Annotated in this window: 46 protein-coding genes and 1 tRNA gene (1 of these 47 running past the window's edge); 37 read left to right on the top strand and 10 right to left on the bottom strand. The window is 37.2% G+C overall.

Going from position 1 to position 57,671, the window contains the following annotated elements; all coding sequences use genetic code 11:
- Window positions 1-653 carry the 3' portion of a tyrosine--tRNA ligase gene (gene tyrS, locus FBQ94_RS01975; RefSeq protein WP_285441954.1) on the top strand. The gene continues 601 nt to the left of window position 1, outside the view, so only the last 653 of its 1,254 coding nucleotides appear in the window; its start codon lies off the left edge, out of view; its stop codon occupies window positions 651-653.
- 459 nt (window positions 654-1,112) lie between these two features.
- Here tyrS and argC read toward each other — a convergent pair whose 3' ends face one another.
- The 4 genes from argC to groL (FBQ94_RS01955) form a co-directional block, all read right to left on the bottom strand.
- Window positions 1,113-2,150, bottom strand: coding sequence for an N-acetyl-gamma-glutamyl-phosphate reductase (argC, locus tag FBQ94_RS01970; protein WP_007221102.1), 1,038 nt, complete (start codon window positions 2,148-2,150; stop codon window positions 1,113-1,115).
- 25 nt (window positions 2,151-2,175) lie between these two features.
- Entirely contained in the window at window positions 2,176-4,590 is a 2,415-nt protein-coding gene (lon, locus tag FBQ94_RS01965) for an endopeptidase La (RefSeq protein WP_007221103.1), read from the bottom strand.
- 23 nt (window positions 4,591-4,613) lie between these two features.
- On the bottom strand, window positions 4,614-5,069 hold the full coding sequence (locus FBQ94_RS01960; RefSeq protein ID WP_007221104.1) for an Hsp20/alpha crystallin family protein: 456 nt from the start codon (window positions 5,067-5,069) through the stop codon (window positions 4,614-4,616).
- A gap of 197 nt (window positions 5,070-5,266) precedes the next feature.
- Window positions 5,267-6,904: a chaperonin GroEL gene (groL, locus tag FBQ94_RS01955; RefSeq protein WP_007221105.1), complete on the bottom strand. Its 1,638-nt coding sequence runs from the start codon at window positions 6,902-6,904 to the stop codon at window positions 5,267-5,269.
- 424 nt (window positions 6,905-7,328) lie between these two features.
- Here groL (FBQ94_RS01955) and FBQ94_RS01950 point away from each other — a divergent pair, with 424 nt between their 5' ends.
- The gene (locus FBQ94_RS01950; RefSeq protein WP_007221106.1) at window positions 7,329-7,553 is read left to right on the top strand and encodes a DUF2905 domain-containing protein; all 225 of its coding nucleotides are present in this window, start codon (window positions 7,329-7,331) and stop codon (window positions 7,551-7,553) included.
- Window positions 7,554-7,608: 55 nt separating this feature from the next.
- Here the strand turns inward: FBQ94_RS01950 and FBQ94_RS01945 are convergent, their stop codons facing one another.
- Window positions 7,609-8,478 carry a UbiA-like polyprenyltransferase gene (locus tag FBQ94_RS01945; RefSeq protein ID WP_007221107.1) on the bottom strand — a complete coding sequence of 290 codons (870 nt, stop codon included), beginning with the start codon at window positions 8,476-8,478 and terminating at the stop codon, window positions 7,609-7,611.
- Between the two features lie 419 nt (window positions 8,479-8,897).
- Here FBQ94_RS01945 and FBQ94_RS01940 point away from each other — a divergent pair, with 419 nt between their 5' ends.
- The 12 genes from FBQ94_RS01940 (at window position 8,898) to ileS (ending at window position 21,462) form a co-directional block, all read left to right on the top strand.
- Window positions 8,898-9,302 carry a response regulator gene (locus FBQ94_RS01940; protein ID WP_040543593.1) on the top strand — a complete coding sequence of 135 codons (405 nt, stop codon included), beginning with the start codon at window positions 8,898-8,900 and terminating at the stop codon, window positions 9,300-9,302.
- A 90-nt stretch (window positions 9,303-9,392) separates the two neighbouring features.
- Window positions 9,393-9,680 carry a co-chaperone GroES gene (groES, locus tag FBQ94_RS01935; RefSeq protein WP_007221109.1) on the top strand — a complete coding sequence of 96 codons (288 nt, stop codon included), beginning with the start codon at window positions 9,393-9,395 and terminating at the stop codon, window positions 9,678-9,680.
- 17 nt (window positions 9,681-9,697) lie between these two features.
- A complete protein-coding gene (groL, locus tag FBQ94_RS01930; RefSeq protein ID WP_007221110.1) occupies window positions 9,698-11,317 on the top strand; it encodes a chaperonin GroEL in 1,620 nt (539 codons plus the stop codon).
- Window positions 11,318-11,500: 183 nt separating this feature from the next.
- On the top strand, window positions 11,501-12,955 hold the full coding sequence (purB, locus tag FBQ94_RS01925) for an adenylosuccinate lyase (protein ID WP_007221111.1): 1,455 nt from the start codon (window positions 11,501-11,503) through the stop codon (window positions 12,953-12,955).
- Window positions 12,956-12,996: 41 nt separating this feature from the next.
- On the top strand, window positions 12,997-13,641 hold the full coding sequence (thiE, locus tag FBQ94_RS01920; protein WP_007221112.1) for a thiamine phosphate synthase: 645 nt from the start codon (window positions 12,997-12,999) through the stop codon (window positions 13,639-13,641).
- 58 nt (window positions 13,642-13,699) lie between these two features.
- Entirely contained in the window at window positions 13,700-14,086 is a 387-nt protein-coding gene (locus FBQ94_RS01915) for a phosphoribosyl-AMP cyclohydrolase (RefSeq protein ID WP_007221113.1), read from the top strand.
- A 149-nt stretch (window positions 14,087-14,235) separates the two neighbouring features.
- Window positions 14,236-14,985 carry an OmpA/MotB family protein gene (locus tag FBQ94_RS01910; protein ID WP_007221114.1) on the top strand — a complete coding sequence of 250 codons (750 nt, stop codon included), beginning with the start codon at window positions 14,236-14,238 and terminating at the stop codon, window positions 14,983-14,985.
- A 262-nt stretch (window positions 14,986-15,247) separates the two neighbouring features.
- A complete protein-coding gene (locus tag FBQ94_RS01905) occupies window positions 15,248-17,113 on the top strand; it encodes a cytochrome c biogenesis ResB family protein (protein ID WP_007221115.1) in 1,866 nt (621 codons plus the stop codon).
- A gap of 1 nt (window position 17,114) precedes the next feature.
- Complete coding sequence (gene ccsB / locus FBQ94_RS01900; protein ID WP_007221116.1) at window positions 17,115-17,963, top strand: c-type cytochrome biogenesis protein CcsB; 849 nt, start codon at window positions 17,115-17,117, stop codon at window positions 17,961-17,963.
- A gap of 106 nt (window positions 17,964-18,069) precedes the next feature.
- Window positions 18,070-18,351: an acylphosphatase gene (locus tag FBQ94_RS01895; RefSeq protein WP_007221117.1), complete on the top strand. Its 282-nt coding sequence runs from the start codon at window positions 18,070-18,072 to the stop codon at window positions 18,349-18,351.
- A complete protein-coding gene (locus FBQ94_RS01890; protein ID WP_007221118.1) occupies window positions 18,344-18,637 on the top strand; it encodes a DUF167 domain-containing protein in 294 nt (97 codons plus the stop codon). The genes FBQ94_RS01895 and FBQ94_RS01890 overlap by 8 nt, the downstream gene beginning before the upstream one ends.
- Before the next feature lie 17 nt (window positions 18,638-18,654).
- Window positions 18,655-21,462 carry an isoleucine--tRNA ligase gene (ileS, locus tag FBQ94_RS01885; RefSeq protein ID WP_007221119.1) on the top strand — a complete coding sequence of 936 codons (2,808 nt, stop codon included), beginning with the start codon at window positions 18,655-18,657 and terminating at the stop codon, window positions 21,460-21,462.
- 28 nt (window positions 21,463-21,490) lie between these two features.
- Here the strand turns inward: ileS and holB are convergent, their stop codons facing one another.
- Window positions 21,491-22,525 carry a DNA polymerase III subunit delta' gene (holB, locus tag FBQ94_RS01880; RefSeq protein ID WP_007221120.1) on the bottom strand — a complete coding sequence of 345 codons (1,035 nt, stop codon included), beginning with the start codon at window positions 22,523-22,525 and terminating at the stop codon, window positions 21,491-21,493.
- A 79-nt stretch (window positions 22,526-22,604) separates the two neighbouring features.
- Window positions 22,605-22,979, bottom strand: a complete 375-nt coding sequence (locus tag FBQ94_RS01875) for a lipoyl domain-containing protein (protein WP_007221121.1) — start codon at window positions 22,977-22,979, stop codon at window positions 22,605-22,607.
- Between the two features lie 940 nt (window positions 22,980-23,919).
- Between FBQ94_RS01875 and rny the strand changes: the two genes are divergently transcribed.
- The 4 genes from rny (at window position 23,920) to FBQ94_RS01855 (ending at window position 29,794) form a co-directional block, all read left to right on the top strand.
- Window positions 23,920-25,476, top strand: coding sequence for a ribonuclease Y (gene rny, locus FBQ94_RS01870; protein WP_007221122.1), 1,557 nt, complete (start codon window positions 23,920-23,922; stop codon window positions 25,474-25,476).
- A 9-nt stretch (window positions 25,477-25,485) separates the two neighbouring features.
- Window positions 25,486-27,300, top strand: coding sequence for a tRNA uridine-5-carboxymethylaminomethyl(34) synthesis enzyme MnmG (gene mnmG / locus FBQ94_RS01865; RefSeq protein WP_007221123.1), 1,815 nt, complete (start codon window positions 25,486-25,488; stop codon window positions 27,298-27,300).
- 440 nt (window positions 27,301-27,740) lie between these two features.
- Window positions 27,741-28,307, top strand: coding sequence for a PAS domain-containing protein (locus FBQ94_RS01860; RefSeq protein ID WP_285441953.1), 567 nt, complete (start codon window positions 27,741-27,743; stop codon window positions 28,305-28,307).
- The gene (locus FBQ94_RS01855; protein WP_352246145.1) at window positions 28,301-29,794 is read left to right on the top strand and encodes an EAL domain-containing protein; all 1,494 of its coding nucleotides are present in this window, start codon (window positions 28,301-28,303) and stop codon (window positions 29,792-29,794) included. Before FBQ94_RS01860 ends, FBQ94_RS01855 begins: the two co-directional genes overlap by 7 nt.
- 616 nt (window positions 29,795-30,410) lie before the next feature.
- Here the strand turns inward: FBQ94_RS01855 and rho are convergent.
- From rho to polA, 3 genes are read right to left on the bottom strand one after another with little or no spacing between them, the layout of a single operon-like run.
- Window positions 30,411-31,745 carry a transcription termination factor Rho gene (rho, locus tag FBQ94_RS01850; RefSeq protein WP_007221125.1) on the bottom strand — a complete coding sequence of 445 codons (1,335 nt, stop codon included), beginning with the start codon at window positions 31,743-31,745 and terminating at the stop codon, window positions 30,411-30,413.
- Between the two features lie 26 nt (window positions 31,746-31,771).
- Window positions 31,772-32,383 (bottom strand): dephospho-CoA kinase, encoded by a 612-nt coding sequence (coaE, locus tag FBQ94_RS01845; RefSeq protein WP_007221126.1) that lies wholly within the window; start codon window positions 32,381-32,383, stop codon window positions 31,772-31,774.
- Complete coding sequence (polA, locus tag FBQ94_RS01840) at window positions 32,380-35,046, bottom strand: DNA polymerase I (RefSeq protein WP_007221127.1); 2,667 nt, start codon at window positions 35,044-35,046, stop codon at window positions 32,380-32,382. Before polA ends, coaE begins: the two co-directional genes overlap by 4 nt.
- Before the next feature lie 561 nt (window positions 35,047-35,607).
- On the opposite strand from polA, the gene FBQ94_RS01835 reads away from it, so the two are divergent.
- The 19 genes from FBQ94_RS01835 to FBQ94_RS01745 all read left to right on the top strand — a co-directional run.
- Window positions 35,608-35,683: transfer RNA gene (locus tag FBQ94_RS01835), tRNA-Met, on the top strand.
- A gap of 101 nt (window positions 35,684-35,784) precedes the next feature.
- Entirely contained in the window at window positions 35,785-36,873 is a 1,089-nt protein-coding gene (gene ychF / locus FBQ94_RS01830; RefSeq protein ID WP_007221128.1) for a redox-regulated ATPase YchF, read from the top strand.
- A gap of 139 nt (window positions 36,874-37,012) precedes the next feature.
- Entirely contained in the window at window positions 37,013-37,711 is a 699-nt protein-coding gene (radC, locus tag FBQ94_RS01825; RefSeq protein ID WP_007221129.1) for a RadC family protein, read from the top strand.
- Between the two features lie 314 nt (window positions 37,712-38,025).
- A complete protein-coding gene (locus FBQ94_RS01820; RefSeq protein ID WP_007221130.1) occupies window positions 38,026-38,838 on the top strand; it encodes a hypothetical protein in 813 nt (270 codons plus the stop codon).
- 68 nt (window positions 38,839-38,906) lie between these two features.
- Window positions 38,907-39,185: a PqqD family protein gene (locus FBQ94_RS01815; RefSeq protein WP_007221131.1), complete on the top strand. Its 279-nt coding sequence runs from the start codon at window positions 38,907-38,909 to the stop codon at window positions 39,183-39,185.
- Window positions 39,186-39,299: 114 nt separating this feature from the next.
- The gene (locus tag FBQ94_RS01810; RefSeq protein WP_007221132.1) at window positions 39,300-40,361 is read left to right on the top strand and encodes a radical SAM/SPASM domain-containing protein; all 1,062 of its coding nucleotides are present in this window, start codon (window positions 39,300-39,302) and stop codon (window positions 40,359-40,361) included.
- Window positions 40,362-40,868: 507 nt separating this feature from the next.
- Window positions 40,869-41,456, top strand: coding sequence for a signal peptidase I (locus FBQ94_RS01805; RefSeq protein WP_007221134.1), 588 nt, complete (start codon window positions 40,869-40,871; stop codon window positions 41,454-41,456).
- Window positions 41,449-42,300 carry an SLBB domain-containing protein gene (locus FBQ94_RS01800; RefSeq protein ID WP_007221135.1) on the top strand — a complete coding sequence of 284 codons (852 nt, stop codon included), beginning with the start codon at window positions 41,449-41,451 and terminating at the stop codon, window positions 42,298-42,300. Before FBQ94_RS01805 ends, FBQ94_RS01800 begins: the two co-directional genes overlap by 8 nt.
- A 25-nt stretch (window positions 42,301-42,325) precedes the next feature.
- Entirely contained in the window at window positions 42,326-44,902 is a 2,577-nt protein-coding gene (locus FBQ94_RS01795; protein ID WP_007221136.1) for a DUF4388 domain-containing protein, read from the top strand.
- A gap of 105 nt (window positions 44,903-45,007) precedes the next feature.
- A complete protein-coding gene (locus FBQ94_RS01790; protein WP_007221137.1) occupies window positions 45,008-46,051 on the top strand; it encodes an ABC transporter ATP-binding protein in 1,044 nt (347 codons plus the stop codon).
- A gap of 33 nt (window positions 46,052-46,084) precedes the next feature.
- The gene (locus tag FBQ94_RS01785) at window positions 46,085-46,900 is read left to right on the top strand and encodes an ABC transporter permease (RefSeq protein WP_285441952.1); all 816 of its coding nucleotides are present in this window, start codon (window positions 46,085-46,087) and stop codon (window positions 46,898-46,900) included.
- A 393-nt stretch (window positions 46,901-47,293) separates the two neighbouring features.
- Entirely contained in the window at window positions 47,294-48,433 is a 1,140-nt protein-coding gene (locus FBQ94_RS01780) for an SDR family NAD(P)-dependent oxidoreductase (RefSeq protein WP_007221139.1), read from the top strand.
- Window positions 48,430-49,578, top strand: a complete 1,149-nt coding sequence (locus FBQ94_RS01775; protein ID WP_007221140.1) for an NAD-dependent epimerase/dehydratase family protein — start codon at window positions 48,430-48,432, stop codon at window positions 49,576-49,578. The genes FBQ94_RS01780 and FBQ94_RS01775 overlap by 4 nt, the downstream gene beginning before the upstream one ends.
- Window positions 49,579-49,674: 96 nt before the next feature.
- The gene (locus FBQ94_RS01770; RefSeq protein ID WP_285441951.1) at window positions 49,675-50,739 is read left to right on the top strand and encodes a nucleotidyltransferase domain-containing protein; all 1,065 of its coding nucleotides are present in this window, start codon (window positions 49,675-49,677) and stop codon (window positions 50,737-50,739) included.
- A gap of 62 nt (window positions 50,740-50,801) precedes the next feature.
- Window positions 50,802-52,352: a lipopolysaccharide biosynthesis protein gene (locus FBQ94_RS01765; RefSeq protein ID WP_285441950.1), complete on the top strand. Its 1,551-nt coding sequence runs from the start codon at window positions 50,802-50,804 to the stop codon at window positions 52,350-52,352.
- A gap of 434 nt (window positions 52,353-52,786) precedes the next feature.
- Window positions 52,787-53,233 carry a hypothetical protein gene (locus FBQ94_RS01760; RefSeq protein WP_285441949.1) on the top strand — a complete coding sequence of 149 codons (447 nt, stop codon included), beginning with the start codon at window positions 52,787-52,789 and terminating at the stop codon, window positions 53,231-53,233.
- 176 nt (window positions 53,234-53,409) lie between these two features.
- The gene (locus tag FBQ94_RS01755) at window positions 53,410-54,672 is read left to right on the top strand and encodes a nucleoside/nucleotide kinase family protein (protein WP_285441948.1); all 1,263 of its coding nucleotides are present in this window, start codon (window positions 53,410-53,412) and stop codon (window positions 54,670-54,672) included.
- Between the two features lie 137 nt (window positions 54,673-54,809).
- Complete coding sequence (locus tag FBQ94_RS01750) at window positions 54,810-56,063, top strand: hypothetical protein (protein WP_007221145.1); 1,254 nt, start codon at window positions 54,810-54,812, stop codon at window positions 56,061-56,063.
- 68 nt (window positions 56,064-56,131) lie between these two features.
- The coding region (locus FBQ94_RS01745) for a right-handed parallel beta-helix repeat-containing protein (RefSeq protein WP_285441947.1) at window positions 56,132-57,671 on the top strand (1,540 nt) is incomplete at its 3' end.

Raw genomic sequence — 57,671 nt, 5'->3', positions numbered from 1 at the left:
TAGAACTGGGAGGAACAGACCAGTTATTTAGCTTGCTTGTGGGGAGGGACCTGCAAAAGGATGCAGGTATGGAACCGCAGATCGCATTGACTACAGCCCTCCTGGAAGGAATCGATGGAAATAAGAAAATGAGCAAGAGTCTGGGGAATTATATCGGTATAACCGAATCGCCTCAAGAGATATTTGGTAAGGCGATGTCTATTCAGGACGACTTGATGGGTAAGTATTTTGAACTTGCGACAGACTTGAGTACGGATGAGATTAAACAATTGATTGATCCTATTCGCACTCACCCGCGTACTGCAAAGGTAACTTTAGCCAGGGCTATTGTTCGGCGTTACCATGGTGATAAGGAAGCAGAAGCATCCGCTGCAGAGTTTGACCGTATTTTTAAGGAACATGCACTTCCGGATAAAATTCCTGATATCGTGCTATCACCCGATGAGCTAAAGGACGGTAAGATATGGATTGCTCAGCTTATCGTTCTCTGTGGTTTTGCAACTACGAACAGCGAAGCACGCCGGTTGATACAACAAGGTGGTGTAAGTGTTAATAGTGAGATCATTGATTGTCCCACCCTGAATGTTGAGATAAAATCTGGTATGATTCTTAAGGTAGGAAAGCGCAGATTTGCACGTATAGTATTACCGTAGATACTTACCATTACTTACCCCTGTTTTATTTGTCATTCCCGAATGCTTCCCCGTTTTCACGAGGACAAGTTTATCGGGAATCCAGTTTCTTTCCTGTTTTCTTCCCTATGCTGGATTCCCGAGACAGAAATTCGGGAATGACAGGAAGAGCCACCGTTGTCAGATATTACAGAAATAATAGCAAGGTTTTATCCTTTGAGACATAGGAGGTATAAGGAGAGAATTTTTCATACTCTGTAAGCCGGTACCTGGGGTGGCACTGACAAACTTTGTTTGTCAGTGTTTTGTAATCCATATCCATGTACGCAGGTAAATAAGCACGGACAAACGAGGTTTGTCCGTGCCACCCGGTCCGGGGAGTTATCTAAAAACCTTACTTTAGTATTTAGGATCATTTGAAGATAGAGAGGTTCCCGTTCAGAAATAGGTTTTGGGATAGCTTTTAGAAAAATAGCTGACCTATAACAATCCCGTCTTTTCATCAAATCCGCACATTATGTTCATATTTTGCACTGCCTGACCGGAAGCGCCTTTGATGAGGTTATCAATAGCAGAAAGGATAATAATGCGGTTATCGGTAACCTTTGTGGCAATATCGCAAAAATTTGTGTAGATTACGTCTTTTGTCTTAGGTATTTCACTTCCCTCTTTCAGACGGATAAAGGGTTCGTTGCTGTAAAATTCTTTGTAGAGGTTACGTACCTCCTCGTCACTAAGGATTATAGTGGTCTCTCTTAGCTTATGTTTTGGCTTGGCGTAGATCGTACACAAGATTCCACGGTTCATGGGAATGAGGTGTGGAACAAATTGGATAGATATTTTTTGACCTGTTTTAAGAGAGAGAATATGTTCAATTTCCGGGCTATGGCGGTGACCTCCTATGCTGTAAGCCTCAATATTCTCATTGCACTCACAGTAATGGGTATCCTCTCTTGGTTCACGTCCGCGTCCTGATACGCCCGATTTTGCATCCACGATAATATCGTCTGAACAGATAAGCCCTTTTGCAAGCAAGGGGGCTAATGCTAATATCGTTGAGGTAGTGTAACAGCCCGGGTTTCCTACGAGATTTGTTTTTTTAATCTCATTCCTGAAAAGTTCCGGAAGTCCATATACAGCTGTCTCTATGCCTTTATCATCGGTATGCTGCGCCTTGTACCATTTTTCGTAAAGCGATTTATCGCGGAAACGGTAATCGGCGCTAAGATCTATAACCTTGATTCCTTGTTTCGTAAATAGCGGGACGTATTGCATAGAAATGGTTGGCGGCAAGGTGATAAAAGCCAGGTCAAGAGTATCAGGGACTTCTTTCTGCTCAACAGTCTCGCACGGTAAATCAAGCATTGATTTCAATGATGGGAAGATATCTGATATCTTAGGCCGGTCTGTCCTGCGTACACCGAGATAGGTAATCTTTACTTCCGGATGGCGTAGGAGAATTTTTATGAGTTCCAGGCTGGTATAAGCTGTGGCACCGATTATCCCTATATTTATCATGTATTAAGCGTAATCCCGGATATGGTTAAATTTTTGCAGGTTCCCTTGTTCCAAAGACGATAGGCAACATCTCGTCAACCTTTTCTACAAATATGAAATTCATTTCTTTCCTGGCCTGTTCAGGCACATCCACGAGATCTTTTTCATTCAGTTTTGGTAAGATAACGGTGGTAATTCCCGCCCGTTTTGCTGCCAGGACCTTTTCTTTAATGCCGCCGACCGGCAGTATGTTTCCACGAAGGGTAATCTCGCCTGTCATAGCCACGTAAGGGACAATGGGTGTTTCTTTCAGTAACGAGATAAGCGCCATGGCTATTGTCACGCCGGCGGAAGGACCGTCCTTAGGGATTGCTCCGGCGGGGACATGAACATGAAAATCATATTTGGTAAAATCACTAAGGGTGATTCCTAATTTGTTTGCTCTTGCCCTGATATAGCTCATTGCAGCTTGAGCTGATTCCTTCATGATATCGCCAAGATGGCCTGTTAAGGTAAGTTTTCCGGTGCCTGGCATGGTCGTAGCCTCAATAAAAAGAATATCACCGCCACTCTGTGTCCAGGCAAGGCCTGTAGCTACACCTGCTTCGGTAGTCCGTTCGGCAACCTCTGAAAAGAATTTGATAGGTCCCAAAAAATTGTATAACTGATCGGCCGATACATGAACGGATTTTTTCTCATCAGAGGCAATAGCTTTTGCAGCTTTTCTACAAAGGGTTGCAATTTCGCGTTCCAGATTACGGATACCTGCCTCGCGTGTGTAATCGGTGATAACGGATCTGATCGCATCATCATCGATGGTTACCTGGTCTTTTGTAAGACCGTGTGCCTTGAGCTGCTTAGGTATACTGAACTGCTTAACAATAAATATTTTTTCCTCCGCAGTATATCCGGGAAGTTCCAGCACCTCCATGCGGTCTTTCAATGCAGGAGGTACGGGGTCCAGAATATTTGCTGTTGTAATAAACATTACCTTTGAAAGATCAAATGGTATGTCCAGATAATGATCCGAGAATGAATGATTTTGTTCCGGATCCAGAACTTCCAGTAGCGCTGCAGAAGGATCTCCCCTAAAATCGGCGCCTAGTTTATCAATCTCGTCAAGCATAAAGAGAGGATTATTCGTTCCTGCTTTTCGCAACCCCTGGATAATACGTCCTGGTAATGCACCGATATAGGTACGTCTGTGGCCTCTGATCTCAGCCTCATCTCGTACTCCTCCCAATGACATGCGGACAAATTTTCTGCCCAGAGCGCGCGCAATTGACATCCCCAATGAGGTTTTTCCTGTACCTGGCGGTCCGACAAAACATAAAATAGGCCCCTTCATATCTTGTTTTAGTTTTCTCACTGCCAGATATTCCAAAATTCTCTCTTTAACCTTATCGAGGTCGTAATGATCTTCGTTGAGTATTTTATGTGCTCCTTGAATATCAAGGTTATCGATTGTGCTGACTGACCAGGGAAGGTCGACCAGCAGGTCGAGATAAGTTCGGGCGACGGTATATTCTGCAGAGGCAGAAGGTATTTTCGAAAGCCGGTTCAGCTCCTGTTCAACCTCTTTTTTTGCTTCAGGGGGCATTTTAGCTTCTTCAATCTTCTTCTTTAACTCCTTAATCTCAACGGTGCGCTCATCTCCCTCGCCTAATTCATCCTGAATTGCCTTCAATTGCTGTCTCAGGTAATATTCTCTTTGTCCCTTCTCCATTTCATTTTTTACCTGTGATTGTATCTTTGTTGCCATTTCCATAACTTCCATCTCTCTGGTAAGAAAGGCAGTTATCTTCTGTAACCGGTCCTTAACATTCGTTGTCTCGAGCACCTGTTGTTTTTCGGCTATACTGAGATTCAAATGGGATGCAATCATGTCGGCCAAACGACCCGGACTATCAATGTTGACGATTGCTATTTTGAGTTCTTCCGGTAAAGTCGGTACCATATTTACCATGCGGATAAATTGATCACTGGCGTTTCTAAATAAGGCATCCATCTCCTTGTCAGACTCAACAGTATCTTCCAGAATAGTTACCTTAGCCTTAAAATAAGGTTCTATTTGCGTGTATTTATCAATCTTAACCCTTCTAATGCCTTGTACCAGCATCTTTGCGGAATTATCCGGCATACGAAGCATTTGGAGTACTACTGCTGCTGTAGCATAATCGTACAGGTCTGACTGTTTTACAACCTTAATATCTTTTTCTTTTTGAGCTACAAGCGCCAGAAACCGGTGACCGGCCAGGACATGATTCAGGAGTGTGAGGTCTCTTTCGGTAAAGATATTAATGGCAGCTACCATGCCAGGAAAAAGTACGGTGTCTTTGATAGGAAGTACATGGAGTTCATCCGGTATTTTTAATCTATCTGTTCTGTCATTTACTGCGTCAGATTCTGGGATTGGTGGGTTCATAATCTCCGGGGGATCTTTATCTTCTTTATTTGTCATACAATCTCACACAATCTTATAAGTTATTCCTGAAAATTAATTTTTATTAAAAGTGTTTTAGATAATTGTTGTTGTGCCTTGGGTAAAACCACTTCCAGGAACCCATCCTTATACACGGCCTGAATAGTATCGGTATTGACGGGTTTCGGAATATAGATACTTCTTTCAAAGTATCCGTAACGAATTTCTACCTGATAAAAGCAGGTCTTTTGGTGTGGCGAGCTATCAGTTCTAAATCCACTGATAGTGAGGATTTCATTTGAAAAGGTAAGTTGAATATCCTCTGGTTTCGTCCCTGATAGGGACATCTTTACTATTATTTCGTCTGGAGTTTCATATACATCAGTAGGAGGTTGCCATGGAGCTGAGGAACCGCCCTGAAAATCTTTACTAAAGGCAAAAAGGTCTTTAAAAAGATGTTCTAATTTATTCTGTTTTGCATCGGTTTGATATTTAATAATATGATAATCTATTGACATGTTCAGTTTTTATCAACCTCCCTACGTGAAATTGCTAAAACTAAAATTTACTATAGCAATTTATTCTTTCAAGTGCAAGGTGTTTAACGAATAGATTCTTAAAATTACGGAGGCATGTTGGAGGATTATAACGAAAAGACCCCGCGTATATACGGGGTCTTTTCTTTTTTTGTGAGAAAGTACGGTATCCAGACTTATTAATACATATCTCCATATCCGCCATATCCACCGCCCGGGGGCATGGGAGGCATCTTTTTCTTTTCTGGTATTTTTCCTACAATAGCATCTGTGGTAAGGAGTAAGGTTGATATGCTGGCAGCGTTTTGCAGCGCTGTTCTGACCACCTTTGTTGGATCAATAATGCCCTCAGCAACCATATCACAATACCGGTCTGCACTTGCATCGAAACCCTCATTTCCTTTTGCTGTTTCTACTTTTTGGACAACGATTGCGGCGTTTACGCCTGCATTTGCAGCAATTTGCCTTAGGGGTGCCCGTAACGCTCTTTGGGTAATATCAACACCTACAGCCTCATCACCGGTGAGTTTGAGTGAATTTAAGGCAGGAAGGGCCCTGAGAAGAGATACACCTCCTCCTGGAAGAATTCCCTCTTCGACTGCAGCACGGGTAGCATGAAGGGCATCTTCTACACGGGCTTTTTTTTCCTTCATTTCGCTTTCCGTTGTAGCGCCCACATTGATCTGAACAACTCCACCAGCCAACTTCGCTAACCTTTCCTGGAGTTTCTCACGGTCATAGTCTGATGTCGTTATCGAAATCTCCTTTTTGATTTGCTCAATACGGGCTTTTATCTTTTTGCCATCGCCCAATCCCTCGATAATAGTCGTATTTTCCTTATCAATTTCAATTTTCCTTGCACGACCAAGATCTTTAAGCTGGATAGATTCCAGATTAATACCAAGGTCTTCAAAAACTGCCTGACCGCCCGTAAGAACAGCAATATCATCCAGCATAGCCTTGCGCTTATCTCCAAATCCAGGGGCCTTTACGGCTGCACATTTTAAAGCGCCTCGGAGTTTATTTACCACCAGAAGCGCCAACGCCTCACCTTCTATTTCTTCTGCAATGATTAAAAGAGGTTTTCCTGCCTGTGAGATCTTTTCCAATATTGGAACCAGTACCTTGGCGGTAGCAATCTTTTTCTCATGGATTAAGATAAAGGGATCTTCCAGCACACATCGCATAGTGTTTGGATCCGTGATGAAATAAGGTGACAGATACCCTTTATCAAATTGCATACCCTCAATCCAGTTTGCCTCAGTTTGCAAACTCTTACCTTCTTCTACCGTTATGACTCCATCCTTTCCAACCTTTTCCATGGCATCTGCAATGATCTTCCCAATTTCAGCATCATAATTAGAGGCAACGGTAGCCACTTGTTCAATTTCTTTCCGGCCTTTAACAGGAATACTCATTTCCTTTAGTTTTTGTACTACGAGTTCGACAGCCTTGTCAATACCACGTTTCAGCGCCATGGCATTTGCGCCGGCTGTTACATTCTTCAACCCTTCAACGAATATAGCCTCGGCAAGTACCGTTGCCGTAGTTGTACCGTCACCCGCAACATCACTCGTTTTTGATGCAACCGATTTTACCATTTGTGCGCCAATATTCTGCATATGGTCTTCAAGCTCAATTTCTTTTGCAACGGTAACCCCGTCTTTTGTGATTGTTGGTGAGCCAAAGCTCTTCTGAATAACTACATTACGTCCCCGTGGTCCAAGGGTAACCTTTACTGCATCTGCCAGTTGCTTTACACCAGACTTAACGGTTTCCAGTGCATCGTGGTCAAATATAATCTTTTTTGCCGACATATCTTTAGTATCCTCCAAAATTTTTCAATACCTCTAACGAGAACCTATTATTGTATAAATATTGTTGAATTAGCAAACTAAATGCCGATAGAGTAATGTTATAATTTGTGTTTTGTATTATCTTTACTTATGTATAGAGCTAAGTTGTTATGTATCAAAATGCAATTAAATGTACCTATACGGTAATGAAAAAATATTGAAAGATTCCTTAATCGTTATAAACGTGTCATTTTGGCAGGGTTTTTGTTTAAATAATTATTGATAATGTGTCAATATGACAGTACCGTTACACCTTGAGCTATTGAGATAGTGTAGTTGATAATAAGGTTAATTCTGATAAAATATCAACAGTATGGCCGGCAAGAAATTTGGAGAAAGATGGTAAAATTATGAACATTACGAGGAATGGTGAGGTGTGTAGGTTATGGGAGAATTAAACGCATTTGGCAAAATTTTAATATTCTTTGGAATTATTATGATCATTGTGGGTGGATTCTTTCTGTTTGGTCACAAGATTCCTTTTATTGGAAGGCTTCCCGGGGATATTGCTATTCAAAAGAAAAATGTTAGTTTTTACTTTCCTGTTACAACCAGTATTATTATTAGCATAATCCTCTCTTTTATCATGTGGTTGTTAAGCAAAAGGTAAACAGATACACTAACCCAATAGTTTTTTACTCCAGGAAAGAATTTACCGCTAAAACTTATCCTGTAAATAAGTCTATTAGGGTTATACCCATTATGCCTATACTGATAATACCATTGATAGTGAAAAAGGCGGTGTTAATCTTAGAGAGATTTTTTGGCCGTACAAGTGAATGTTCATATAAGAGTAAAGCAGCTACACTGTATATGCCAATGGTATACATAATTCCCAAATCTGTATAATAGGGCAGTATGAGCAAAACGATCACCATGAGGAGATGTAATGTGCCGGAGAGTATTAATGCCCTTTTGAGTCCAAGTTTTTTGGGAATGGAATACAGGTTTAATTTTATATCATGTTCCAGATCTTGACATGCATAAATGATATCAAATCCTGCTGTCCATAAGACTACGGCAAGCGCCAGCAAAAAGGGCGTGACGGCCAGCGTCCCCTGTACCCCAATCCATGCGCCGATAGGTGAAAGCGCCAATGCAAAACCGAGTACAAAGTGAGATAAATGAGTAAACCGCTTTGTATATGAGTATCCCAAGATTACCATAATAGCTAACGGAGACATATAAAAAGCTAAAGAATTGAGTAACCATGCAAAAGTAATAAAAAGTACCATGCAGAGAACGGTAAATGTCCATACATTTTTTCGGCCGATTTTGTTTTGTAACGTGACGCGATAAGCTGTACGTGGATTATGGACGTCATACTTGGTATCGATTAACCGGTTGAAAGACATAGCGGCGCTCCGCGCTGTTATGAGTGCTGCTAAGATTAACAAGAATTGCTTACTATCGGGCATACCTCCCGCGGCAAGAAATGCGCTCATTACCGCGAAAGGTAATGAGAATATAGTATGCGAGAATTTAATTAAGTCGAATAGAGAACGTGTCTTTTTTACTGCCTGTGAAATACCCATGTTTAGTATTATATGCATTATTTGCAAAAATCGGACATAATCTTAATTATCTGAAATTTTTAGAAATTATAGTACGATAAAGTTTATTAATCAAGGATGTACTTATATAATGATATGAGTTCCTGCCATAGTGACAGCGATAAATAGATATAATGGCGGGAAGTGCCAAAATGGCAATAATAAAAATATTGATAAACAAAATAAAAACTTATAAAATAATTCCGAATTAAGGTTTTTATTATGATTATAAATGATTGCTTTATAAAGCACTGTGATAGTTTTCATGATAATAATTTCTATTGGTAATTATGATAGTAATTCATTAAATACCTATTGCAAAAATGATAATATTTTATGGGTATGTAATTTGCGTAAATTCTCTTAATATATTTTTTAAAAGTTAGTATAAGGATTCAAATATGATGGCAGTATTAGACCCACGTGCGGGACAATATTCACTTCTTATAACAGATGATGATGAATCATGCCGTGATAGTTTAAAAGACATATTCGAGCCTAAGGGTTATATTACCTATCTTGCTAGCTGTGGACGTGAAGCGGTAAAGATAGCCAGGACCGTAGATGTCGATTTATTAATTTTGGATGTACATCTTCCAGATTATAGTGGTCTTGAGACATTTAAGATTATAAAAAAAGAAATTAGATTTGGTATTCCTTGTATCTTTATATCAGGGGAAATAACAAAAGAGCTTCAAATAGACCTTATTAGCGCAAACGCCTATACCCTGATATCAAAGCCGATTAATGTTAATATTTTGAAAGATTCTGTAGAGCAAGTTATTGCCAAATATTATTGGAAATAGTCCATCTGTTGTGTATCAGCGAGAAATTGTAAGGTTAAAGCATCGATAAGATTTTTAAGGTGTTAGCTAAAGAAAGGAGTATTTTTATTTATGAATGTAAAACCATTAGGTGAAAAATTACTCATAAAGAGAGTCGAGGCTGAAGGGAAGACTGCGGGTGGCATCGTGTTGCCTGATACGGCTAAGGAGAAACCCAGAGAAGGTAAAGTTATTGCGTTAGGAGATGGAAAATTGCTGAAGAATGGTGAGCGGGTAAAATTTCAGGTCAAAGCAGGCGATAGGGTACTGTTTAGCTCTTACGGTGGTACTGAAGTGAAGATCGATGGTGAAGAATATCTGTTAATGTCCGAGGATGATATTCTCGCTATAATTAGTTAATATTTTAGGAGGTAGCGATGGCTGCGAAAAAGATTATCTATGGGTACGATGCCAGCGAGGCCGTAAAGAAGGGTATTCAGAAGTTGGCTCGCGCTGTTAAGGTCACGTTGGGGCCGAAAGGCCGGAACGTTGTCATTGAAAAGAGTTTCGGGTCACCAGTGGTGATTAACGATGGTGTTACTGTTGCAAAAGAGATCGAGCTTGAAGACCCCTATGAAGATATGGGCGCAAGGATGGTTAGAGAGGCTGCTTCAAAAACGAATGATATGGTAGGTGATGGAACTTCTACGGCAACACTTTTGGCTGAGGCTATATTTGAGGAAGGTATTAAGAACATTACAGCCGGAGCAAATCCTGTTGATATTAAACACGGTATTGAGAAAGCTGTTGGCGCATTGACAAAAGAACTTACCAGGATAAGTATTAAAATATCGGGGAAAAAGGAGATTGCTCAAATTGCTACCATTGCTGCAAATAACGATGAGGAGATTGGCAATGAAATCGCAGATGCAATGGAAAAAGTTGGCAAAGATGGCGTTATTACGGTAGAGGAAGGAAAAAGCTTTAAGACTACCGTTGAACTTGTTGAGGGTATGCAGTTCGACAGGGGCTATTTATCTCCTTACTTCGTGACCTCTCCCGATACTATGGAAGCCATATTCGAGAATCCTTATATTTTGATCCATGAAAAGAAGTTATCTGCTATAAAGGATTTAGTCCCTTTATTAGAGAAGATCGCTAAGTCAGGCAGAGCATTAGTTATTCTTGCTGAAGATGTAGAAGGTGAGGCGCTTAGTACGCTGGTTATTAATAAACTTCGAGGTACCTTGCAATGTGTTGCTGTTAAGGCGCCTGGTTTTGGCGATAGACGGAAAGCAATGTTAGATGATATTGCTATTCTTACGAATGGTAAAGCCTTGTTTGAGGATTTGGGAATACAGCTTTCCAGCATGCAACTTACTGATTTGGGTAGGGCAAAGAAGATTATTATCGATAAAGATAAGACTACTATTATTAGTGGCGCTGGTGATTCAAAAGAAATCCAGGGAAGAATCTCACAAATCAAAGCAGAGATAAAAACAACCACTTCTGATTACGACCGGGAGAAATTGCAGGAACGGCTTGCAAAGCTCTCGGGTGGAATCGCACAAATTAATGTTGGCGCTGCTACAGAAGTAGAAATGAAGGAGAAAAAGGCACGTATTGAGGATGCGGTAAATGCTACAAGGGCTGCTGTAGAAGAAGGTATTCTGCCTGGAGGTGGAGTTGCTCTTATAAGGGCATCAAAGGTTTTGGATACCGTGCCTGCTAAAGGGGATGAGAAGATTGGAATAAATATTGTAAGGGTAGCTATTGAAAGACCTATCCAACAGATTGCTGAAAATGCCGGTCTTGAAGGCGCTGTTATATTACAAAAGGTAAAAGAGGGTACAGGCAATTTTGGTTATGATGCTTTTCGTGAACAATTTACGGACATGGTCGAGTCGGGTATTGTTGATGCTGCAAAGGTTGTAAAAGTAGCATTACAAAATGGCGCTAGCATTGCTGCATTACTTCTTACGACCAATGCCGTTATTGGAGAAGTTCCTGAAGAGAAAGGAGCAGAAGGCGCTACTCCGCATATGCACAAACATTAATGAAAATTATCTACAGTATTGCATCTTTCAAAAAAGGCGTTGACTTTTAAATCAACGCCTTTTTTTATTAAAGATTGATTTTTATGCTTTTATTATTAAAATACTTAGCAACTATTACTCTGGAGAGACCATATTTTTTCATTTTTTCGAAATCTATTTTATTTTGAATGTATTTGGTGAATTATGCCATTAACCAATCGTCGCAATCAGTATCAGTCTCCATTCTCTGAACGATATGCGAGTACAGAGATGTGCTATATTTTCTCTGACCAATATAAATTTAGTACCTGGAGAAAACTTTGGATTGCCCTTGCAGAGGCGCAACAAGAACTTGGGTTACCATCTATTACTTCTGATCAGATTAATGAAATGCGGCGCTTTCAGGATACGATTAATTTTGATGTTGCAAGAGAGTATGAGAAGAAGCTCAGGCATGATGTTATGTCGCATATTTATGCCTATGGTGAGCAATGTCCAAAGGCAAGAGCAATTATTCATCTTGGTGCAACGAGTGCTTATGTACAAGATAATACTGATCTCATCCAAATGAAAGCAGGGCTGTATATTATCCTTGCAAAGCTGATAAATACGATAAAAATTCTTTCACATCAAGCGATGAAATATAAAACTCTTGCAACCTTAAGCTTTACTCATTTCCAGCCAGCCCAGCCGACAACATTAGGAAAACGTATTTGCTTGTGGATACAGGACTATGTTTTAGATGTTGAGGAGCTTGAAATGAGAATCAGTCATTTACGGTTCCACGGCGTAAAGGGTACAACGGGCACACAAGCCAGCTTTATGTCACTTTTCCATAACGATACAGAAAAGGTCAAAAGACTCGATGAGCTTGTTACAAGAAAAATGGGATTTGAGAGTTCTTATCCGGTGACAGGGCAAACCTATCCGCGTAAGGTTGATAGCCAAATTATGTTTTGCCTTGCTGGTATAGCAGAATCAGCCCACAAATTTTCTAATGATATGCGATTACTTCAGCATCTGAAAGAGGTGGAAGAGCCGTTTGAGGAAGAACAGATTGGTTCATCAGCCATGGCTTATAAAAGAAACCCTATGCGCTGTGAGCGCATAGCTGCTCTTGCGCGTTACGTATTGTGTAATTGTCTGAATCCGGCATTTACTGCAGCATCACAATGGTTTGAAAGGACATTGGATGATTCTGCCAATAAGAGAATTTCAGTTCCGGAGGCGTTTCTTGCTATAGATGGCATATTAAATATTGTACTCAATGTTGCTTCCGGATTTAACGTTTATTCCTCTGCTATTCATCGGCATCTTGTTGATGAGATACCTTTTATGATAACAGAGAATATCCTTATGGAGGCAGTAAATGCAGGAGGTGACCGTCAGGCGGTTCATGAAAGTATCCGCAAACATGCAATGGAGGCAGCCTCAAGGATGAAGGAAGAGGGAAATACAAATGATCTTTTGGTGCGAATTTTACAAGATCCGCTATTTTCACGAATTAGACCAAAGATAAAGGAGATTTCTGATCCAATTAAATTGGTTGGCAGGGCGCCGCAGCAGACAGAAGAATTTATAACTCAGGTTATAGATCCTCTCTTACATCGGCATAATCATCTTATTGATAAAAAATTAATACCAGCATTGTATGTGTAATGTGCGGATGCGGGTAATGTAACTTTGTTATTCTTTATTTTATGGTAAGGAAAGAATCATTAAGCAAGCTCTCTTTTATATTAATTACCGATAGGAATTTTTGTAAGCAATCGTTTCTTACTACGATAAAACTGGCGCTTAAAGGCGGTATTAAAACTATACAATTGAGAGAAAAGGGGCTTACGACATATGAACTTTATTCTTTAGCATCTGAATTACGAACGACAACCTCGGATTTCAAAGCAAATTTAATTATCAATGACAGGGTCGATATTGCCCTTGCAGTGGAAGCCGATGGTGTACATTTAGGATGGCAATCCTTGCCCTATAATATAGTAAGGAAATTGTTTGGTTTTGAAAAATTGATAGGTGTATCGACCCATACTATTCAAGAGGCACTGCAGGCTCAAGAGAATAAAGCAGATTATATTACCTTTGGGCCTGTCTTTACCACACCTTCAAAGGCGGGGCTTTTAGATGCTGTCGGACCCGATGAAATTCAAAAACTGAAAAATAAGGTACATATACCTGTTGTTGCTCTGGGCGGAATTCATGAAGGGAATGTAGAAGCTGTTTTGGATAAAGGGGCAGATGGGATTGCTGTTATTTCAAGTATTATGCATGCCGATAATCCAGAAAATGCAGCCAGATCTTTATCTCATAAAATCGGGATATATAAGAAATAATTTTGTTTTTCTTAAAGCGGCAGGGTTTTAAACAAAAATGATTAAATAGGGGATGCCTATGCAATTGTTAGAAAAATTACATTTTAATGAGAAGGGACTTATTCCATCGGTGATTGTAGATATTATGGACGGAAAGGTACTTACGTTATGCTACATGAATAAAGAAGCGGTTACAAAAACGATTGAAACAAGTAAGGTGCACGTGTTTCGCCGTTCTCAAAATCGGCTTATGATTAAGGGAGAAAGTTCAGGTCATATTCAGGTTGTAAAAAGGGTATTTTTTGATTGCGAAGGGAACTCGCTTATTTTTATGGTAGAACAACAAGTAGCTGCATGCCACGCTGGTTATAAAACATGTTTTTATCGGGAATATTTTCCCAAAACAGATAGTATCCAGATTGTAGAAAATAAGATATTTGATCCTGATAAAGTCTATAATAAATAGGAGACTAAAATGATGATAACAGAATAAAATTCATTGAAAAAACGCTTGAAAACGATTATGTCAGATGTTATAGTTTAACTTTATTAAAATTTTGACTGTTTCATTAGAGTATCGATACTTTATTTTGCCTCACCTGTGGAGGAAAAGATATGTTTAAGCGTGGTAAATATGTAAAGTTTTTTCTTTTAATGGCCTTTATAGGAATGGCGGGTTGCGCTGAATTAAATGAACTGAGAGATTTAAACAGAAGACAGGCAATTACCATAAGAGACCAATCTGAAGAGATCGATAACCTTGAGAAACAGCTTTCTTCCGTTTCTGATAGGCTTAAATCAAGTGAAGCAGAAATGAGCAAACTTAGGCAGCTCGCAAAATCAATCGGAGGAGGTGTATCTGTCCGGGATACCGTAGAAGGGCCGGTAATACTTTTTCCGGAAAAGATACTTTTTGATTCAGGTATGGCCATAATAAAATCCAATGGAGAAAAGGCGTTGGGAAAGATGGCGGAGTTCCTTGATGAAAATCCTTCCATTTCTATCAGGATAGATGGTCATACAGATACCGACCCGATTATAAAAACAAAACATCTCTGGGATTCTAATCACCATTTATCATCGGCGCGAGCGCTTAGTGTATTCCATTTTTTAACGAAGACAGAGAATATCGCAGAAAAAAGGATTCATATTGCTGGGTTTGGTCCTAATCGTCCGATAGCGCCTAATACTACTTCCGCCGGAAAAAAAGAAAACAGGCGGGTAGAATTTTTGATATTAACGAGCGTTGCTTCCCTGCCTCCCAAAGACACTTCGCTATCTGAGGTAGAAGCAGAGAATCCTTATGAGGTTGAAGAAGAGTTGGAAGGAGCAGCTCCTCCTGTAACCGAAGAAAGTGAAGAATAGTAGTTTGTGGAAATATTTCTTTTGATAGTCTTTACCATTGCATTATCACAAGAAATGTTGGTTTAGAAATTGTATTAATATAAAAATTTATATGCGTCTAACCTGTTTCATCCACAATTCCCAAACCAAGTTGTAAAACAACACCCAAACGCTGCCCAAAGGACTTCATCGCTTCAAGGACACGAGAATTGAGATATAATTTATAAATATTGTTTATAGTATTTTATTAACTATTTATGGATCTATTATAGGTTTTGTTAATGTGAAGAGTGTAAAAAATCAACCTGAGATACAAGAAAAAGAAATAAGCGGTAATGTTGTGCAGATGAGTAGAAGTCGGGTTATCCAAAACAAAAAGGATGATTCCAGTAAAATTTGGGAATTCTTTTGTTCTGTCAAGCTTGCTGTAGTGATTATTTTGATTATGGTTGTGGCTTGCATCTTAGGAACGGTAATTTTACAAGAGAGAACATTGGATGAGTATACTGCAAGATATGGATATGGATTGGCGACTTTCTTTAGAGTAACTCAATTAAATAATGTGTTTTACTCCTATTGGTTTTCGTTTCTTTTGATATTACTGTGTGCTAATCTCATTTGTTGCACTATCAAACGATGGAGAAATACATTTTTACAAACGGGTTTTATTCTTACCCATCTAAGTCTTGTCTTAATATTGATAGGTGGTGTTGTAAAATTTCAACTAGGTGTAAAAGGTGGTGTGAATGTCTATGAGGGAAAAACGGTAAACTATTTTCTTACACAAATGATTAATCGGCAAGGAAAAATGGATTATATTAAAAAGGATTTACCATTTTCTATTGCCCTGGATGACTTTATCTTAGAGAAAAATGAGCCGAAATACCAGCTTGTATCGTATGTGAAGGATAAAGATCGTCAGAAAGTGTTAGAGGTAAAATCCGGGAAAAGGCAGCGGGTTCCCGGATCAGACTATAAAGTGACTATTAAGGATTATATTCCGGATGCAGAATTAAAACAAGAGCCGGTAAACACATCCGACAAACCAGAAAACCCTGCTGTCTTTGTAAGGCTATTTGGCTCCGAGGATCTTGCTGCTGAGGGGTGGTTATTGGCGAATGCCCGAAACTCTTATGATGATAAGAAGCAAAATTTACGTGTAGAATATATCTGGATGCCATCTCAGGAGGAACTGGATAAGGCTGTTAGTTCTGTTGGATCTTCTCAGGCGAAGTTGTCTGTCACCATATCGGGCCAATCTCAGGATTATCCTTTAGAGTTAAATAAAGTTTTTAAAATTGAAGGAACCAATTATTCCGCAAAGATGTTACAGTATGTATTTAACTATGGGGATAGACGTCCGATAGGCGAGCAGCCAATGGACAATCCTGCTGTTCAGGTAGAAGTCAATGGTCCAGAAGGGACTGAAACCCGTTGGGTGTTTGAAAAATTTCCTGATTGGGATAAAATGCATCCTTCAAAATATAAGAATTTAAAATTAACCTGTAGTGGGATTGAAAGTACCCATATGGCAAAAAATACCGTAAGGATTTTGCATTCGCCAGAAGGAAAGCAGGTAATGCTTTATATAAAGGATAAACGCATTGTTGAAACCATACCTTGGGAACTGGGAAAAAAGTATACGATTCCTGGTGTAGGTAGCCAAATCATGGTATCTGATTATTTTCCGGCATTTGACTTCAAACAAGAAGTTGTAAAAAAATCAGATGAGATAGGGGTACCGGCTATTTTTGTTGAGGTTGAAGGGCCAAGTGGAAAAGCTGATGATTGGTTGTTCTCCAATAATCAGTATGCCACATGGTATACTGATAATAATCTTGCTCTCGTTTACGAATCAACCGGTGATTCGATCAAGCATTTTACCAGTAAGTTGCGAATTGTGGATAATGGTCAAACGGTTGCGGAGAAGACTATCAGGGTAAATGATCCTTTGAAATATAAAGGGTATGTTATTTATCAGTCAAGTTACGATCCGGAAGCCGGGAATTTTTCTGGTTTACAAATTGTTAAAGATCCCGGTATTCCTGTAGTGTACTCGGGTTTTGGGGCGCTGTGCTTTGGCGTTATATTTATATTTTACGTAAAGCCATTTCTACGGAAAAAAACAAAGAAAGAGATGGAGGAATAAGATGAGCTTAATTAATATTACTTTGATTGTATATGTAGTGGCGTCTATTGCTTATATAGCAAGAGAAATCTGGCGGTCTGCCGGTATAAGATGGGTGTCTCTTGGATTGTTTATTTTAGCATTTTGTTTGAATCTGGCAATGGTAGCAAAACGTTCAATAGAAGCTGGTCATCCGCCTTTTTCTAACCTGTATGAATCGTTAATCTTTTACGCATGTTGTACAGCCTTTGTATATATTATATTTGAATTTATCTATAACTTTAGAATCGTGGGAGCATTAGCGTCTGTTTTATCGATGTTGATCTTACTTTATGCAACGCTTCAGGATGATACTATAAGACCTATTATGCCGGCATTGAAAAGCAATTGGATGTTAGTGCATGTTGTTACCTATATGCTTGGGTACGCTGCTTTTGGTATCTCCTTTGTGACGAGTATTATATTTTTAGTAGTCAAGCCTTTTGCCAAAAAAACACAAGGGAGTTCTCGCGAGGAAGAAAAAGAAATATTACCTCGAAATTTTGATAAGTTAAGTTACAAAATCGTTGCCTTTGGATTTCCTTTTCTGACGCTTGGTATGGTTACTGGCGCTGTTTGGGCAAAAAAGGCATGGGGGGATTATTGGTCGTGGGATCCAAAAGAGACCTGGTCTTTAATTACGTGGCTTGCATACTTAGTATATTTACATACTCCTCTCGTTTTACCAAAGATGAATATTAATAAATCAAAGGCATCTGTTATGTTAGCATTTTGGTTGCTTATTTCTTTTGGAATAGTAAACTTTACCTTTGTTGGTTTGAACTATTTACCTTCTGCAGAAGACAGCGCTCACGTTTACGGGTCCAAATAGTCTCTTGAGATAAATACAGGTTCCAGGAATTATACTAGTTGTCTGTATTTTATCTGTATGCACAATAACATCTCAAGAGTATTATTGAGAGAGGATAAACATGCCGATGACAAGAGAACATGTTTCTATTCATGGTAAGGTTCAAGGTGTGTTTTTTCGCGCTTCTGCAAAAGATATGGCTTATCTTCTCGGTGTTAAGGGATGGATTAAGAATTGCTTTGATGGCAGCGTTGAGGCTGTTTTTGAAGGTGAAAAAGAAGCAGTCGATAGTGTTGTGAATTGGTGTAGAAAAGGACCTCCTGGCGCTTTAGTTACCAGTATAGATGTGGAAAAAGAAAAATATTTGGGTGAATTTAACGATTTCTCAATAGTTTACTCGCATGCTTGATATCACTCCAACAAATTCTGGTGTTATCCTGTCTATTCGGACTCAACCAAGATCAAGTAAAAATCGTATTATTGGTGAATACGGGGGACGTTTAAAGTTAGCTGTCACCGCTATAGCTGAAAAGGGTAAAGCAAATAAAGCTATAATTGAATTGTTAGCAGATACATTCCATGTTCGTGAATCTTCCATACATATTATTTCAGGCGAATCATCCCGAGACAAGAGATTAATGATTGAAGGATTAACCCCTGAAGACTTAAAATCTTTGTTAAATCATCAATCTTAAGGAAATCACCCATCTCAATGGATTATAAAAAAACACTGAATTTACCTACCACAAAATTTCCTATGAAGGCAAATCTCCTCGAAAAAGAGCCTGAAATTCAAAAGAAATGGGAAAAAGAACAGCTCTATAAAGAGGTACGCAAGGCACGTGCAGGCAAGGAGAAATATATACTGCACGACGGGCCTCCTTATCCTACGGGTGAATTACACATCGGTACCGGTTTAAATAAGATATTAAAGGACTTTATTGTCCGCTTTTATACCATGAGAGGTTATGATGCACCGTATGTTCCTGGTTGGGATTGTCACGGGCTGCCTATTGAACATCGTGTAATGCAAGAGGTTGGGGCAGAAATTAAAAACTTAACGAAACCAGAAATAAGAAAAAAATGTAAAAAATACGCGGAGAAATTTGTAAAACTCCAAAAGGAACAGTTTAAGGCCTTAGGAGTAATGGGAGACTGGGAACATCCATATTTAACATTCAATCCTCAATATGAGGCTGGCGTTATTGAAGTTTTTGAAAAACTGGTAAAAAGGGGGTGTATCTACAGAAGCCAAAAGCCTATCCACTGGTGTACCCGATGTCAAACAGCTCTTGCAGAAGCAGAACTTGAATATCGTAATGAGACAAGCCCCTCGATCTATGTAAACTTTAAAATTACTGATAATGGTGTGAATGATCTATTGAAAGGCATTGATAACGATGCTTTGTACGTTATGATATGGACGACAACACCGTGGACACTTCCCGCAAACCTTGCTGTTGCGCTTCATTCAGAATACGAATATGCTGCTATTCGCTATATGAATCCAAGAACACACAAGAAGGAAGTTTCTATCCTCGCTGATAAGAGGGTAGAATTTGTTATGTCTCTCTTAGGTATTCAGGGTTACGAATATCTTGGTAAGGTACACGGGGGGGTATTGGAGGGTATAAAATACCAGCATCCTTTTCTGAAGAGAGTGGGTTCTATTGTGTTAGCAAGTTATGTAACCTTATCGGATGGCACAGGATGTGTTCATATAGCGCCCGGACATGGTCAGGAGGATTATCTTACGGGTATTAAATATCAGCTCCCTCCACTAAGTCCCGTTAATGCGGTTGGTATATTTACCGATGAAGCGGGCGAATTTGCCGGACAAAATATTAAAGAGGGAAATACCTCTATAATAAAAAAACTAGAGGATGCAGGGATATTGTTTTACAAAACAGATTTTACTCATTCCTATCCTCACTGCTGGCGTTGTAAGGATCCAGTTATTTTTAGAGCAACAGAGCAATGGTTTGTAAATCTCGATCATAATAATTTGCGCCAGAGGATATTAGAAGAGATAAAGCAGGCTCAATGGATACCTTCCTGGGGTGAGAGCAGAATGGCAAAGATGATATCAGAGCGTCCAGATTGGTGTATCTCTCGACAGAGGTCATGGGGTGTGCCAATTCCTGCCTTTTATTGTATTGATTGTGGTCAGGAGTTGATAAATACCGATACAATACATTCTGTGAAAGATAAATTTGAGGCTGAAGGAGCTGATATATGGTTTTATAAAGATGTATCCTATTTTTTACCGCCAGGTACTAAATGCTCTCAATGCGCAGGAATTCGGTTTGAGAAGGAAATGGATATCTTTGACGTCTGGTTTGAATCAGGCTCAAGTCATCGCGCTGTTTTGCAGAAACGTAGTGACTTAGCATATCCAGCCGATCTATACCTCGAAGGGACAGATCAACATCGGGGGTGGTTTCAACTCTCATTACTTCCATCTGTTGGGGCATGGGATAAAGCTCCCTTCAAATCTGTGTTAACCCATGGGTTTGTTGTAGATGAAAAAGGCGAAAAGATGTCTAAGTCTCTCGGAAACTTTATATCAGTTGAAGATACTTTAAAGGAATTTGGTGCAGATATTCTCAGACTGTGGACTTCCTCTATGGATTACCAAAATGATATGAATGTGTCCCATAATTTAATTGTTAGATGCTCAGATGCCTACAGGCGCATTCGCAATACATTCAGGTATTTACTGAGTAATCTCTACGATTTTGATCCTAAGGTAAATACCACTTCCTACGAAGAATTATTAGAGATAGACCGCTGGGCGCTTCATAAAACACAAGAGTTGATTAAGGATGTTACATCAGCTTACGAGTCTTTCCAATTTCACCGGGTTTTTCACAATATCTACAATTTTTGTACTGTGGAAATGAGTGCTTTTTATTTGGATATCCTGAAGGATCGGTTATATACCTTCGCGCAAAATTCAAAAGAGCGACGTGCTGCACAGACGGTAATATACTATATCCTTCCGAATTTAGTAAAATTGTCTGCACCGATTATTGTCCATACGGCTGAGGAGGCATGGTCTGCTATCATCCATAAAGACGAAGACGTATGGAGTATTCATTTAGCAACATTTCCTAACTATACTCCTGAATGGATAGATAACTCTTTGCATGAGAAATGGGAAAAACTGATCAATATAAGAAGTGATGTGGCAAGGGAGCTTGAAAAGATGCGTTCCGCCAAGTTGATAGGCAACTCACTGGAAGCATCTGTCAATCTTTATCCGGAGAATGAAGAACTTTGGCGATTTCTCAAAAACTACGAGAATGAACTTCCTACAGTATTTATTGTATCTGAGGTAAAATTAGATAGGAATATTTCATCAAAAGCAGTGAAAGGGGAATTAACGAATGGTCTTTGGATAGAATGTAATGTGTCACAACATAAGAAGTGTGAAAGGTGTTGGAACTTTAGAGAAAGTGTGGGATTAAGCAAGGAGCATCCTACACTCTGTGGAAGGTGTATTACAGCACTTCAATAGTTAGTTAAAAGAATATTTATCGGAGTTGTTATACGTTCATTCTGTTGCCGAATTGGATCTGAAGTATTTTTGTTATCATATTTTCAACTAATAAAGCAATGTTGGCATTGTAATCAAGATATTCAAGCGATGCCTTAATTACCTTAACAATGCTGAATAATGCATCTTCCGATAAGGAGATGCTTTTGCATAGTAAATCATCTCTCCTTTCGATATAGTAAATAGGTAATTCGGAATTATCTAATTTACAAACAAGTAAATCACGATAATAGAGAAGAAATAAGAGAATAAGCTCTTTTATGTACGATCGCTTCTCTTCTAATGTATCTAAATCCTGAATATGCCATTCGTTGAATAGTTCTTTTGAAAAGGCCAGATTATCATCAATTTCTAATCTCAAAACCTTGTCAATAAACCAGTTTCTCTTCTCAATGGCATTCGTATGAGAGAGTAACATGGCTCTCTCTATGCTACCATTGGATAAGTAAGCTAATCGTTCTGCCTGCCTGCTATCTAATTGAAAACTATTTATAAGGATTTCTTTTACAGCAATTACTGATAAAGGAGAGAATCTCATTATCTGGCATCTTGAACGAATTGTTTCTTTAACAGATTCTAAAGATGTTACGATTAACATAATAATAGCATACGATGGAGGTTCCTCTAAGGTTTTTAATAAACAATTAGATGCCTCTTCATTCATCTTATCGGCTGATTGGATAATTACTATTTTATATTTCGATTCTAAAGGTTTAACGTTCAAGATATCCTGAAGATGTTTTAACTGTTCTATTTTAATTACCCTACTGTTTTTTTCAGGAAGTATCAGAAATAAATCTGAAAAATTATCCTTAGAGATTCTTTGGCAGTAACTGCAGGTATCACATGCATCGCCACGTGAATTTTGGCAAAAAATCGCCTTCGCCAATTCTTTAGAGAATAGTGTTTTACCAATACCTTCCTGACCTACAAAAATATAAGCGTGTGCAAGGCGGTTCTTTATGATAGCATTTTGAAATAACTCTATAATACGGTTTTGACAAGATATGGTTTTAAAGGACATGAGCAAATTTGTTTGAAGGCAAAAGTCTTATAAATTGATAAGTGAAATAAGAGATGGTATATAGCTATTTAGTAGAAAACTAATCTTCTTCCTCTTCATAATCATAATCTTCATCCTCCTCTTCGTTATCTTCATCTTCATCATCTTCTTCTTCTTCTTCTTCTTCTTCTTCTTCTTCTTCTTCTTCCTCCTCCTCCTCTTCTTCCTCTTCCTCCTCTGTTTCAAGTATAGCCATAATATCGCCTACTTTTACGACATCCCCTTCCTGAGAAAGTATTTCAACCAGTCTTCCGGATACTGGAGCTGTAACATTGAAAGTTGTTTTTTCTGTAATCATTTCAACGAGGTCTTCGCCCTCTTCAACTTCCTCGTCCTCTTCTACATACCAAAAAGAAACAGTTGCTTCATCTCCGTTATCTCCTTCCACTTCGGGTAATTCTACTTCAACTCTCATAATCAGTTCTCCTTAATTATCAAAGCAATATTTCTGTAAAACATACCTAAATTTTCTTAAAGGATTTTTATAGATTATAGATTAAGGAAATGAATTATACTTAACGATAATTTGGTTGTCAAGCATCAACGCAATAAATAAAATAACAAAAAAGAGGCTGTTATTCACAAATTTTAATTTCTTAACTCTTTTGATAATATGGATATAAAATCGCTTGACTTGATTAAAATTATAGTTTAAAATTTGATCCTTAATGAATGTTGCATAATTATATCTTATGTTTTTGGAAGTAAATCATAGTAAGATATTTTTAATAAATTGAATCTTGAGGTTAACATTATTATAGTTTTGTTAATGTTTACGATTTATTATACGCATTTAGTGTTAAATTAAGTAAAAAATAAGAAATTTGACCTAAGAAAATGTTACTCAGATATTAAATATTAGTTAAAAAGTTGTAGAAATGAATAAAAAAATGGCGTATCAACGATTAGTATATCACCTTAGTTGGGAAACGTTATTTTTTAGTTTTTAAATGTGCTGTTTTAGGCTGATGATCGTTATATAAGACGGCCCTTATGGATCTGAAAGAAAAACTGCTTAATATATGCGATTTGGGTAGTTCAATTAATCCAAGAAATAAAGTGAACAGTTGGTATAGCTATAAATACATTATCTTGTTTCACTTATGTTGCTATATCATTTATAATTGTAATAGTGTGTTCCAATATAACACTCACTTTTTAAAAAGCATTTGCTGAAGATCCGATTATTCGTTTCTATTCCGTTCAAATCAATCATTTCACTTAGGTTACATTTCTTCCAAAAGTTTCATCTAATTTCATTTTCTCATTCTTTATTTTTAATTATTGTGTGTCACTACGAGTGTTTTTCTACTATTATTTCTGGAGGATGAGCCTGTAATCGGCTCATAAATAAGATGCAAATATTCCAATTACTGGTGTACCTCCTTCTTCCCGTATGTATTATTGCTGGATACTTTATCTGTATTATTGTATCCAAAAAGAAGCAATCAGCCAGTGAAAAGAGAATAAAAGAGCTTATTCTTGAATCGCAGCGGGAAGCTGAAAAGATCAGGAAGGAAGCCGAATTGGCAGTAAAAGCCGAGCTATATCAACGCAGAGAGGCTTTTGAAAAAGAAACGCAAGAGACTAAGATGGAGTTAAGGCAACAAGAAAAAAGGCTAAGTAAAAGAGAAGATAATCTGGAACGCAAAATGGAATTATTAACAAAGAAAGAGCGGTATATTGATACACTTTCTGCCAATTTTGCTCTGAAAGAGAAAAAGTTAGATGAAAAAAGGTTAGAACTTGAAAATGCTATAGAAGAAGAGAATAAAGCACTTCTTAAAATCTCTAATTTATCCAAAGATGATGCTGAAAAACTCCTCCTAAGCCGGTTAGAAAAAGAGCTCGATGTCAAATGTTCTGAATTAATTTCAAAAAAAATATCAGAAACAAAAGAAAATGCGGAACAAACCGCCATATCACTAATTAGTACTGCAATTCAACGTTGTGCTGCAACTCACACAGCTGAAAATATTGTAAGTGCAATTGAACTCCCGAATAATGAGATGAAAGGACGTATTATTGGACGAGAGGGAAGGAATATCCGTGCCTTTGAGAAGGCGACAGGGATTGATGTTATTGTAGATGATACTCCAGGCGTTATTGTGCTCTCCGGGTTCGATAGTGTTCGCCGGGAAATAGCAAGGCAATCGATGGAAAAATTGATTCTGGATGGAAGAATTCATCCGGCACATATTGAAGAAGTTGTTAAGGAAACAGAAAAAGAAATCGAACAAATTATTCAGGAGACTGGAAAACAAACTTGCTTTGAGTTAGGCATTCATAATGTTAACCCAGAATTGATAAAACTCCTTGGCAGGCTTAAATACAGGACTAGCTATGGGCAAAATCAGTTACAGCATTCAATTGAGGTTAGTAACCTTATGGGTATTATTGCAGGTGAATTAAAATTAGATGTCTCACTAGCAAAAAGATGTGGTCTTTTCCATGATATTGGTAAGGCTATCGGGCCTGAAATGGAAGGTACCCATGCAGTTGCAGGTGCAGACCTGGCGAAACGCTATGATGAGAGGCCCGAAGTTGTTAATGCAATTGCCGGACATCACGAGGAAGCACAAATTGAATCTGTGTATACGGTATTGGTGAGCGCAGCAGATGCTATTTCAGCGGGAAGGCCAGGTGCAAGGAGAGAAACCCTTGAAAAATACATTAAACGGCTCGAAAAACTTGAGAATATTGCAACTTCTTTTGGCGGTGTCGAGGGCGCTTATGCCATTCAAGCAGGAAGAGAAATACGGGTAATGGTGTGTCCTGAAAAGGTAAATGATAAAGTTGCTGCTAAGATGTGTTACGATATTGCCAAAGAAATTGAAGAACAATTGGAATATCCGGGAGAAGTTATCGTTACCGTTATTCGAGAGACACGATTTATTGAGCATGCGAAGTAGTTCTACTCTATGCATACAGATTTTGATGTAATTGTTGTTGGTGCAGGACATGCAGGTTGTGAAGCGGCCCTCGCATCTGCGCGCATGGGTATGAGTACCGCATTGTTTACGATAAATCTCGATACGATTGCACAAATGTCGTGTAACCCTGCTATCGGTGGACTTGCAAAAGGCCAGTTGGTCCGGGAGATCGATGCTCTTGGCGGAGAGATGGCTAAGATTATTGATGAGACAGGTATCCAATTTCGTATGCTCAATACGAAGAAAGGTCCTGCCGTCCATTCTCCACGCGCCCAAGCCGATAAGAGAGACTACCAAGTATTAATGAAAAAAAGATTGGAGAACCAAAACAATCTTTTTTTGAGACAAGAGATTGTTGATGATCTTATTGTTGATAATAAAAAAGTAAAAGGACTTATCGGTCAAAGCGGCATAAAGTATAGCGCAAAAGCAGTTATCCTTACCACCGGTACGTTTTTAAAAGGTCTTATCCATATCGGCGGATTTTCTACCTCTGGTGGAAGGAATGGAGAATTATCGTCTGAAAAATTATCGGATTCCCTACGGAAGATAGGCTTTGAAGTCGGGCGCCTCAAGACGGGCACCTCTCCGCGTCTCAATGGTCGTACTATTGATTATAAGATACTCGCACCACAGGATGGAGATGAAAATCCTCAGCCTTTTTCATTCTCAACGGAAAAGCTTGTTCGTCCTCAAGTCCCTTGTTATCTTACCTATACAAATTCTCACACACATGAGATTGTTCTGTCGAATCTGAATCGTGCGCCACTCTATACAGGGCAGATTCAATCTATGGGGCCGAGATACTGTCCGTCCTTAGAAGATAAAGTCGTTCGTTTCTCAGGAAAAGAGCAGCATCAGGTATTTCTGGAGCCAGAAGGACTGAATACATTTGAGATTTATTGTAATGGGATATCTACCAGCATGCCTCATGATGTTCAAGAAGCAATCGTTCATTCTATCGCTGGTTTGGAATCTGCTGAGATCGTACGGTATGGCTATGCCATTGAATATGATTTTGTGCCGCCTGTTCAACTCCGGCCATCTTTGGAGACCAAGCTTATAGAAAACCTTTTCCATGCCGGTCAGATTAATGGAACTTCTGGTTATGAGGAAGCTGCTGCCCAGGGAATTATGGCAGGTATCAATGCCGTACTCAAGATACAAGGGAAGGAGCCTTTTATCTTGAGCCGTTCTGAAGCATATATTGGTGTGCTGATCGATGATCTGGTTACAAAAGGCACCCAGGAACCTTATCGAATGTTTACCTCTCGTGCTGAATATCGGCTTCTTCTGCGACAGGACAATGCCGATAGAAGGCTAATGAAATACGGGCATCAATACGGGCTTATTTCTGAGAAACAGTGGCATGCATTACAGGAAAAAGAACGAGCCATTACAGAGATGGTAACATATATGGATAAAAAAATGGTAGGACCGGATACTTTAGCAAAGATATTGAGTCGTCCAGGCCAGTTTCTTGAGGATATACTTATACTAGATACATCGCTGAATGAAACACAAATTTCAAAGGAAGTAAAAGAACAAATAGAAATTGAGGTAAAGTACAAAGGGTATATAGAACGTCAGCAAATCCAAATAGAAAAGTTTAAGAGAATGGAAGACTATAAGATTCCCTCTTGTCTTGATTATCATAACATTTCTGAACTAAGAAAAGAAGCACGTCAAAAACTATCCCAAATTAGACCTATTTCTCTAGGGCAAGCCTTTCGTATTTCGGGTGTCTCCCCCGCTGATATTTCCATTCTCATGATTTATCTTACAGGAAAAATAAAAAAATAATTCTGTAAGGTTCTTATGGTATCTCTGTATAGAGATATTAATTGACATAGATAAATGAGGGTGTTATTATGCTTTCCATTTATCAGAGAAAATAGCATTATTTTAGCCATATATAGATAACTTAGCGAGAAATACTCCAGTAATTATTCTTTTGTTACTTAATATCAACTTGATGTACAAGAATTTTTACTTTATGTAAGCGGGTTCAGGGTGGCACGGACAAACTCTGTTTGTCCGTGCTTGTTTCAATATCAGAGTAGAGAGGGAATATCATACACTGACAAACAAAGTTTGTCAGTGCCACCCCGGCTAAATAGTACCTTGATGTGTAAGCTATTGCATACCATAGTTCTATTGAATTTATTCATAGCTGTTTTCAGGCCTTTCTGAATATTTACAGAGAGAGCGATGATAAGGAGACGTATTTTTCTACGAATTACATGAAACTTGATACAAAACATACCATAGATTATCCCAAAGATACCGATAATTATGTATATGCTATAGTGGAGATGGTACGGGGACCCTTTATAATCCTTGATGGAAAACTGCAAGTGACGATGGCAAATCAATCTTTCCACCGGATGTTCAATACCACAAAAGAGGAAACCGAGAACAAGCATATATATGAGCTTGGAAATGGCCAGTGGAATATACCGCGTTTGCGGATGCTGCTTGAAGAACTACTCCTTAAGAATATGCAGTTTCGAGACTTCACGATAGAGCATAATTTCCCAAATATTGGATATAAAATGATGTTGTTCAATGCTTGCAAAATTTACAAAAAGGATAAACAAGTGGAAATGGTTTTGCTAACTATTGAGGATATTACCAGGATAAAGCGTGCAGAAGAACAACTTTGCAAGTTATCTCAAGTCGTAGAACTAAGTCCAAATTCGATTGCAATCACTGATACAAGAGGTACGATCGAATATATTAATCCAAAATTCACCCAAATAACAGGCTATACATCTGAAGAAATCGTCGGTCAAAACTCTGTATCTTAAAATCAGGTGGGATAACACACGAAGAATACAAATGTTTATGGGATACGGTGACTTCTGGTTGTGTATGGCAGGGGGAATTTCACAACATGAAAAAGGATGGTGACTCTTATTGGACAGATGTATGCATTTCACCTATCAGGAATTCTGAAAAGGATATTATCAATTTTCTTGTAATTATGGAAGAAATTACAGAACGCAAACATTGTGAGACACACCTTATGTATCTCGCTGATAAAGACCCACTTACCAATTTATTTAATCGTCGCCGCTTCCATAAGGAATTAGAGCGTTGGGTTGCACATGCCCAGAGGTACGGTACTAATGGGGCATTGTTCTTTCTCGACCTGGATAACTTCAAGCACATCAATGATACCTTCGGCCATCAAGTAGGGGATGAATTGCTGATAAAGTTTGCCAATTTACTGAGAGAACAGATGCGTGAGACCGATATACTTGCCAGGCTGGGCGGTGATGAGTTCGCTATTATCATACCGTATGCAGATGAAGGTAAAGCAAGGTCAGTCTCAAGAAAGATTATGGGATTGATGAGAGACAATATTCTTATAAATGAGATACAACCCCTTGGTATTTCTGTTAGCATTGGTATCGTTCTGTTTCCTGAACATGGGAATGAAGTGGAAACATTACTTACCTATGCTGATTTAGCTATGTACAGTGCAAAGGAGGAAGGACGTAACCGTGCTTGTATTTTTTCGCCTGCACATAAAATACAATTCGAGACGCGCCTCATTTGGGAAAGACGTATTCGGGATGCCATAAAGAATAATCAATTTGTATTACATCTACAGCCCATACTGAGTGTAAGGCATAGCATGATCAGTGGTTATGAGGCATTGCTTCGTATGGTGGATGAAAAAGGAGAACTTGTTACTCCTATTAATTTTCTTACTATTGCAGAGCGCTTTGGTCTAATCCGTGAAATTGACCGATGGGTAATACGCAACGGCATCCATCTCATTACAGAATATCAATTTGCTAAGAGAGGGTTACTTATTAATTTCAATCTCTCCAGCAAGTCATTTAGTGATTCAGAATTAGTGTTCCTGATCAAGCAGGAACTAGCGAAAACAAATATTAATCCAAGATGCCTTGTGTTTGAAATTACAGAAACTGCTATTATTGAAAATATGGTAAAGGCACAGTATTTTATTAAATCACTGAAAGCCATAGGTTGCCGATTTGCCCTTGATGATTTTGGTACAGGATTTTCTTCATTCAGTCACCTCAAACATTTTCCTATCGACTATTTGAAAATTGATAGTAGTTTTATCTTTGACTTACCATACAATTCAGCGAGCCAACACCTGGTTAAAGCAATGGTAGAGGTAGCGTGTGGGCTGGGAATACAGACTGTAGCCGAGGGTGTAGATTGTAGGAATACGATGCAGATATTGCGAGAATTTGGTGTTAATTACGCCCAAGGATACTATATCGGTCGACCTAGTAAAATATCTGAGATATTCTAGTTTGATGTATGAAAATCGAATAAGAAATAAAAAATTCCTCCAACAGCTTTTAGCACACTTCCGAAGAAACAGCTTGGGTTTTTATATCTCTCTTACAAATATGTGCTCAAAATAAGGTGCCATCACCTTATTTGAGAATGATAGGTGGTAGTGAGAAATATCATTACGATCCGTAACCATTTACTTTAGCAGTTAAGTATTAACTGTCTTCCGTGATCTTGGTTCTATTATAGATAGCTTTATGAGAATTATAGTATATCCTAAGTTTACTGTTGAGGAATTTCAATTCTGTTCCGTAGGACAACTCTTTAGGGTTGCCTGGCAAGGCTAAAGCCTCTCCCTACATCGACTCTGTTTTTCCATGAGGAGAGACCGTAAGATTTTACGTCTTTCCTGCCAAAGGTAGCCCCATGTATAGTTCATGTAACTACAGAACAAGAGAACAATGATCAGGTATGTTTCTATGTAAGTTCTCTATACCTTTGGAGTAGTACAAGGTGATACCTGATCTGATATCGTAACTACAAAAGAACTACTTAACTTGTTCCACCATTAACATGATCATAACATAATCCTGCATACAATCAGAAATATGAATGGAATAGTACAGAGATAATTATGTAATATTCATGGTTATCAGAAATTCAGCGTTGGTCTTTGTCTTTGCCAATCTATTCTTGAGTAGTTCCATTGCTTCTATAGGATTCATCTCATTCAATACTTTTCGGAGTACCCACATGCGTTTTAGCTCTTCGGTATTTACAACCAATTCTTCTTTTCGGGTTCCGGACCGTGTTATATCAATAGCCGGGAATAATCTGCGATCGGCTAACTTCCTGTCCAAATGCAGTTCCATGTTGCCTGTACCTTTAAACTCCTCAAAGATAACCTCATCCATTCTGCTTCCTGTATCGACCAATGCTGTTGCAACGATGGTGAGACTGCCGCCTTCTTCAATGTTTCTTGCCGCACCAAAAAACCTCTTAGGCTTTTGGAGTGCACTGGCATCCACACCACCAGAAAGAATTTTTCCACTATGGGGAACCTCAGTGTTGTATGCCCTTGCCAGACGAGTAATGGAATCGAGTAAAACGACAACATCTTTGCCATATTCCACCATTCGTTTTGCCTTTTCAATTACCATTTCAGCTACCTGGATATGTCGGCTTGCAGGTTCATCAAAGGTAGAACCAATAACTTCTGCATCAACAGACCGATCCATATCTGTTACTTCTTCTGGTCTTTCATCAATTAAAAGAATAATTAAATAAACCTCTGGATGGTTCTTCCTAATACTATTGGCAATTTTCTGTAACAATACTGTTTTACCGGTGCGAGGTGGCGCAACAATGAGACCTCTTTGTCCTTTTCCAATAGGGGTAACCAGGTCCATAATCCTTGTTTCAAGCTCTGAAGACTCTTTTTCAAGAAAAAGTCTTTCTGTTGGGTGTAAAGGAGTCAGATCGTCAAAAATAATCTTTTCTCCCATAATCTCCGGGTTTTCAAAATTGATGGCTTCTACCCGAAGTAGGGCAAAATACCGTTCTGTGTCCTTTGGGGGCCTGATCTGGCCAGATACTATAGCGCCTGTTCGTATACCAAATCTGCGGATCTGCGATGGGGAGATATAGATATCATCCGGGCAGGGCAGATAATTATAATCAGGCGATCTCAAAAATCCGAATCCTTCCGGAAGCACCTCCACAACACCTTCACCATACATGAGTCCATTCTGATTGACCCTTTCTTTGAGAATCTTAAAGATCAGGTCTTGTTTCTTCATCCCTGTATATTCTTTAATACCCTCTTTTTTTGCTGTTTCTTGTAATTCCTTAATAGTCATCTTTTGTAATTCTGTAATATGCATTTCACCACGTTTAATTTCTTCATATTTTTCATTTGTTTCTTGATCTACAATGACAGATTCTTTTTTACCGTTTGCTACTGCCATATAACTTTCCCTCCTTAACTTTTAAATTAAATTTCTTCTATATAACGTTGCCAAAATTCTTTTACTTGCCTAAAAGTGTTATCAATGGTTGAATTATTATCAATGATGTAATCTGCCTTTTTTTTCTTATCCTCCAAATCCATTTGAAAGCGTTCCCTTTTTTCTAACTCTCCCCGAGGCCAACGTCGGCTGGCTTGACTTCGTTCCAATCTATGGTTTTTGCCAGTATTTATAAAGATAACGAAATCACATATCAGGGAAAGATCCGATTCTTCTAATAATGCCGCATCGATTATGATAGCCTTTCGCCTTCCCCGCTTTTCTATTTCATCAATTCTCAATTTTATCTGATCAATAACAGCCGGATGTAAGATGCCGCAGAGATCATCTAAGCATGCCTTATCTTGAAATACCACTTCTGCAAGGCGTGAGCGATCAATCTTCCCGTAGGTATCCTGAATGCTATTCCCAAATCTTTCTGTAATCTTATTTTTGAATTCTTTGAGAAGGATTAGTCTGTGGCATATCTCATCAGCGTCTATGTATTCAGCTCCTAATGAGGCAAGCATACGGCCTATTGTGCTTTTTCCACTTGATATACCACCGGTTATGCCAATAATCTTAGGCTTAAGGTTCATTCTGCTTCCATCCAGTTCTTTCCGGTTTTTATGTTTACCTTAATCGGAACGTTCAGCGTAACTGCATTACTCATTTCCTCTTGGATCATGGAACGTGTTAATGTTAAGGCATTCTCTTTTACCTCGAAGAGTAGTTCATCATGTATTTGAAGTAGCATCTTCGCTTCATATCCACCGCTTATTAATTTGGCGTGAATTTTATTCATAGCAACTTTTATGAGATCGGCTGCAGAACCCTGGATGATCGTATTAACAGCAATGCGCTCTGCAAGGTTCCTTCGTTTTTTATTTTCAGAATTGAGGTCGGGTATAGATCGTTTTCTGTTAAAGAGTGTTTTTACGTATCCACAACTCCTTGCTTTTTCTAAGACCGTATCTTTAAACCGCTTGACACCGTGATACAAATTAAAATAGGCGTTAATAAAATTATGGGCATCTTTTAAGGATAACCCTGTATCTCTGGAAAGCCCATACTCATTGAGTCCATAAATAATTCCAAAATTAATTGCCTTTGCATTTCTTCTCATTTCTGATGTTACCTGTTCTATCGGGATACCATAAATGGTTGATGCAACAGATACATGGATATCCTTATCCTGCTGGAATGCTGTCACCAATGCTGTATCATCAGAAAAGTGTGCGAGTATACGTAATTCAATTTGTGAATAATCAGCGGATAAAAATACACTGTCCTTTTCGCAAGGGATAAAAGCACTTCGAATCTGCCTTCCAATATCTGTCCGAATTGGAATATTTTGAAGATTCGGCTCACTACTACTCAGTCGTCCGGTAGCTGTTACCGTTTGATTAAATGTTGTATGTACCCGACCGGTATTTTCATTTATCATATTTGGCAAGGCGTCAACATAGGTATTCTTTAACTTTATAAGTTGCCTGTATTCCAGCACTAATTTAGGTAGTGGATGATGCCAGGCAAGCGTGGTAAGTACATTTGCGTCAGTTGATAAACCAGTCTTTGTACGCCTTAATTGTGGTAATTCAAGCTTCTCAAAGAGAACTTCACTCAATTGTTTGGGAGAGCCAATATTGAATTCATGATTGGCAGAAGTATAAATTTCTTTTTCGAATTGCTGTAACCTTGTAGTTAAACTGCCAGACATCTTTTGTAAGATAGTAGCATCTACACATATTCCGTTCCATTCCATCTTGGCTAAAGCGTAAATTAAAGGAATTTCTACCATTTGGAATAAATGCCATAACCCTTGCTTTTTGAGAAGAGGTTCCATGAGGTTAGCCAGCCGGAATGTAATATCAGCATCCTGACAGGCATATTGGCAGACCTTATTAATATCTACCTGGTCCATAGTAATTTGTTCTTTCCCAAGACCAATTAATTCTGAGATACTTATTGTCTTATAAGATAAATATTCCAATGCGATATCATCCAGATTGTGATTTCTTTTAATAGGATTAAGAAGGTATGAGGCAATCATGGAGTCGAATACTATCCCCCGTAATAGAATAGTATTATTTTTGAGTACCAGGAGATCATATTTAATATTTTGTCCAGCTTTCTTAATGTTTTCATCTTCTAAAATAGTTCGGATTTTGGGAAGTACAGTACCAGGATTCAAACATTCAGTTCCTTCTGGCCCCATGAAAGGTATATAATATGCCTCTTTGGGCTGCCAGGAGAATGAAATACCTACTATGTGCGCTTTAAGAGGATTGATATTGGTTGTTTCCAAATCAACAGCAAATATCCTTTGTTTTGTCAATTGATCAAAAAATTCATCAAACCTTTCAGGGGTATTTATGAGTTTGTAGTGTGTTTCCTCGGTTTTTGCCGTTGCAACCATGTCCGTCAGAAGTGAATTAAACCCAAACTTCCTAAACAATTTTTTTAGTTTTGTGTTTTCGATGTTATGAAACTTGCAAGTATCCATATCGATTTGAAGAGGGATATTACTATGAAGTCTGAGAAGATTTTGAGAAAGCCTGGCTTGGTCTGTAAATAATCTTAAATTCTCTTGCCTCTTCTTTCCGGATATATGGTCGACATTGGCAAGGATAGATTCTAAGGATCCCCATTTTTGGATAAGCTCTAATGCTGTTTTGTTGCCAATACCGGGCACTCCAGGCACATTATCTACTGCATCTCCTGAAAGAGCCAGAACATCCACTACCTGATCTGGACGTATACCCTTTTCTTTAAGAAGAACCTCCTGGTCAATCATTATGTTTTTCTTTATATTAAATATTCTTACCTGTGGGCTTAATAATTGTTCCATGTCTTTATCTGAAGTTACTATAACAATTTCGACAGGTTTATCGGACAGCTTTTGCACAAGAGAGCTGATTATATCATCCGCCTCATATCCTTTAGCAGCATAAATAGGTATATGATATGCTCTGATTATCTGATAAATTAAAGGAATTTGTATCTGTAATTCATCGGGTGTCGGTTTACGGTTTGCTTTATACTCACGATAACTCATGTGCCTGTGAGTAATCCACTTTGTATCAAAGACCGCAACTATATATTCAGGGCGATGCTCCCTGAGTAACTTTTGTAGTATCCTGGTGAATCCATATACTGCATTTACTGGTTTTCTATCAGGAGTTGTAAGCTTTGCCGTAATAGCATAATAAGCTTGATAGCAATGTGAATGTCCATCTATGATAAAGAATCGCTCTGGCATCTGGATTAAGATAACGGCTTTATGTAAAGCCTTTCATGCATGTTGTACAATAAATCAAGTAATTTGTTCAGGAATCATTCCGAATAAGACATGCAATTGCTGGCAAGACTAATAGAGGTGATGCACCTTAAAAAATTTATTTATAATTTATTTCTTTAAAATGTGGAAAACTAAGTACAATTGAGATTTTGAACTGTTAATTCACGATCTTGAGAAATACCAGAATAAACATATGCAAAGGAAAGGTTAGCTTTAACTTATACTAACTTTAGGCTGGACATTCATCGTCAACCACATTAAAGAAACGTTACATCAGAATGGTACCATCTTATGAAATTATTGTCAAGCCAAAATTGATGAAATTATCTTAAAAAGCATCCTTTTAAATTTCGAGCTTAGATTGGGTAAATTACGAAAATGTTTGTTTATGAGAAATACAGGAATATTTCTTGAAAATTTTTGCCAGAGGTGTTATTCTTTATTCGTTAACTAAGGCTACAAAGTTAGAGTTATTGTAAATATCTTCCGAAAATCATCATTTCTGAGGCAAGTAGGGCTAGTGGCGGTGTAGCTCAGATGGTAGAGCAGCGGACTCATAAGCCGCGAGTCGGGGGTTCGATTCCCTCCACCGCTACCAAATCTAATAAAGTAATTCTTCTCATAGTACTTCCTTTTCTGTAGCGAGTTGAATAATAAATTTTATAGTATTTTACTAAAAAACAGGAGAATATCTGCAATATGGGTTTAAACTGCGGTATCGTTGGATTGCCAAATGTTGGGAAATCTACGATTTTTAATGCGCTAACATCAGCCAAAGCCACCTCGGCAAATTATCCCTTTTGTACCATTGATCCCAACGTGGGTATAGTTGCCGTGCCGGATCAACGTCTGGAGAACATAGCTAAAATAATTCCTACGGAAAAAATTGTTCCTACGACTGTTGAATTTGTGGATATAGCTGGTTTGGTAAAGGGGGCAAGCCAGGGAGAGGGATTGGGAAATCAATTTTTGGGCCATATTAAAAGTGTTAATGCCATTCTCCATGTGGTACGTTGTTTTGACAAAAGTGACATTATTCATATTGAAGGAGGGGTTCATCCGATCAGGGATATTGAAATTATCAACACGGAACTGATTCTGGCCGATATGGAGACAGTGGAAAAGCGATTGGTTAAAAATGAAAAGCTAGTGAAAACAGGGGATAAAAACATTATTGCTTCTCTTGACATACTAAAAAAGGTCAGAGAAGGTTTAAATAATAACAAACTTGTCAGATTGTTAGTTTTAACAGATGAGGAAAAAAAGCATATTGAAGATTTGCATTTAATGACAGCAAAACCGGTGTTATATGTCATTAATATCTTTGATCTTGAAAAGGATAAACAGTATATCGATAGAGTTACTGATTTTGCAAGACAAGAGAATTCTAAGTGCGTTGTCATTTCAGGGGATATTGAATCAGAGATTGCCCAGATGGAACCTTCTGAAAGAAAGACCTATTATGAGGAGATGGGAATAGGAGAGTCAGGATTGGAAAAATTGATTCGAGAAACTTATAGTCTGTTAGGTCTGATTACCTACTTTACGGCTGGCCCAAAAGAAGTAAAGGCTTGGACAATTAAACAAGGTATTAAAGCGCCACAGGCTGCTGGAGTAATACATTCTGATTTTGAACGTGGGTTTATCTGTGCAGAGACGTACAATTATAATGATCTTGTTGCTTTGGGTTCAGAGCAAAAGGTGAAAGAAAAAGGCCTTTTAAGACTTGAGGGAAAGGATTATATTGTGAAAGATGGGGATATTATGCATTTTCGATTTAATGTATAGAAAGATTACGTAAGGTATTGTTAACTCTCTGTTATAGATAATGCTGAATATATACACACCCGAGTTGTATATTAGCCATCTAAATTAATTGCGTTATTACTATTGACAGTAATAATTTAGAAAGTATAATTTGCAACTTATGAAGGATGAGAAGAAACGTCCTACGATTAAACAGCTTCCTGCCCACGAGCGTCCCAGAGAAAGACTTATCCAAAATGGCGATGAACATTTAACAGATGCCGAACTCTTAGGAATTATTATTCGTGATGGTATCTCTCATTATAGCGCCGTTGATTTAGCCCAAAAGCTTCTTTCTGAGTATGGTGACTTTCGAAGATTAAGCTTAATCTCTATTGGTGAATTATGCGAGATGAAGGGAATAGGCCCGGCCAGAGCCGCACAGATCAAAGCATCGCTTGCTATTGCCAAACGTTTTTCTACTATTTCTATAAAACCCTCCCAACAATTTAAGTGTAGTAAAGATATTTTTGGTCATTTTCACGAACAATTACGTGGGAGAAAGCAAGAAATATTCTTAGTTATTTTACTTGATAATAAAAATCGTATCATCAAAGAACTAACTATCTCTTCTGGTAGTTTAACATCCAGTATTGTTCATCCGAGGGAGGTATTTAACCCGGCAATCAAAGAGTCAGCATTCTCAGTAATATTTGTACACAATCACCCTTCCGGTGATCCGGAACCTAGTAAAGAAGATATCCAAATAACCCATCGATTGTTAGAAGCAGGGAATATAATTGGTATAAAAGTTCTGGATCATATTATTATAGGTAATGAGTGTTTTGTGAGTTTTAAAGATAAAGGTATCATAGCTTAAGAATAGTTTTTAGTAATTGCCGCTTAGATATGAAAACAATAATACAATAAAATCTTAAAATCAATTGGATATAACGGATAAGTGTATTAATGAAGGTGGCCTATATACTATAAAATTATGTATTGCTGTATAAGTAAAATTTATTTTTCCTTGACATTCAATAGTGTTTGTTATAAGAATACTAATGTTTCGGTAAGATGACTTTCTGCTAAAGTATTATAGGGCAAAACCTGAATGATCAAGGTAAAGCAAAGTAATTGATTTAAATTTAGAGAAAATATTAATCTTCTTAAGCGATCTATCGATTAAAGCCTATGGACAATAATTTGAATTTAGTATTTGGGAAAAAATGCTTTTCTCTTTCTTTTTTAGACAGGGAAATGGAAGAGGCAATGAAGGGATGTATTTATCTCTCAAAGACCACGCGAAAGCATGATTATTTGTTTAAAATAGGATATCAGAATAATGGAGATATAGTTAAAGATTGCGAATTTCTTTATTTTAAAGGGGAAAAATGGTGTAGCTATATTTCTAAAGACGATGAAATTCAGATACTTTTTCCAAAGAATAATACTTTTTCAAATCCCATACGTATCCTTGCGTTTTTATATAGTGCATTTTATAAATTGGGGCATATTGATGGAAGAGGAAATAATAGCTTTTTGATTCACGCTGCAGGTTTACTAAGGCAAGGAAAGGGTTTTATCTTTACTGGAGAATCCGGAGCAGGCAAGACTACTGTTTCAAAGTTATCTTCTCCTGAGGCCGAAATTCTTTCTGATGAATCAATTGTAGTATCTGAAGATCATGGAAATTATTGGATATCACAAGGGCCGATAAGGACTGAAATAACAAAGTTAAATGATACAATGGTAAATCTTTGTGCTATTTTTATCTTAGTACAAGACAAAATAAACTCATTAAGAAGGTTAAGTGGGGCAGAGATGGGCCATAAACTCATGGATAATATTATTTATTTAAATCTTTCTGCGGGTACCAAGAGGTTAGATTTCTTTGCAGAAAAATTGAGATTTGTTAATGCTATTAGTAATTGTGTACCTGTATATGAATTAAGATTTACTAAAGATAAAACTTTTTGGAAAGAAATTGAACGTATAGGTCTTTAAGAAGGATAGCATTTTAAGGGTTTAAGTAATCAAAAATAGGTCCCTCGTTAATTACTAAGGAATATTCTATGATTGTGAAAAGTAAATTTCCCTGCCGTGATGAGCAATGTATGTGGCGGGTTGTAGAGAACGAAGCTATTATTTTCTCTGAAGAAGGACAATGGCTTCATCAATTAAATGATATGGGAACTGAAATTTGGAATATGTGTGATGGGACATTAAATTTTACAGAAATCACTGATAAAATATGTGATAAGTTCGATGTTGAAAGAGAAGTAGCCGAGGCGGATATCCAATCCTTTATTGATGAACTTTCTAAAAAGGGATTAATTACGTTAAAAGAATAATGAATTATTTAGAACGAAGTGTATGAAGAAGATACTAAAAAGCTTAGTTTTTGCCAAATATCTTTAATTTTGTGTACTTTACTGGCCAAATAATTACAAAAAGTAGGATACAATATGCAAGAAAACATGATAGATCAAATTCAGCAAAAATATTTTGATCGTAATCTTCCTTGGATAGTTCATTGGGAGCTAGTCTACGGATGTAATTTAAAATGCCAGCATTGTTATACCTTTCATGAAGAAAGAAAGAACTATCTCTCTCTACCTCAAATGGCAAAAATAATCCAGCAGTTAAAGGAGATGGGAACGGTGTTTTTGACACTGTCCGGAGGAGAACCTTTTGTGAGAGATGATATTATGGATATCATCGAGATGGTGCGTAAGGATTTTTTTGTGATTATCCTTTCAAACGCTACATTAATTGATTCTTTCAAGGCGAGAAGATTGAAAGAGCTTAGTGTAACTCAAGTAGAGGTAAGTCTTTATGCTATGGATGAGAAGATCCATGATTCGATAACAGGCATAAAAGGATCGCATGTGCAAACAATAGAGGGGATACATCGTTTAAAGGAAGCAGGAGTGAGTGTAAGGATAAAATGCACTATAATGGAACAGAACTACGCAGAATATACTAAAATAGGAGATTTTGCAAAAAAGTTAGGAATTCGTTTTTCCTCAAGTCCTGTTGTAAGTCCTCGGTTAGATGGGTCTCAGGATACCTATGAATATTGTACCGAACCAGAAAATCTTCGATCGTATTTTTTACAATGGGGAAAAGAGAATAAAGAAAAATATAAAGATTTTAAAGAATCGCCTTCTGTTCCTTTAGATAAATCATTTATTTGTAGCGCTGGCCGTACGTCTTGCGCTATAACACCTGATGGATATCTTAAACCTTGTACAATGCTTCCTGTAAAATTGGGAAACTTACTTGAGAAGAGCTTTAAAGAATTATGGCAAGTTAAACCAAAAAGACTTGTAAAAGATATCAGAGATGCTAAGATGAGCGATTTTTCTAGTTGTAAGGATTGCAAGTGGAGTCATTTATGTTCACCGTGTCCAGGTGTGAATTACCTTGAGACTGGTAATATGTTTACTGTGGCTGAAGGATATTGTAATAAGGTGAAATCTATCATGAATGAATTAGATATAGAAAGTAACGTAGGGAAGCATTGAGCATAGTCAGTAAAATCTTATCGGAATTTAATGATAGATCATTTTTAACGGAAAAATGATCACACGCAATAAATAATTGAAATACTTATTTAAGCCTGATAGTGGTTATAAAAGCGCCCAGAAAGGAGCGAAAATATGGAGAATTTAAAAGTATCAACAAAGCAAAGTTACAAGAAACCTTCGATTAAGTCTGAGCAATTAGAGATGAATGTATTGGCAAATCATGGTGCTACATGTTGTTGTTCTGGAAAATCACAGAGTAGCTTTATTCAAAACGCTGTAAGCAACTGGGTAAGCTAATTTTTAGCCATTATTCGGGCGATAAGTGTTTTGGTTAATTTTTATTGGCGTGTGATCATTTTCCCGTTAAATGAGAAATTCCGTTAAGGTAGTAAATTTAGAGATAATCGTAGTAATATATAAGTATCCCCAAGGTAATCTTCCCTGCAAACTTGTGCTGATAATTTAACATATATCCAAAATACCATACTTAGCAATTTTCACGTCATGGACTTACAAGAAAAATTATTGTATGAATTGGGTGAAGAGTACATAAAAGAAAAAGGAAAGATGTGGATGAAAGTGGTTTCTCCTAGCATGATGCCTTTAATCCATATTGGTGATAAAGTATTGGTTAAATCGATTGAATGTGAGGCAGTAAGTACAGGAGATATTATCATTTTTAAAGGGAATGATATTCCGTTTATTACTCACAGGATAATAAGAAAGCGAAAGATAAATGGTGAGTTGCATTTTTTTGAAAAAGGTGATAAAAACGTATCCGGTACATGGATACATAAAAAATCTATTATAGCAAGGGTGATTGCTATAAAAAAAAGAGATAATAGTATTATCATGTTAAACAAAACGAAAAGGATGAGAATTATTAATAAGCTTTTTACTGTATATCAATTAAATGCTTATATATTCGAAAGGATAATAAAGGTTTTTAAGGATTGGGTTAAAGGCTATAAAGCCTTAAACTTCCTTAGAGAACCGTATCGATATTCCTACAAGATTATTACAAGAGGGCAAAATCTTTGTAAAAAGTTATTGGTTCTCATACTTATTAAAGGAATGAGATTGTATGGGTAATATATTTTCTATAAGAATCTTACGTGTAATTTTCAATTTTATAGGTTTGTTTTATCTGCTATCTTTAAGTCTGTATGCTGAAGATCTCCTCGATAAGGAATATATTATAGGTCCTGAGGATATTCTTGAAATTAAGGTTTGGGATAATGAAGATTTAAATAGTATTGTCGAAGTCTCACAGGAAGGGACTTTTACCTTCCTTCTTATTGGAAGAGTCCAAGCAAATGGCCTGTCGGTCTTCGAGCTTGAAGATATTATTGAGAAGAAACTGGCTGATGGTTATCTCGTTTCACCTCAGGTAACTATTACGGTAAAAGAATATAACAGCCGAAAGGTATTCGTCCTTGGTGAAGTGAATAAACCAGGAAGTTATCCTTTAAAAGGGAATACCCATATATTAGGGCTGATATCACAAGCTGGAGGTGTTACAGCCAGCGCAGGGCAAACAGTTACTATCGTGCGCCCCAGGTTGCTCCACCAAAGTGGAAAGATTGGTTCCAAGGAAAGTAAAGAAAACGAGATTATTACACTTGATTTAGGCGATTTTGATGCTAACAGCAAGCATGATACCTTTGTTGTAGCTAATGGCGACTCCATTTACATTAACCGAGCACCACGAGTTTTTGTAATAGGAGAAGTCCAAAGTCCAGGTGAGTTGAAATGGGAAAGAGGATTGACAATCCGTCAAGCCATATCTCTTGCAGGAGGGTCTACTGAAAAGGCGTCGCCTAAACGCGTGATAGTTATTCGTATGAAAAATGGTGTGGAAAAAGAGCTTAAACCGAAGATGGATGAATTTGTATTGCCAGGTGACATTATTAAGGTTCCTGGACGTTATTTCTAATTTCTTAAAATAGTAAGGATACTTTGTGGATAAAAAAATGAGCCTTGGATTTGTGCCAGACCATATATCATTTTCACGACAAGTACATCTAACAGACTATCTTAATATCATCAGAAAACGTAAATGGGTAGTCATTGTTTTCTTTTTAGTTGTGGTTTCTATAGTTAGTTTCATATCATTTTCTACCACACCTGTCTATAAAGCCACTGCACAGATCATTATTGAACAGAGGTCCCCATTTGTAGATAAGATAACGGGAGTTATGAATGTAGATCCTAATAATAGAGACGATTACCAAACACAATATAATTTATTAATGAGTAGGAGCCTTGCAAAAAATGTTATCGAAGATTTAAAATTATGGAAGGAATTTGGTATCGATGAAATTCAAAATCCAAATTCTTCAACTTTACCTGTCGGTGTGTCTCGTGATTCTTTGATTTCGTCAAGCATTGACACCTCCGCCTCAAATATTCCGGTATCAGGGATATCAGCTACACCCTATCCAACTTGGATTGTAGATTGGTATTTATCAAAGCTTGAGATTGTACCTCTTCGCGAAACACATCTGGTCTATATTAGCTTCTTAAACGAATCACCTGAAAAGGCTGCACGTATAGCCAATGCACATGTCCGGGCATTTATCGCAAGAACCGTTCAGGAGCAGCGTTCATTCTCACAGCAAGCGATAGATTGGCTTAAGGCACAGATTCGAGGGCAAAAGATTAAAGTAGGAACATCCCAGCGTGCAGTTTACGAATACAAATATGAGCAACTTGAGTCATTTTCTATCGATGACAAAAATATTTTTGCATTACCGGAAATTATGCAAAGCCCTGTTATTCAAGATCTTCGTGCTAAATTAGCAGAGCTTAAGGCTAGGAAATTAGAGATGATTACCAAGTATGGTCCTAAGCATCCGAAGATGATTGAGATTAATTCCAGTATTGAGAAATTAGAGCAAGGAATTATTGACGAGGTGCAAACTGTAAGGAAGACAATCAAAGCAGAGTTAGACCGGATTGTAGCCCTTGAAAAAATAGCTCAGCAAAAAGGGGCTGTAGCTTATAACGAAAAGGCTATTAACTATGATATGTTGTCTCTGGATGCTGAAAGTGATCAAGAGATGTATGATATTCTGCTCAAGCAGGCAAAGGAGATTAGTCTTACCGGCAATATGGAGAAGAACGACATCCGGGTTGTGGATGAGGCTGAGGTACCACTTTTTCCAGTTAAGCCGAAGATATTTTTAAATATCTTTGTATCTGCAGTGCTAGGTTTGACATTTGGTGCAGGGCTTGCCTTCTTCCTCGAGTATATGGATAAAACGGTGAGAACCCCTGAAGATATCGCACAACGGCTTGGTTTACCAATGCTTGGGATGATACCTTATGATAAATCCCTAAAAAAAGGCAAAGTTCTTGCTTTGCAAGGTAATGAATCTCATCGCAATCAAAATAAACTTAAAGGTGTTTATACCCAATATGATGTTTCAGGAAGTTTTGTTACGAGATTACCATTGATGCAAGCAGGAATGTCTGGTCAGGTGCTTTTGATAGAAAGTACAACTAGTGGTGAGGGTAAAACTACTGTTTTGGCAAAATCAGCAATAAGTCTGGCAAGGGGTGGACTACGTGTACTTATGGTAGACGCTGATGTGCAAAGACCATCATTGCATCATTTATTTGGTTTAAAGAATGATGAAGAAAATGGATTGATTAATGCGATGTCCCGAGTGCTGTTACAGGAAATACGGCAGGGCTCTTTAAATAAGTATAGTGTGAGTGATCTTTTTTCTCTTCTTGCCCTTAAAAAACAAAGTGGACAACTTGTCATTACTAATGATTCTCAAACTATGACTGCTATCTTTGAGAACGGTTGCCTTATTCACATCCAGAGCCAGGATATTCCTTTTGCTAATCGTTTAGGAACTATGCTGCTACGGGGAGGTTTTATTACAGAAAGTCAGTTAAAAGATGCTATAGAGAGAAATCATCGTACGGGACAACCGTTAGGATACATCCTTATTAATGCCGGATATATTAATCAAGCTCAATTACAAGGACCTTTAAAGTTGCAAATGGAGGAACACCTCCAGAAACTTTTTAGTTGGAAACAAGGTACTTTTGTTTTTGAACCAGGTAGTGTGGAGAGATACGAAGATAAAAGAATTTATTTTGCAGAGGATTATACATCAATTATCAATCGTTTAGGCCGTATCTCAGGAAGTCGATTACTGGAAAGTGAGGTCCTCTCTCATGTGAAACCTGTTAATGAACCAAATTTATCACTCTTACCTGCGGGCATAGGGGATACAAGACCTGATGGTCCGCTCTATTTTACCCTTCTCTCAAAATTCCTGACTCTTCTGAAACAAAGGTACGATGTAGTCCTTGTGGATGCCCCGCCTTTATTAGATTTTATGAACGGTGTAACGCCTTTACTTTCATTAGTTGACGGTGTAATTTTTATTGTTAAATCAGGACATGTATCTATCGATTATATCAATAAGGCCACTAGCTGCATAAAAGATGCAAAAACTAATATCATTGGTGCTGTCCTGAATCAAGCAAAAATAAGGCATGGGTATTATTATAAATGAAATGAATAAAGAAATACTGCTTGAGAAAAGATGCTTGACCATGAGATATTTTTTGCTAAAGTTGTTAAGTCTTAAAGTGGCCAGTACCGTTTATAGGGATCTAAATTGCCTTACTGTATAGAGACATATAATCTTACAAAAAGATATCCAGTAATAAAAGGATATGGCGATATACTCTTGCATCCTTTTAGAAAGAAGGCTATTACAGCGCTTAATAATGTAAACATTCAGATAAAAAAGAATGAGTTGTTTGGCCTTCTGGGTCCAAACGGTGCAGGAAAAACTACCCTGATAAAGATCCTTTGTACACTGGTTCTTCCTACATCAGGAAGAGCACTTGTTAATGGCTTGGATGTTGAAAAGGATGGGAAGAAGATAAGAAAAATAATAGGCTATGTTATAGGTGATGAGAGAAGCTTTTATTGGAGGCTTACAGGAAGACAAAATCTTAGATTCTTTGCAAAACTCAACAATATTTCTCACAAGGAAGCTGATCAGAAGATCAAGAATTTACTGGAGTTTATGGAACTTACACGCGATGCAGACAGAATGTTTAAAGATTATTCTACTGGCATGAGGCAAAAATTGGCAATAGCCAGAGGGTTGCTTACAAATCCTGAGATTATTTTTATGGATGAACCAACGAGTGGATTAGACCCTATTACTGCCCAAAAATTAATAAGGTTTATAAGGGAAAAATTAGTTGGAGAGGAAGGGAAGACAGTAATATTTGCAACTCATAATTTGCATGAAGTTGAGGTACTATGTGACCAGATTGCTATCGTTAACGGAGGAAAGGTAAAAATTGCAGGTGCCGTAAAGGAAATAAAAAAGATGTTCCATTCAGAGAAAAGGTATGTAATAAAATTGAAGAGTGCAAAAAATAGTTTAGTAAGCAAGATTCAAAATATAGCTATCGCTAATAAAGTTACAACTATACCTGATGATATTACACCTGATAGAATCCAAATCGAATTTGAGGCTTTATCTGACAATGGGAATATATTCCAGATGGTTAAAGAACTAGTAGATATGGGCAGCGAGATAAGCTCCTTTTACGAAAAAGAAATTTCATTAGGAGAACTATTTTCAAGAGTTATAGATACCGGAAATAGTACTATGTCATTGCACACTATGGCTAAAATTTAATTTTACTATCCGGCATTTTAAACTTACATTATTATGAATAAATTGATAGGAAAATCGCTTGCTTTTGTTTGGAGAGATTTTATAAACCAGACAAGCTACAAGTTTTCATTTTTTATGCAATTTTTTGGCATATTCATATCAATCTTAACGTTTTTCTTTCTTTCAAGGCTTATAGGGGATGTTGGAGTATCATATCTCAAACCATACGGAGGGAATTATTTTTCGTTCGTTCTTATTGGAATTGCATTATTTAGCTATATTGGAGTATCAATAGAGGCTCTCTCAACAAGTATTAGAGAAGGGCAGATGCTTGGTACCTTAGAAGCCTTGTTAGTAACTCAAACAGAGATTCCAACTATCATACTTTCTTCTTCTCTTTATAGTTTTATACTTGCATCTTTCAAAGTAGCAATGTATTTACTCTTAGGAGTTTTTATATTCGGTATAGATATAAGTAGTGCAAACCTAATAGGAGCTTTGCTTGTTCTGTTTCTCACAATTGTCTCTTTTAGCAGCTTTGGAATATTATCTGCTAGTTTTGTTATGGTATTAAAGAAAGGAGATCCAATAAGCTGGATATTTACTAGCATTTTTGGAATTTTAGGAGGACTTTACTATCCTATTTCTGTCCTACCTAATTGGCTTCAAAAATTATCTTATTTATTACCCATTACTTATTCCCTGGAAGGAATGAGATTAGCCTTATTAAAAGGATGTTCTTTACGTGCATTAATGCCAAATATAGTAGCATTAATCATTTTTTCATTTATAATGCTGCCACTAAGTCTTTTTGTTTTTGGATATGCCGTTAGAAGGGCAAAGATAGATGGAACTCTGACACAGTATTAATTTTAAATGTCTATTTCAAAATCAAGGCAGTTGAGAAAATAAGAATGCTGCAGTTATTTTAAAACAAGATTGTATTTGAAAGTAATATAAGGCTTGTGTTTCGTTACTAAAGAGGCCATATCTTTTACATTGATTTCTTCGTATTACCTGTGAAAGTACAAGCTGAATAGTGATGATTACCAAGAGAGGAGGTCAGCCTTTCCCAACACTATTGCTGTTTAACAATGTATTAGTTTGGCTTATTACTATAGATGTGTTTGTTTTAGATAAGGTATGTAACCGGAAGTATCACATGATATAGTATGCCACACTAATTACTACATACTATTTTGCTGAGCCAACTCAATGCTCATTTTACTTCATTACAAATTAAGGGGGCGATAAAATAGCGATATGAAAGACTTTTATAAAGGTAAAAGGGTTCTTATAACAGGTGCTGCCGGAACCGTTGGAAGAGAAGTTGCAAGACAACTACTCTTCCTCATGCCTGCTGAAATTAGGCTTGTGGACAACAACGAGTCAGAAATGTTCTTTCTTATGGAAGAGTATAAAAATAAAAATGTCTTCTGTTTTCTTGGTGATGTAAGGGATAGGGAAAAGATAGAGAAGCTTTCATATGATATAGATATTATTATCCATTGTGCCGCCTTCAAACATGTTATTCTTTCTGAGTATAATTCCTTTGATGTCGTGCGGACGAATATCATAGGAGTTGAAAATATTATTGGCGCAGCAAGGAATTGTAATGTTAAAAATGTTCTTTTCACAAGCAGTGATAAAGCTGTAAACCCTACGAATGTAATGGGTACATCAAAACTTATGGGTGAGAGGCTTATAACAGCAACAAATGCTGTAAAGAGTAATAATCATGGTATTTTCAGCAGTACAAGGTTTGGTAACGTTATAGGCTCAAGAGGTTCTGTTGTCCCGTTATTCGTGAAACAAATAAAGAATGGAGGCCCTGTTACCGTTACCGATAAGAGGATGACCCGTTTTATTATGACAATAGAAGAGTCTGCAAGACTAGTTTTAAAATCTGTTACCCTTTCAAAAGGCGGGGAGGTCTTTGTAACAAAGATGCCCATAGTGAGAATTCCGGATCTTGCTGAAGTTATGATAGAGGTTCTTGCGCCTTGGTATGGTTATAAACCATCTGATATAAAGATTATAGAAATTGGTGCAAAACCTGGTGAAAAATTATATGAAGAGCTTATGAGTGAAGAAGAAGTCCATCGTTCTTTAGAATTAAAGGACATGTTTGTAATTACACCGGCATTTAAATCTATATATGGAGACATAAAATATGAATATCCTGATTTTGTCTCTAATCAATTACGAAAATCTTACGTATCTGTTAATGAACAACCCATGAGTAAAGACGACATTAAAAAGTACTTAATGGACAATAAGATCTTAGAGAATGTTGACAATAGTTTCCCTGGAATAAAAGAACCTTTAAACAAGAATATTATGGAAGACATCTTGGATAACAAAGAGAAGTTAAATAAAAATTTCTCTGGGAGTGTTATATGAGAGTTTTAATATTAGGCGCTGATGGATATCTTGGCTGGCCTACTTGTATGTATTTTTCTCAACGCGGGCATGAGGTTATAGGAGTAGATAATTACTTCAGGCGTAATGCCGCAGTAGAGCTTGATTGTGAGCCATTACTACCAACACCAAATTTGATTCAAAGGGCAAAGGTTTGGGAGGAACTTACCGGTAAAAAGATCAATATCCATATTGGTGATGCAACCAATTATACCTTTCTTCTCCAAATATTTAAAGAGTATAAGCCCGAGGCTGTTATCCATTATGCGGAGCAGCCGTCTGCTCCTTACTCGATGATAAACCGAGATAAGGCAGCTTTTACCCTTCAGAATAATCTTGTGAGTACCTTGAATATTGTATATGCAGTTAAAGAAACCAATCCAGACTGCCATATAATAAAACTTGGTACCATGGGAGAATATGGCACTCCTAATATCGACATCGAAGAGGGTTGGCTGGAAATAGAACATAAAGAGAGAAAAGACAAATTCCTTTTTCCAAGACAAGCAAGTTCCCTTTATCATACAACAAAGGTACAAGATACGGATATGCTTTGGTTTTATGTAAGGACATGGGGTATTAGAGTGACCGATCTGATGCAGGGGCCTGTTTATGGTATTTCTACTGATGAGGCAGACATCGACTCTCGATTGGTGCCCAATTTTAATTATGATGAGATATTTGGGACAGTTCTGAATCGCTTTATTGTTCAAGCCATAGCTAATTATCCCCTCACAGTTTATGGTAAAGGAGGACAGATAAGGGGATATTTAAATCTGAAGGATACTATGCAGTGTGTTTATCTTTCCGCAACACAACCAGCTAAAAATGGAGAATTAAGGATTTTCAATCAGGTAACAGAGACCTTCAGCGTTAATGAATTAGCTGATAAAGTTTACACAGTTGGAAAAGAACTTGGCTACAATATTAAGGTTGATCATATAGAAAATCCAAGAAAGGAAAAAGAAGAGCATTATTATAATCCGAAATACACTGGATTATTAGAACTTGGATTGAAACCTAATTACCTGACCGATGAAGTACTTGCAGGGATATTCAGAGTAGTTGAGCGATATAAAGATCGAATAAATAGAGAAGCAATTTTTAGAGGCATAAAATGGAAGTAAATAAAAGGTTGAGAAAAAAGGGTAGTAATGTGGGATATCTACGAGAGGGTTCTTTTTAAGTTTTTACTCTATTATCAACTAAGAAAAATACTATACATGATACAGGGAATAAAGGAATTTTATACACCGCTTGAATTACTTAACTTATACTACTCAAATGGCCAGTGTGGAGGGAATAGGAGAAACAAACTATGGCAAAAAATGAATTCTCTTCTTTCGTGGGATAATCTTTTAAATCATGGTTACCAATGGGATTTGTGCCCTCTGCTGTTCTTTATCATCTCAAAGGCTTTACCTAAAATAAATAACTCAATTCTTCAGCAGGATCAGGGAAAAACATGTCCTAAATCTATTTCATCTAAACTCCAGGAGTATTACCAACGCAGTCTTATAAGAAATATGATTTTGGTGGATGAATTAAAACGAATAGTTCTGGAATTAAAAGAGAATAACATCGAAGTTGCTACTCTAAAAGGGGGTTTTTTGGCTGAGAATGTGTATAAAGATATTGCCTGCCGACCTATGGGAGATTTGGATATTTTAATTAAAGATAAAGACAAAGAGAAATGCTATAAGATACTTTTAAATATGGGTTACGAGAATGTGGTGGAAAGCGCTCAAATACAGATGTTACACAGAAGTTTTTGCAAGAAAGTTAGGATGATGCCAGTAAACATTGAGATACATCACTATCTCGTTAAAGAGGTATTTATTCCAAAGTTTAACGTTGAAAATGTTTTTTTTGATAAAAATATTCCTCTTGAATATAATTTGATTTATCTTTCCTGCCATGGAATAAGGCACGGTCTTTATAGGTTTTTGTGGCTTTGTGATCTTGCAGAAATTATTAAGAATAATAAGGAATTGATAAATTGGGATAAAGCCTACAAAAAAAGCATAGATTATAATATTCAAAAACAGTTTCTATTTACTATGCACCTAACTACTATCCTCCTCTTGCCAACATTTTCAGGGATGAGCAACTTCTCATATAAGTATCTTTTACCGTATATTTCTGAATTATTATTTATAAGAATACAAAAAAAAATACTAAATCATGCTGATGAAAAAAGATTGAGACATTTATTAAGCATATGCATGATGAAGATAAGTGATCTAAAAGCTTTTTTCCAAAGATACATTCAATACAGAAAGATGTAAAGAATTGTTTGTAAACTACGTATAAAATGTGATATACCTTAACTTTTTGTCAATAAATATAAATGAATCAAGAGAATATTGTTCCTCTATCGGCCGAAAAACCCAGCCAAACAACTAAAAGTATGTCTCATCGTGCTTTAAGTGGGTTTTCATGGACATTTTCTGGTACTGGTGTACGAGTTGGCTTGGAGATGCTGGTACTCGCTATACTGGCTCGCCTTCTTACTCCAAAGGATTTTGGGATTGTTTCTGCTGCAATGGTTGTTGTAAGACTCTCTGAGGTCTTTGCTCAAATAGGTATTGGCCCAGCAATAGTTCAACGTCAGGATCTTAAAACAGTACATCTGCGTACCGGTTTCACAATATCCTGCCTTTCGGGTCTATCTTTAACGGGTCTCATTTCGTTACTTGCTCCACAGATTTCTGTTTTTTTTCACATGGAAGAACTTATACCTGTCATTCGGGGCGTATCGCTTGTTTTCCTGTTCCAAGGTATATCTTTAGTAGCGGAGTCCCTTTTACAACGAGAACTCCAGTTCCGATGGTTAGCCATAATTCAATCTCTATCTTATGCTGTAGGTTATGGCATTGTTGGAATTAGCCTTGCATTTTTAGGATTTGGTGTATGGAGCTTGGTTATTGCATATCTTTCACAAATGGCTTTTAAAAGCATCTTTTTGCTCAAGGTTAAGCCACATCCTAAACGACTGGCGCTTGAGCGACGTGCGATTGCTGAGTTAATGTACTTTGGCGGAGGATTTACCTTGGCTCGCATTGGTAATGCAATTGCAGGTCAGGGAGATTATCTGGTTGTAGGGCGTTGGCTCGGTGCAAATGCTTTAGGGCTTTACAGCCGGGCCTATCAATTAATGACAATACCAGCTATGCTTTTCGCAAAAATTTTAGACACGGTACTTTTTCCTGCAATGGCGCAAATTCAAACACAGCCAGAGCGCCTACGGGTTGCATACAGAAGAGGTGTTGCGTTAATTGCGTTGGTTGTTTTACCATCGAGCGCGGTTGCATATGTTTTATCGCCTGAGCTAATTATCGTAGTTTTTGGGCCTAAATGGCTTGAAGTTGTTATGCCTTTTAAAATTTTTGCTATAGCCATGTTGTTTCGCACGAGCTATAAAATGAGCGATTCTCTTGCAAGAGCTACGGGAGCTGTCTATAAAAGGGCTTGGCGTCAAGGTGTTTATGCGGTATTAGTTTTAGGAGGAGCATGGATTGGCCAATTTTGGGGTATATCCGGTGTAGCATTCGGAGTCTTTGGAGCTATTATGGTTAACTTTATACTTATGGCTCATCTTAGTTTGGTAGAGTTATCAGTGTCCTGGAGGGATTTTTTTATTGCCCATATATCTGCAATACCCTTGACCTTGATTGTTTTATCAGAAGTTTATATTGTGACTACGGCATTGAGGAATTTTGCTATGCCAGCAATAATAATTCTCATTGTATCGATAGTTATTATTACGCTTACAATGGCCTTGTTGTTACGTTTTGCTTCTAAAATTGCCTTAGGAGAAGCTGGTATATGGATGTTTCAGACATTATTGGGTTATGTAAAAAAAAGACGCACTTCATCTACGAGTAGGGTAAATGGTTAATGCCGAGGTTTACCTATCAGTAACCATTGGAATATAAGTGCACAGGTATAGGATATACAAGAATACTTTATGAGAATTACATTCTCTCTTTGTATTCCTAACTGAGAACTAACTTCTATAGCTGAATGGTGTTTACAAAGATTTCATGATATTGAAAGATAACTGCTATTATGATTATTGAAGTAACGGGGGAACCTGGTATAGGGAAGACTACTTTATTACGTGAGATTTGCAGTAGGCTTGATTGTAAACCGATATTATACTCAGATAATTTAGTTTTGAGACACTTTAAATTTGATTTTATTAGATCAGTATTTTTGCGCAAGATTTCAACTGATATATTATTATTTTTATTATTCCTTCCCTATATTAAAAAATATAAGAATTTTTTGCTACATGCTGTAAATATACTGAAGGATGTTAATGAGAGTAAAATGTTTAAGATTAATATTCTGAGAAATATTATACTCAAACTTGGAAGATTTGAGTTTATATCTAAGAATTTTGCTCACAAAATAGTTCTCGTTGATGAAGGTATATCTCATATCCCTTTTAATCTTATCGATTATGGTGGCAAGAGAGAAATTAATCTTGAATCAATATTTGCGTCATTGGAATCTATAGTCTCTAAGGTAAAGGTTGTTGTACTGTATCATAAATCAATAAACATCGGACTTCGTCTTACACTGCGGGGTCATCAAAGGATTAAAAAAAAGGCAAGGTATTCAGTGGACCAATTTGTTTATTTAAACAATCGATTAGCGGAGGCGTATAAATCAATGCCTGGGGGTGTATTTTTAGATAAGAGAGTATTGGAATTAGGTACCGAGCGAGATTATAGAGAGATCGTTCCTTTTTTTGAGAGAATAATTGAAAAATGAATAACTCTGCTCTTCATCTCTCAAAGCAAATTATTGCTGCGCTTAACTCAAATTCGATCAGCTACTGTTATTGGAAGAATAATCATGATCTTATGAAAAGCTTAGCCGGTGAAGATGATTGGGATTTGCTTATCAATAAGGATCACTATTCGAGTTTTATGCGAGTCATTCATTCCTTGGGTTTTAAAGAAGCGTATAACCCAAAGATTTATTTTCCTTTTATTTCCCATTTTTATGGACTGGATGTTGAAACTGGGAAATTTCTTCACTTACACGTACATTTGAAGATCATTACCGGAGAAAGCCATACGAAGAATTATCATTTACCATTAGAGAAAATGATTCTTGATAATACAATCAGCCATCCTTCCGGATGTAAGCTTCCTCAACCTGAAGTAGAATTGATTATTTTTGTTCTTCGGTATTACATAAAAATCTCATGTATACCAGGAGCAATCCTTATTTGGAAAAGAAATCGAGCCTTTCATGAAGAATTTTCTGCTATTTATCGTAATGTTGATCTGAATAAGACTCATACTCTTTTGAATTCTTATTTTCAATACATTTCAGTTAGGTTCTTTTCAGAAATGATTGATGGATATATCCGCAAAAGGACATTCAGAAAGAGGGCACTTATTGGTCTTAAATTGAGGTGGAAATTATCTTCTTTGTGCCGTTTGGGTGTTGTTGGTTCATTTGTTGCCCGTTACTATCAGATAGTGTATCGACTAATGAATAAACTGACCTTTAAAGAAAAGAAATTTCTCGTTACTGGTGGATCCATTATTGCTATTACCGGCCTTGATGCAACGGGTAAATCAACCATTACATCAGAATTGCAACGCTGGTTAAACGCCCATTTTAATACGCGTTTTCTCCATGTTGGAAGGCCAAAAGCAAGACTTGAAACTTTATTATTTAGGGCTGTATTATGGTTAAAAAAGACAAAGGGTGTAAATTCAGAATCCCCCGCTACTGAGCTAAAAAAGCAAAGTATTATTTTTGCTATACGCTACCTAATTTTAGCTTATGAGAGGTTTCAGCTTTTAAAAATAGCCAATCGCTTAAGGGCAAATGGTTATATTGTAATCTGTGATCGATATCCATCTCTGAATTTAGGAAAAATGGATAGTCCTCGAATTGGTAAAGTAAATAATAATACTCTTGTGAAGTTTATGGGACGAATAGAAGATAAGCTATATAAGACGATGCCTGTTCCTGATGCAATTTATAATCTTAAAATACCGGTTGACGTTGCTATTAAACGAAACCAATTACGAGTGAAAGATGATAAGGAAACAGATGAGCAGTTGCGCTGTCGTTATGATGAAAATTCTGATCTTTGCTACAATGCCCTTAGTTTTGAAGTAATAGATACATCACGGGAATTCCAAGTTGTAATGAAAGAATTAAAAGAAAAAATATGGGTAAAATTATAGTAAACTTATTTGGTTATGAAAGAAGACGTTCATCGGGTTTTTCTGAATCTTATGGCTACATTAAATATTAAAATTTTCTGTAGTTACAAATAAGACAAGTTTCGTCTTTTGATTTTTTTATATATGTATATTTTTCAATGAATGTTTTTAGTCAAAAACAATATACAACAGTTGGTATCTTAACGATTCTCTCATTTGCAATGCTACCATTGTATTTGTTTTCTTCAGGTGGATTTCAGCTTGTAGATGTGATGATTGTTTTACTCTCATTAGCCATTTTTATGGCGATCAATACTAATGAGGTTCAAATAGGGAGCTATTTAATAAGTCCATTTATTCCTTTTATCTCATGGTCAATTATTATTAACTCATACTATTCAATGTACTCCATTTCAGAAGGTGGATACTTCCTTAGTACAATTCAACTGATTTTTGGATTTTATATATTATTCTTATTTTCTATTGTATTTAATCGGATTTTATCAGATCCAAGGGGTGTAAAGTATCTCTATTGGAGTTTATTAGCTGCATGCATAACCCCATGGTTATTAGAGGCTAAGCGTGGATCAATTAGAAATGCATTATCATTTAACAATCCAAATCAATTAGCGTATTATTCAATATTAATACTTTCCATGCTCTTGTTGGTCAATTCAGTTGATGCAGAAATACGAAATAAAGGTAAAATGCGCTGGATATTAACTATTGCAATTTTAATATTTTCAAATATCTTCGTTATTATATCCGCTTCGAGGGCTGGATTTGTTATTGTAATCTTATTGGATATTTATTTCTTTTATACCCTATTGAGACGACATACAAAATTATTTTTATTCCTGGTATTTATGATTGTGCCTCTTTTAATGATTGCCGTGCAGAGTAAGGTTATTTTGAACAAGAAGTCTTCAAACGATATGGCAGAAGTTAATCATATACAAACAATAAATAAGAGATTCAACAAAAATGATATAATAGAAAGTTTAAGTAAGCGTGCATTTGGGCATATTGAAGACAAAAACGATTTCAGTATTATTTTTGGTGGCGGTGCTAATAAAGGTCATCTTGGAGTGGCAAAAGTCGAGTCTATGTTAATGTTAGAAGCGCATAATATGATAATGGAGATCTTTGATTCTTATGGGATTATAGGTGTTGTATTGTTTTTAGGAGGTTCGGTGATTTTTGTAGTTAGGCTTGGAGGTTTTCCCTATAAATGGTTTTTCTTTAGTACCTTGTTATTATACAATATCTCTCATAATGGCATTCGTTTTCGATGTATGTGGGTAGCTATTGCATTGATTTCGGTTGCTGCCCTTGCCAGTAGCAGGCGTCAAAGCAGCAAATATTATCAGTTATCAGAGCTACAAGCAGCGAATCGTTATTGTCGGTCATAACAAAACTGAATTTGGAAATATTTTCTATAATAGCTCTTACCATAGAATATAGGTAGTAAGAATAGATATTGAATATTTTCTTCATTTTATTTATAGTTGTTGCAAGTTTATGTTGTAATTATTCTTTATGTAAGCAAGATTTTGCCTATGGGAATTTCTATTATGTTGATTCAAATAAGGGCGATGATGGAAATATAGGAGACTTATCTGCTCCCTGGAGAACGATAAAAAATAGTGTTTCGGGATTACAACCGGGAGATACCCTCTATCTCAGGGGTGGAACTTATTATGAGAGTCAAATTAAAATTAGTAATCAAGGGACTAAATCGAAAAAAATTATCATAAAAAATTATCCCGATGAATCGCCAATTATTGATGGAGGTTATGCAGAGTTTAGAATAGTTCCCAATTCTGATTGGGAGATTCACGATGCTAAGAAAAATATATATAGGTCGGTAAAAACTTATTCTTCTGCAGATTATGTCTATGGATATTTTGGGCCCGATAATAATTGTCGCCTTATCTCTTATGAAAGTTATCATGATCTTAGCGCAGAGAATGAAGATTATACTGCTGTTGGTGATGTTTATCTCGGTCCCGGCATATTCTGGAATAGTTCTAATGAGAAGATATATATCAGGCTGAAGCCCAGTAAGCAACAAATGGCTATGGGGCATACTACTCCATCGAACAATGATCCGCGTCTTACAAAGATGTTTATTTTTTCTCATCATGAAATAATCATTTTAAGCAAGAAGTCCTCTTACATCGATATTGAAGGTGTTAATCTTAGGTATCAAAATAATGCTTTTGAATTTAAATCAGGGTCAAATAATATTCTTATAAAGAACTCAAATGTGTTAGGTGGCAGGACGCATATTTATGTAAATGACAACGCCCACGACCTTGTCTTTGATGGTGTTAAGATTGAAGATTCTGTTCCTCCCTGGATTGCCTGGACTGATGTGAAAAGGGGTAAAAAACCAGCGCACCGTTTTCAAGGGACTGCAATATCGATAGAGGGTTCAGCGCATGATATAGAGATCAAGAATTGTATATTCGAAAATACCTGGGATGGAATTAATGCTACTAGCTCAGCATTTGACCTCCACATCCATGATAATGTATTCAAGGGTACCCGGGATGATGTAGTTCAGTTAGGGTCCGGCTGCTCTGATGTTGAGATCAATCACAATAAAATGATCCTCGTTTCAAAAGGGATTTCCAGGCATGGATCAGGTTCTTCTCCTAAACCAGGGACAAAGTATATCCATCATAATATTATTGATTGCAGTAAGCCAATGCTCGGTGGAAGACGTGATCCAAATAATTTACTTCTAGAAAAATATCAAAAATATCATGGTCCGAATGATGATGGGATGGTATGGGCGCGTCCATTTGGTAGCCACAGGAGTGGTGGATATGGCGGGGGTGATCCATGGAAGATATACCATAACACCATTATCTTTGGGAAGGAATTGAATGATAGGGGAGCAGGGCATGAATATGTTCTCGAATCTTTTTATCCGGGGTATCCCCAGGAGGTTTATAACAATATCATCATTCAGACGATGGATCATTGGCTGGCTAGAGATTGCAGGGTGGCAG

Origin of the sequence: Candidatus Jettenia sp. AMX1 (assembly GCF_030263775.1) — a bacterium.
Classification (GTDB): Bacteria; Planctomycetota; Brocadiia; order Brocadiales; family Brocadiaceae; genus Jettenia; species Jettenia caeni.
Note: the sequence above shows the minus strand (reverse complement) of the source record. Positions and strands in the feature narration are given on the sequence as shown.

Excerpts from the sequence above, each read along its gene's own strand:
- argC (WP_007221102.1), bottom strand. The coding sequence starts at position 2,150 with ATGATAAATATAGGGATAATCGGTGCCACAGCTTATACCAGCCTGGAA.
- lon (WP_007221103.1), bottom strand. The coding sequence starts at position 4,590 with ATGACAAATAAAGAAGATAAAGATCCCCCGGAGATTATGAACCCACCA.
- FBQ94_RS01960 (WP_007221104.1), bottom strand. The coding sequence starts at position 5,069 with ATGTCAATAGATTATCATATTATTAAATATCAAACCGATGCAAAACAG.
- groL (WP_007221105.1), bottom strand. The coding sequence starts at position 6,904 with ATGTCGGCAAAAAAGATTATATTTGACCACGATGCACTGGAAACCGTT.
- FBQ94_RS01950 (WP_007221106.1), top strand. The coding sequence starts at position 7,329 with ATGGGAGAATTAAACGCATTTGGCAAAATTTTAATATTCTTTGGAATT.
- FBQ94_RS01945 (WP_007221107.1), bottom strand. The coding sequence starts at position 8,478 with ATGGGTATTTCACAGGCAGTAAAAAAGACACGTTCTCTATTCGACTTA.
- FBQ94_RS01940 (WP_040543593.1), top strand. The coding sequence starts at position 8,898 with ATGATGGCAGTATTAGACCCACGTGCGGGACAATATTCACTTCTTATA.
- groES (WP_007221109.1), top strand. The coding sequence starts at position 9,393 with ATGAATGTAAAACCATTAGGTGAAAAATTACTCATAAAGAGAGTCGAG.
- groL (WP_007221110.1), top strand. The coding sequence starts at position 9,698 with ATGGCTGCGAAAAAGATTATCTATGGGTACGATGCCAGCGAGGCCGTA.
- purB (WP_007221111.1), top strand. The coding sequence starts at position 11,501 with ATGCCATTAACCAATCGTCGCAATCAGTATCAGTCTCCATTCTCTGAA.
- thiE (WP_007221112.1), top strand. The coding sequence starts at position 12,997 with ATGGTAAGGAAAGAATCATTAAGCAAGCTCTCTTTTATATTAATTACC.
- FBQ94_RS01915 (WP_007221113.1), top strand. The coding sequence starts at position 13,700 with ATGCAATTGTTAGAAAAATTACATTTTAATGAGAAGGGACTTATTCCA.
- FBQ94_RS01910 (WP_007221114.1), top strand. The coding sequence starts at position 14,236 with ATGTTTAAGCGTGGTAAATATGTAAAGTTTTTTCTTTTAATGGCCTTT.
- ccsB (WP_007221116.1), top strand. The coding sequence starts at position 17,115 with ATGAGCTTAATTAATATTACTTTGATTGTATATGTAGTGGCGTCTATT.
- FBQ94_RS01895 (WP_007221117.1), top strand. The coding sequence starts at position 18,070 with ATGACAAGAGAACATGTTTCTATTCATGGTAAGGTTCAAGGTGTGTTT.
- FBQ94_RS01890 (WP_007221118.1), top strand. The coding sequence starts at position 18,344 with ATGCTTGATATCACTCCAACAAATTCTGGTGTTATCCTGTCTATTCGG.
- ileS (WP_007221119.1), top strand. The coding sequence starts at position 18,655 with ATGGATTATAAAAAAACACTGAATTTACCTACCACAAAATTTCCTATG.
- holB (WP_007221120.1), bottom strand. The coding sequence starts at position 22,525 with ATGTCCTTTAAAACCATATCTTGTCAAAACCGTATTATAGAGTTATTT.
- FBQ94_RS01875 (WP_007221121.1), bottom strand. The coding sequence starts at position 22,979 with ATGAGAGTTGAAGTAGAATTACCCGAAGTGGAAGGAGATAACGGAGAT.
- rny (WP_007221122.1), top strand. The coding sequence starts at position 23,920 with ATGCAAATATTCCAATTACTGGTGTACCTCCTTCTTCCCGTATGTATT.
- mnmG (WP_007221123.1), top strand. The coding sequence starts at position 25,486 with ATGCATACAGATTTTGATGTAATTGTTGTTGGTGCAGGACATGCAGGT.
- FBQ94_RS01860 (WP_285441953.1), top strand. The coding sequence starts at position 27,741 with ATGAAACTTGATACAAAACATACCATAGATTATCCCAAAGATACCGAT.
- rho (WP_007221125.1), bottom strand. The coding sequence starts at position 31,745 with ATGGCAGTAGCAAACGGTAAAAAAGAATCTGTCATTGTAGATCAAGAA.
- coaE (WP_007221126.1), bottom strand. The coding sequence starts at position 32,383 with ATGAACCTTAAGCCTAAGATTATTGGCATAACCGGTGGTATATCAAGT.
- polA (WP_007221127.1), bottom strand. The coding sequence starts at position 35,046 with ATGCCAGAGCGATTCTTTATCATAGATGGACATTCACATTGCTATCAA.
- ychF (WP_007221128.1), top strand. The coding sequence starts at position 35,785 with ATGGGTTTAAACTGCGGTATCGTTGGATTGCCAAATGTTGGGAAATCT.
- radC (WP_007221129.1), top strand. The coding sequence starts at position 37,013 with ATGAAGGATGAGAAGAAACGTCCTACGATTAAACAGCTTCCTGCCCAC.
- FBQ94_RS01820 (WP_007221130.1), top strand. The coding sequence starts at position 38,026 with ATGGACAATAATTTGAATTTAGTATTTGGGAAAAAATGCTTTTCTCTT.
- FBQ94_RS01815 (WP_007221131.1), top strand. The coding sequence starts at position 38,907 with ATGATTGTGAAAAGTAAATTTCCCTGCCGTGATGAGCAATGTATGTGG.
- FBQ94_RS01810 (WP_007221132.1), top strand. The coding sequence starts at position 39,300 with ATGCAAGAAAACATGATAGATCAAATTCAGCAAAAATATTTTGATCGT.
- FBQ94_RS01805 (WP_007221134.1), top strand. The coding sequence starts at position 40,869 with ATGGACTTACAAGAAAAATTATTGTATGAATTGGGTGAAGAGTACATA.
- FBQ94_RS01800 (WP_007221135.1), top strand. The coding sequence starts at position 41,449 with ATGGGTAATATATTTTCTATAAGAATCTTACGTGTAATTTTCAATTTT.
- FBQ94_RS01785 (WP_285441952.1), top strand. The coding sequence starts at position 46,085 with ATGAATAAATTGATAGGAAAATCGCTTGCTTTTGTTTGGAGAGATTTT.
- FBQ94_RS01780 (WP_007221139.1), top strand. The coding sequence starts at position 47,294 with ATGAAAGACTTTTATAAAGGTAAAAGGGTTCTTATAACAGGTGCTGCC.
- FBQ94_RS01775 (WP_007221140.1), top strand. The coding sequence starts at position 48,430 with ATGAGAGTTTTAATATTAGGCGCTGATGGATATCTTGGCTGGCCTACT.
- FBQ94_RS01770 (WP_285441951.1), top strand. The coding sequence starts at position 49,675 with ATGATACAGGGAATAAAGGAATTTTATACACCGCTTGAATTACTTAAC.
- FBQ94_RS01765 (WP_285441950.1), top strand. The coding sequence starts at position 50,802 with ATGAATCAAGAGAATATTGTTCCTCTATCGGCCGAAAAACCCAGCCAA.
- FBQ94_RS01760 (WP_285441949.1), top strand. The coding sequence starts at position 52,787 with ATGTTTAAGATTAATATTCTGAGAAATATTATACTCAAACTTGGAAGA.
- FBQ94_RS01750 (WP_007221145.1), top strand. The coding sequence starts at position 54,810 with ATGAATGTTTTTAGTCAAAAACAATATACAACAGTTGGTATCTTAACG.